This is a genomic window from Asticcacaulis sp. P4_H10, assembly GCF_056400965.1.
The window spans coordinates 228,048-284,208 of sequence record NZ_JBFUKH010000008.1 but is presented as its reverse complement, the minus strand read 5'-3'; the positions used below and the strand labels follow the sequence as shown (position 1 = coordinate 284,208).

At 61.2% G+C, this 56,161-nt stretch carries 57 protein-coding genes (2 of these 57 only partly in view); 32 read left to right on the top strand and 25 right to left on the bottom strand.

What is annotated here, in order from left to right; genetic code table 11:
• Positions 1–1,312, bottom strand: partial view of a glutamate--tRNA ligase gene (gltX, locus tag AC1DON_RS16045; protein ID WP_476935814.1) — the 5' portion only. The gene continues 104 nt to the left of window position 1, outside the view; only the first 1,312 of its 1,416 coding nucleotides appear in the window; the start codon lies at positions 1,310–1,312; the stop codon falls past the left edge of the window.
• Positions 1,313–1,475: 163 nt separating this feature from the next.
• Here gltX and AC1DON_RS16040 point away from each other — a divergent pair, with 163 nt between their 5' ends.
• Complete coding sequence (locus AC1DON_RS16040) at positions 1,476–3,584, top strand: ComEC/Rec2 family competence protein (RefSeq protein ID WP_476935813.1); 2,109 nt, start codon at positions 1,476–1,478, stop codon at positions 3,582–3,584.
• Here the strand turns inward: AC1DON_RS16040 and lexA are convergent.
• The 4 genes from lexA to AC1DON_RS16020 all read right to left on the bottom strand — a co-directional run bounded on the left by lexA (position 3,575) and on the right by AC1DON_RS16020 (position 6,851).
• Positions 3,575–4,273, bottom strand: coding sequence for a transcriptional repressor LexA (gene lexA, locus AC1DON_RS16035; RefSeq protein ID WP_476935812.1), 699 nt, complete (start codon positions 4,271–4,273; stop codon positions 3,575–3,577). The genes AC1DON_RS16040 and lexA overlap by 10 nt on opposite strands.
• 181 nt (positions 4,274–4,454) lie before the next feature.
• Positions 4,455–5,252 carry an indole-3-glycerol phosphate synthase TrpC gene (gene trpC / locus AC1DON_RS16030; protein ID WP_476935874.1) on the bottom strand — a complete coding sequence of 266 codons (798 nt, stop codon included), beginning with the start codon at positions 5,250–5,252 and terminating at the stop codon, positions 4,455–4,457.
• The gene (trpD, locus tag AC1DON_RS16025) at positions 5,249–6,265 is read right to left on the bottom strand and encodes an anthranilate phosphoribosyltransferase (protein WP_476935811.1); all 1,017 of its coding nucleotides are present in this window, start codon (positions 6,263–6,265) and stop codon (positions 5,249–5,251) included. Before trpD ends, trpC begins: the two co-directional genes overlap by 4 nt.
• Positions 6,258–6,851, bottom strand: coding sequence for an anthranilate synthase component II (locus AC1DON_RS16020; protein WP_476935810.1), 594 nt, complete (start codon positions 6,849–6,851; stop codon positions 6,258–6,260). Before AC1DON_RS16020 ends, trpD begins: the two co-directional genes overlap by 8 nt.
• A 192-nt stretch (positions 6,852–7,043) precedes the next feature.
• On the opposite strand from AC1DON_RS16020, the gene AC1DON_RS16015 reads away from it, so the two are divergent.
• Entirely contained in the window at positions 7,044–7,331 is a 288-nt protein-coding gene (locus AC1DON_RS16015; protein ID WP_476935809.1) for a hypothetical protein, read from the top strand.
• A 3-nt stretch (positions 7,332–7,334) separates the two neighbouring features.
• Here the strand turns inward: AC1DON_RS16015 and trpE are convergent, their stop codons facing one another.
• Positions 7,335–8,780 carry an anthranilate synthase component I gene (gene trpE, locus AC1DON_RS16010; RefSeq protein WP_476935873.1) on the bottom strand — a complete coding sequence of 482 codons (1,446 nt, stop codon included), beginning with the start codon at positions 8,778–8,780 and terminating at the stop codon, positions 7,335–7,337.
• 95 nt (positions 8,781–8,875) lie between these two features.
• Positions 8,876–10,822 carry a peptidylprolyl isomerase gene (locus AC1DON_RS16005; protein WP_476935808.1) on the bottom strand — a complete coding sequence of 649 codons (1,947 nt, stop codon included), beginning with the start codon at positions 10,820–10,822 and terminating at the stop codon, positions 8,876–8,878.
• A gap of 281 nt (positions 10,823–11,103) precedes the next feature.
• On the opposite strand from AC1DON_RS16005, the gene tpiA reads away from it, so the two are divergent.
• The 9 genes from tpiA to AC1DON_RS15960 all read left to right on the top strand — a co-directional run bounded on the left by tpiA (position 11,104) and on the right by AC1DON_RS15960 (position 18,691).
• Entirely contained in the window at positions 11,104–11,856 is a 753-nt protein-coding gene (gene tpiA / locus AC1DON_RS16000; RefSeq protein ID WP_476935807.1) for a triose-phosphate isomerase, read from the top strand.
• A 184-nt stretch (positions 11,857–12,040) separates the two neighbouring features.
• The gene (secG, locus tag AC1DON_RS15995; protein WP_476935806.1) at positions 12,041–12,604 is read left to right on the top strand and encodes a preprotein translocase subunit SecG; all 564 of its coding nucleotides are present in this window, start codon (positions 12,041–12,043) and stop codon (positions 12,602–12,604) included.
• Positions 12,605–12,724: 120 nt separating this feature from the next.
• On the top strand, positions 12,725–14,362 hold the full coding sequence (locus AC1DON_RS15990; protein WP_476935805.1) for a CTP synthase: 1,638 nt from the start codon (positions 12,725–12,727) through the stop codon (positions 14,360–14,362).
• The gene (locus tag AC1DON_RS15985; protein ID WP_476935804.1) at positions 14,359–15,423 is read left to right on the top strand and encodes a hypothetical protein; all 1,065 of its coding nucleotides are present in this window, start codon (positions 14,359–14,361) and stop codon (positions 15,421–15,423) included. The genes AC1DON_RS15990 and AC1DON_RS15985 overlap by 4 nt, the downstream gene beginning before the upstream one ends.
• Positions 15,424–15,517: 94 nt before the next feature.
• Positions 15,518–15,901, top strand: coding sequence for a RidA family protein (locus tag AC1DON_RS15980; protein ID WP_476935803.1), 384 nt, complete (start codon positions 15,518–15,520; stop codon positions 15,899–15,901).
• 58 nt (positions 15,902–15,959) lie between these two features.
• A complete protein-coding gene (locus AC1DON_RS15975; RefSeq protein WP_476935802.1) occupies positions 15,960–16,445 on the top strand; it encodes a hypothetical protein in 486 nt (161 codons plus the stop codon).
• 163 nt (positions 16,446–16,608) lie between these two features.
• Entirely contained in the window at positions 16,609–16,791 is a 183-nt protein-coding gene (rpmF, locus tag AC1DON_RS15970; protein WP_476935801.1) for a 50S ribosomal protein L32, read from the top strand.
• A gap of 113 nt (positions 16,792–16,904) precedes the next feature.
• Positions 16,905–17,288 (top strand): BlaI/MecI/CopY family transcriptional regulator, encoded by a 384-nt coding sequence (locus AC1DON_RS15965; RefSeq protein ID WP_476935800.1) that lies wholly within the window; start codon positions 16,905–16,907, stop codon positions 17,286–17,288.
• Positions 17,285–18,691, top strand: a complete 1,407-nt coding sequence (locus tag AC1DON_RS15960) for a M23/M56 family metallopeptidase (protein WP_476935799.1) — start codon at positions 17,285–17,287, stop codon at positions 18,689–18,691. Before AC1DON_RS15965 ends, AC1DON_RS15960 begins: the two co-directional genes overlap by 4 nt.
• Positions 18,692–18,726: 35 nt before the next feature.
• Here the strand turns inward: AC1DON_RS15960 and AC1DON_RS15955 are convergent, their stop codons facing one another.
• Positions 18,727–18,969 (bottom strand): hypothetical protein, encoded by a 243-nt coding sequence (locus AC1DON_RS15955; protein ID WP_476935798.1) that lies wholly within the window; start codon positions 18,967–18,969, stop codon positions 18,727–18,729.
• A 68-nt stretch (positions 18,970–19,037) separates the two neighbouring features.
• Between AC1DON_RS15955 and AC1DON_RS15950 the strand changes: the two genes are divergently transcribed.
• The 3 genes from AC1DON_RS15950 to eno all read left to right on the top strand — a co-directional run bounded on the left by AC1DON_RS15950 (position 19,038) and on the right by eno (position 21,442).
• Positions 19,038–19,667, top strand: a complete 630-nt coding sequence (locus tag AC1DON_RS15950) for an HAD hydrolase-like protein (protein WP_476935797.1) — start codon at positions 19,038–19,040, stop codon at positions 19,665–19,667.
• Positions 19,668–19,673: 6 nt separating this feature from the next.
• Complete coding sequence (locus AC1DON_RS15945; protein ID WP_476935796.1) at positions 19,674–20,045, top strand: hypothetical protein; 372 nt, start codon at positions 19,674–19,676, stop codon at positions 20,043–20,045.
• A 119-nt stretch (positions 20,046–20,164) separates the two neighbouring features.
• Positions 20,165–21,442: a phosphopyruvate hydratase gene (eno, locus tag AC1DON_RS15940; RefSeq protein ID WP_476935795.1), complete on the top strand. Its 1,278-nt coding sequence runs from the start codon at positions 20,165–20,167 to the stop codon at positions 21,440–21,442.
• A gap of 132 nt (positions 21,443–21,574) precedes the next feature.
• Here the strand turns inward: eno and AC1DON_RS15935 are convergent, their stop codons facing one another.
• A complete protein-coding gene (locus AC1DON_RS15935; RefSeq protein WP_476935794.1) occupies positions 21,575–22,309 on the bottom strand; it encodes an SDR family oxidoreductase in 735 nt (244 codons plus the stop codon).
• Positions 22,310–22,497: 188 nt separating this feature from the next.
• Here AC1DON_RS15935 and AC1DON_RS15930 point away from each other — a divergent pair, with 188 nt between their 5' ends.
• The 6 genes from AC1DON_RS15930 to lpdA all read left to right on the top strand — a co-directional run bounded on the left by AC1DON_RS15930 (position 22,498) and on the right by lpdA (position 29,176).
• Positions 22,498–23,403, top strand: coding sequence for an AraC family transcriptional regulator (locus AC1DON_RS15930; RefSeq protein WP_476935793.1), 906 nt, complete (start codon positions 22,498–22,500; stop codon positions 23,401–23,403).
• Between the two features lie 208 nt (positions 23,404–23,611).
• A complete protein-coding gene (locus tag AC1DON_RS15925; protein ID WP_476935792.1) occupies positions 23,612–23,902 on the top strand; it encodes an FtsB family cell division protein in 291 nt (96 codons plus the stop codon).
• Positions 23,903–24,092: 190 nt separating this feature from the next.
• Positions 24,093–25,106, top strand: coding sequence for a pyruvate dehydrogenase (acetyl-transferring) E1 component subunit alpha (gene pdhA / locus AC1DON_RS15920; protein ID WP_476935791.1), 1,014 nt, complete (start codon positions 24,093–24,095; stop codon positions 25,104–25,106).
• Positions 25,107–25,111: 5 nt separating this feature from the next.
• Positions 25,112–26,467 (top strand): pyruvate dehydrogenase complex E1 component subunit beta, encoded by a 1,356-nt coding sequence (locus AC1DON_RS15915; RefSeq protein ID WP_476935790.1) that lies wholly within the window; start codon positions 25,112–25,114, stop codon positions 26,465–26,467.
• Between the two features lie 18 nt (positions 26,468–26,485).
• Positions 26,486–27,763 carry a pyruvate dehydrogenase complex dihydrolipoamide acetyltransferase gene (locus tag AC1DON_RS15910; RefSeq protein ID WP_476935789.1) on the top strand — a complete coding sequence of 426 codons (1,278 nt, stop codon included), beginning with the start codon at positions 26,486–26,488 and terminating at the stop codon, positions 27,761–27,763.
• Between the two features lie 12 nt (positions 27,764–27,775).
• Positions 27,776–29,176: a dihydrolipoyl dehydrogenase gene (gene lpdA / locus AC1DON_RS15905; protein WP_476935788.1), complete on the top strand. Its 1,401-nt coding sequence runs from the start codon at positions 27,776–27,778 to the stop codon at positions 29,174–29,176.
• A gap of 128 nt (positions 29,177–29,304) precedes the next feature.
• Here the strand turns inward: lpdA and AC1DON_RS15900 are convergent, their stop codons facing one another.
• From AC1DON_RS15900 to AC1DON_RS15875, 6 genes are all read right to left on the bottom strand, one after another.
• Positions 29,305–30,666: a PepSY-associated TM helix domain-containing protein gene (locus AC1DON_RS15900; RefSeq protein WP_476935787.1), complete on the bottom strand. Its 1,362-nt coding sequence runs from the start codon at positions 30,664–30,666 to the stop codon at positions 29,305–29,307.
• Between the two features lie 3 nt (positions 30,667–30,669).
• Positions 30,670–32,742, bottom strand: a complete 2,073-nt coding sequence (locus tag AC1DON_RS15895) for a TonB-dependent receptor family protein (protein WP_476935786.1) — start codon at positions 32,740–32,742, stop codon at positions 30,670–30,672.
• Positions 32,743–32,806: 64 nt separating this feature from the next.
• A complete protein-coding gene (locus AC1DON_RS15890) occupies positions 32,807–33,202 on the bottom strand; it encodes a hypothetical protein (protein WP_476935785.1) in 396 nt (131 codons plus the stop codon).
• Between the two features lie 66 nt (positions 33,203–33,268).
• Entirely contained in the window at positions 33,269–34,828 is a 1,560-nt protein-coding gene (locus AC1DON_RS15885; RefSeq protein WP_476935784.1) for an AMP-binding protein, read from the bottom strand.
• 196 nt (positions 34,829–35,024) lie between these two features.
• A complete protein-coding gene (locus AC1DON_RS15880; RefSeq protein WP_476935783.1) occupies positions 35,025–36,323 on the bottom strand; it encodes a TadE/TadG family type IV pilus assembly protein in 1,299 nt (432 codons plus the stop codon).
• 70 nt (positions 36,324–36,393) lie between these two features.
• Positions 36,394–37,344, bottom strand: coding sequence for a serine aminopeptidase domain-containing protein (locus tag AC1DON_RS15875; protein WP_476935782.1), 951 nt, complete (start codon positions 37,342–37,344; stop codon positions 36,394–36,396).
• A 270-nt stretch (positions 37,345–37,614) separates the two neighbouring features.
• Between AC1DON_RS15875 and lipA the strand changes: the two genes are divergently transcribed.
• From lipA to AC1DON_RS15860, 3 genes are read left to right on the top strand one after another with little or no spacing between them, the layout of a single operon-like run.
• Complete coding sequence (lipA, locus tag AC1DON_RS15870; protein WP_476935781.1) at positions 37,615–38,574, top strand: lipoyl synthase; 960 nt, start codon at positions 37,615–37,617, stop codon at positions 38,572–38,574.
• Positions 38,574–39,029 carry a type II toxin-antitoxin system RatA family toxin gene (locus AC1DON_RS15865; protein WP_476935780.1) on the top strand — a complete coding sequence of 152 codons (456 nt, stop codon included), beginning with the start codon at positions 38,574–38,576 and terminating at the stop codon, positions 39,027–39,029. The genes lipA and AC1DON_RS15865 overlap by 1 nt, the downstream gene beginning before the upstream one ends.
• Complete coding sequence (locus AC1DON_RS15860) at positions 39,029–39,430, top strand: hypothetical protein (protein WP_476935779.1); 402 nt, start codon at positions 39,029–39,031, stop codon at positions 39,428–39,430. The genes AC1DON_RS15865 and AC1DON_RS15860 overlap by 1 nt, the downstream gene beginning before the upstream one ends.
• Before the next feature lie 3 nt (positions 39,431–39,433).
• Here AC1DON_RS15860 and AC1DON_RS15855 read toward each other — a convergent pair whose 3' ends face one another.
• The 4 genes from AC1DON_RS15855 to AC1DON_RS15840 form a co-directional block, all read right to left on the bottom strand.
• On the bottom strand, positions 39,434–39,928 hold the full coding sequence (locus AC1DON_RS15855) for a CinA family protein (RefSeq protein ID WP_476935778.1): 495 nt from the start codon (positions 39,926–39,928) through the stop codon (positions 39,434–39,436).
• A gap of 64 nt (positions 39,929–39,992) precedes the next feature.
• Entirely contained in the window at positions 39,993–40,604 is a 612-nt protein-coding gene (locus AC1DON_RS15850; protein WP_476935777.1) for a superoxide dismutase, read from the bottom strand.
• Positions 40,605–40,740: 136 nt separating this feature from the next.
• Entirely contained in the window at positions 40,741–41,892 is a 1,152-nt protein-coding gene (locus AC1DON_RS15845; protein ID WP_476935776.1) for a bifunctional 2-C-methyl-D-erythritol 4-phosphate cytidylyltransferase/2-C-methyl-D-erythritol 2,4-cyclodiphosphate synthase, read from the bottom strand.
• Positions 41,889–42,317: a GNAT family N-acetyltransferase gene (locus AC1DON_RS15840; RefSeq protein WP_476935775.1), complete on the bottom strand. Its 429-nt coding sequence runs from the start codon at positions 42,315–42,317 to the stop codon at positions 41,889–41,891. The genes AC1DON_RS15845 and AC1DON_RS15840 overlap by 4 nt, the downstream gene beginning before the upstream one ends.
• Before the next feature lie 100 nt (positions 42,318–42,417).
• On the opposite strand from AC1DON_RS15840, the gene AC1DON_RS15835 reads away from it, so the two are divergent.
• The 3 genes from AC1DON_RS15835 (at position 42,418) to ntrX (ending at position 47,200) form a co-directional block, all read left to right on the top strand.
• A complete protein-coding gene (locus tag AC1DON_RS15835) occupies positions 42,418–43,407 on the top strand; it encodes a tRNA dihydrouridine synthase (RefSeq protein ID WP_476935774.1) in 990 nt (329 codons plus the stop codon).
• A 155-nt stretch (positions 43,408–43,562) separates the two neighbouring features.
• Positions 43,563–45,803, top strand: a complete 2,241-nt coding sequence (locus AC1DON_RS15830; RefSeq protein ID WP_476935773.1) for a sensor histidine kinase NtrY-like — start codon at positions 43,563–43,565, stop codon at positions 45,801–45,803.
• Complete coding sequence (ntrX, locus tag AC1DON_RS15825; protein ID WP_476935772.1) at positions 45,803–47,200, top strand: nitrogen assimilation response regulator NtrX; 1,398 nt, start codon at positions 45,803–45,805, stop codon at positions 47,198–47,200. The genes AC1DON_RS15830 and ntrX overlap by 1 nt, the downstream gene beginning before the upstream one ends.
• 39 nt (positions 47,201–47,239) lie before the next feature.
• On the opposite strand, the gene AC1DON_RS15820 is transcribed toward ntrX, so the two are convergent.
• Positions 47,240–47,629 carry a winged helix-turn-helix transcriptional regulator gene (locus AC1DON_RS15820; protein WP_476935771.1) on the bottom strand — a complete coding sequence of 130 codons (390 nt, stop codon included), beginning with the start codon at positions 47,627–47,629 and terminating at the stop codon, positions 47,240–47,242.
• A gap of 88 nt (positions 47,630–47,717) precedes the next feature.
• Between AC1DON_RS15820 and AC1DON_RS15815 the strand changes: the two genes are divergently transcribed.
• The 6 genes from AC1DON_RS15815 to AC1DON_RS15790 all read left to right on the top strand — a co-directional run bounded on the left by AC1DON_RS15815 (position 47,718) and on the right by AC1DON_RS15790 (position 52,922).
• On the top strand, positions 47,718–48,194 hold the full coding sequence (locus AC1DON_RS15815; RefSeq protein ID WP_476935770.1) for a RidA family protein: 477 nt from the start codon (positions 47,718–47,720) through the stop codon (positions 48,192–48,194).
• A gap of 63 nt (positions 48,195–48,257) precedes the next feature.
• A complete protein-coding gene (locus tag AC1DON_RS15810) occupies positions 48,258–49,121 on the top strand; it encodes a D-amino-acid transaminase (RefSeq protein ID WP_476935769.1) in 864 nt (287 codons plus the stop codon).
• Between the two features lie 148 nt (positions 49,122–49,269).
• Complete coding sequence (gene hfq / locus AC1DON_RS15805; protein WP_192620155.1) at positions 49,270–49,518, top strand: RNA chaperone Hfq; 249 nt, start codon at positions 49,270–49,272, stop codon at positions 49,516–49,518.
• A gap of 27 nt (positions 49,519–49,545) precedes the next feature.
• Positions 49,546–50,868, top strand: coding sequence for a GTPase HflX (gene hflX, locus AC1DON_RS15800; protein WP_476935768.1), 1,323 nt, complete (start codon positions 49,546–49,548; stop codon positions 50,866–50,868).
• A gap of 72 nt (positions 50,869–50,940) precedes the next feature.
• A complete protein-coding gene (locus AC1DON_RS15795) occupies positions 50,941–51,378 on the top strand; it encodes a MarR family winged helix-turn-helix transcriptional regulator (RefSeq protein ID WP_476935767.1) in 438 nt (145 codons plus the stop codon).
• On the top strand, positions 51,378–52,922 hold the full coding sequence (locus AC1DON_RS15790) for a DHA2 family efflux MFS transporter permease subunit (RefSeq protein WP_476935766.1): 1,545 nt from the start codon (positions 51,378–51,380) through the stop codon (positions 52,920–52,922). The genes AC1DON_RS15795 and AC1DON_RS15790 overlap by 1 nt, the downstream gene beginning before the upstream one ends.
• Before the next feature lie 15 nt (positions 52,923–52,937).
• Here AC1DON_RS15790 and AC1DON_RS15785 read toward each other — a convergent pair whose 3' ends face one another.
• From AC1DON_RS15785 to AC1DON_RS15765, 5 genes are all read right to left on the bottom strand, one after another.
• The gene (locus AC1DON_RS15785) at positions 52,938–53,540 is read right to left on the bottom strand and encodes a winged helix-turn-helix transcriptional regulator (protein ID WP_476935765.1); all 603 of its coding nucleotides are present in this window, start codon (positions 53,538–53,540) and stop codon (positions 52,938–52,940) included.
• Between the two features lie 114 nt (positions 53,541–53,654).
• Positions 53,655–54,446 carry a nucleoside triphosphate pyrophosphohydrolase gene (mazG, locus tag AC1DON_RS15780; protein ID WP_476935764.1) on the bottom strand — a complete coding sequence of 264 codons (792 nt, stop codon included), beginning with the start codon at positions 54,444–54,446 and terminating at the stop codon, positions 53,655–53,657.
• Positions 54,443–55,801 carry an MFS transporter gene (locus AC1DON_RS15775; RefSeq protein WP_476935763.1) on the bottom strand — a complete coding sequence of 453 codons (1,359 nt, stop codon included), beginning with the start codon at positions 55,799–55,801 and terminating at the stop codon, positions 54,443–54,445. The genes mazG and AC1DON_RS15775 overlap by 4 nt, the downstream gene beginning before the upstream one ends.
• A gap of 126 nt (positions 55,802–55,927) precedes the next feature.
• A complete protein-coding gene (locus AC1DON_RS15770; RefSeq protein ID WP_476935762.1) occupies positions 55,928–56,149 on the bottom strand; it encodes a helix-turn-helix domain-containing protein in 222 nt (73 codons plus the stop codon).
• Positions 56,149–56,161: the 3' end of a DUF2975 domain-containing protein gene (locus AC1DON_RS15765; RefSeq protein ID WP_476935761.1), read on the bottom strand. 593 nt of this gene lie beyond the right edge of the window; only the last 13 of its 606 coding nucleotides appear in the window; its start codon lies off the right edge, out of view; its stop codon occupies positions 56,149–56,151. Before AC1DON_RS15765 ends, AC1DON_RS15770 begins: the two co-directional genes overlap by 1 nt.

Sequence of the window (56,161 nt, the reverse complement as noted above, 5' to 3'; positions counted from 1 at the left end):
CTCTTAAAGCAGGACCTATCTTTCCGAAGCCAATACCTTCATTTTCAATGAATTTCTTCAGCCCGACATCCGTCGCTTCGACCGACCAGTCGGCCCATGCGCTCACACTGTCGTGAAACCGCAACAGTCGCTGACGGGTTTCGTCATTCAGCAGGGTTTTGGTCTTTTCGTCCAGTTCGTGCGGGCCTTTGGCAAGCGCGAACTGGACGGCGTCCGCCAGCTGAATCAGCGTCTGGGCGCGTTCCTTGACCAGCGGCACGGTGCGGCCGAGAATTTCGCGCGTTTCCGGCGTGTCCACACCGACCTGGCCCCGATGATGCAGGGTCTTGATCGTCAGGTCGATCAGGCGGCTTTCATCGCTGGCGCGGATCCAGTGGGCGTTGACCGAGCCCAGCTTGGCGAAGTCGAGTCGCGATGGTGCGCGGTTGATGTCCTTGATGTCAAACCACTCTATCGCCTGCGCATCATCGAAAATCTCATCATCGCCGTGCGACCAGCCAAGTCGCGTCAGGTAGTTGCGCATGGCTTCGGGCAGGTAGCCCAAGTCCTGATAGTCGCCGACTGCCTGGGCGCCATGACGCTTCGACAGCTTGGCGCCGTCCGCGCCGTGAATCAGCGGGATGTGGGCGAAGGTCGGTACGTCCCAGCCAAGCGCCATGTAGATCAGGCTCTGGCGGGCGGCATTGTTGAGGTGGTCGTCACCGCGAATAATATGGGTGATTCCCATGTCATGGTCGTCGACGACGACGGCCAGGTTGTAGGTCGGCGTGCCATCGGACCGCAGCAGCACCAGGTCGTCCATGTCCTTGGTGTTGAAGGTGACGTCGCCCTGCACCGCGTCGCGCACGATCAAAGGCTCGTCCAGCGGCCCCTTGAAGCGGATGACGTGCGGCTCTTCGAGCTGTGCCGCCGTCGGCGTCTTCTCGCGCCAGGTCGAGCGCAGGGCGTGGCCTGCCTCACGGGCTTCTTCGCGGGCCATGTCGGTATCTTCGGCGGACATGAAGCAGTGATAAGCGCGGCCATTGGCCAGCAGGGCATCGACGGCCTTTTTGTGGTGCTTTTCGCGGGCAGCTTGAAAGACAACCGTGTCGTCGGGCTTCAGGCCCAGCCAGTCGAGACCTTCGAAAATAGCGTCGACGGCTTCGCGCGTCGAGCGTTCACGATCGGTGTCCTCGACGCGGATCAGGAACTTGCCGCCGGTGTGGCGGGCATAGAGCCAGTTGAACAGAGCGGTGCGGGCGCCGCCGATGTGCAGATAACCGGTCGGCGAGGGGGCAAAGCGGGTGACAACTTGCGAAGAGGCGTCAGGCATGGTCAGGTCTACTTAGGGTATGGAAGCGATTTGGCGCTCCTTATAGCGGTCTTTGCCGTAACCCAAAGCATTTTTGACAGGGCAGGGTTTGGTGGTTTTAGGGGGAGACTGGGCGGCGAAGATAACCGATGTAGCCACTTGGCGTGAGCGCTGTGCGGATGCCGTGTCGCGCCAACGCGGTCGGCTGTTCCTGTGGTTGCCAGTGGCCTTCGGATTTGGCGCGGCAGGGTATCTCAGCCTGCCGGTTGAACTGCATCTGGCATGGTTTCTGGCGGCAGCCGTAGTATCGGCTATTGCGTGGTGGATTAGCCGGCTGCGTGGGCCGCAAGCCTTGAACGGCTTGCTGTTGGCTTTGGCCTTAGTCTTTGCGGGTGCACTTGTCTGTAAACTGAGGGCGGAACACGTCGCGGCGCCAGTCCTGCCTTCGGACCGCAGCGAATACAATGTCACTGCCGTGGTGGTCGATGTGGTCTCGGGCTCGACGGATTCACCGCGGCTGATGCTGGCGCCGGTGAGCCTGCGCGGGTTGACGACGGAACAGATGCCGCTACGGCTAAGAGTGACGCTCAGACCCGGCATGATCGAGGCCTATGATATCAAACCCGGCGATACGATCTCGGCTTTCGCCATCCTTAATCCGCCGCCGTCGCCCTTGATTCCCGGCGGCTACGACTTTGCCCGCACCGCCTATTTTCAAGGCATTGGCGGCGTCGGCTTTATCCCGGGCGAGCCGCGCGTCTTAGCTGATCAAGACTATGGCTGGCGTCTGGAGGCGGCCGCCGGCCTGAACCGGCTGCGCTGGACCCTGACGCGCAGCATCGTGGATGACATCAAGCCCGCCTATCGTGATGGGCCGGAGCTTGGCGGCTTTGCGGCCGCACTGGTGACCGGGCATCAGGCCTTCGTGCCGCAGAGCCTGATCGATGAGATGCGCGATTCCGGACTGGCGCATATCCTGTCGATATCCGGCGTGCACATGGCTGTCGTCGGCGGGTTCGTCTTCTTTGCCCTGCGCTGGTGCATGGCGGCGGTACCGTGGCTGGCCTTGCGCGTGCCGGTCAAGAAAGTCGCTGCGGCCATAAGTATCGTTGCCGTCGCGCTATATCTGGCGATTTCCGGTACGCCGGCGCCTGCCGTGCGTGCAGCCGTCGTGGCCTGGGTTGCGTTTGCAGCTATCCTGCTCGACCGCCGCGCCTTGAGCCTGCGCGCGCTGGCTATTGCCGCCTTTATCGTCATACTGCTAACGCCCGAGGCGGTCATTCAACCGGGCTTTCAGATGTCGTTCTGCGCCACGGCAGCGCTTCTGGCGCTCAGCGAAGCGCACCAGGCGCCGATCCGCGAGATCAGCGTGCCGTGGTGGGTGAGGGCGTTCCAGAAGGCTGTGCAAGGGCTGTGGTTGTCGATCCTGCTGTCGCTCGTGGCAACGCTGGCGACCACGCCGTTCTCGATTGCCTATTTCAACCGCTTTTCGGTCTACGGACTGTTGTCCAATTTATTCGAAGCGCCGATCACGACCTTTATCGTCATGCCGGGCCTGGCGATCGGGGCGGTATTAAGCGGGACGCCTCTGGGGCCTTTGGCCTTACGGATAGCTGCCGGTGGATTGTGGCTGATTGCCCGTGTCGCTGAGTGGACAGCCGGCCTCAAAGGCGCGGTTATCACCTGGCCTGGCGCGCCGGACTTCGTGCTGGTCATTTCGTTCGTAGGGCTGATTTGGGTATGTTTAGTGCGGGGCAGGGCACGCTGGTTTGGCGTTGCGGCGGGGCTGGCAATTATCTACTGGCCGCGACTGCCAGCGCCCGATATCTGGATCGATCCGCAAGGCGGAAACGCGGCCATTCACGATGGCGATGACGCCTATCTGCTCCGGCCCAAGGTCCGCCGCGCCGGTTATGAGTACTGGTCAAGGCGCTATGGCTTTGACATGCTGGACCAAAACGGGCGTGACAGGGACTACGAATGTGCGGGTTATGCCTGCACGCCCTGGCCCGATGCGCGCCTGCGCGTCGGCTTCTGGTTCAGCAATAAGCCGCCCAACCAGCTCACCTTGACAACGCTTTGTTTGAACAGCGATCTTGTCATCTTGCGCAGCCCCGTCGGCGACTGGCCGGCCGACTGCTCGGATGTTAACCGCATCAGCGCGGGCGACTTCCGCCGTCTCGGCGCCATCGAACTGACGCGCAAAGACGGCGAGTGGCACCTGAAGGCGGCGCAGCCATTACGCGGCAACCGCCCATGGACAAAGTCTTCCGATGCAGAAGATCAGTGGTAACGGCGCATTAGGCCAACCAGCTTGCCTTGCACGGCGACTTCATCGGCATTGTAAATGCGGGTCTTGTAAGCCGGATTGGCGGCTTCCAAAGCGATCGAAGCCCCCTTCTTGCGCAGGCGCTTGAGCGTCGCCGTATCGCCTTCGACGAGCGCCACAACAATCTCGCCTGACTGGGCCGTGTCGGTCTTCTTGATAACAACATAGTCGCCATCGAGAATACCGGCGTTGATCATCGAATCGCCTTCGATTTCAAGCATATAGTGCTCGCCGGCGCCCAGCATGACTTCCGGCACGCGCAGACGGTCGCGCTCCTGGCCCATGGCCTCGATCGGCACGCCGGCGGCGATCTTGCCCAGCAGAGGCAGTTCGCGGGTGTCGTCGTTGACGGGGCGCAGGGCGTCGGGCGCACGCTTGCTTTCAACCACTTGCGGCACAAAGGTCTGGCGGCCACGTGGCGGGGCGGAGGTCGTCGCCTGGTCAGGCAGCTTGATGACTTCGAGGGCACGGGCGCGATGCGCCAGGCGACGAATAAAGCCGCGCTCTTCCAAAGCGGTGATCAGCCGGTGAATGCCGGACTTGGATGCCAGGTCCAGCGCCTCTTTCATCTCATCGAACGAAGGCGACACGCCGCCTTCCTTGATGCGCTCATGGATGAACATGAGGAGTTCGCGTTGTTTGGTCGTCAGCATGGTTCGAGCACCTGTCGGGTAGGACCTGTTTTCGCCGCATGACACCATGCAGCGGTGAACAAGTCATGAACTTGTGCTTCGTGTTCTGTGTGTGTTCTCGTGAATTGTCAAGAGGCGAAGTTTTCGGCGCGATATGTCAAACAGTGTACAACGGCTTTTGACGAAATATCGCGACCCAAAATTAGGCTTCCGGACCGAGCAGAGTTCTAGTGGCGGCGGTGACATCCGCCTGACGCATCAGGCTTTCGCCAACCAGCATGGCGGTGGCGCCGGTCGCCTCAAGACGCACGACGTCTTCGACGGTGAAAATGCCGCTTTCGGCGACGAGAACGTGGTCGGGGCCGGTCATCTTCGACAGGTCTTCGGTTGTCGTCAGGCTGACGCTGAAATCCCTGAGATTACGGTTGTTTATGCCGATCAGCTTTGAAGATAGCTTAAGCGCGCGTTCCATTTCAGCCGCGTCGTGGACCTCTACGAGAGCGTCCATGCGGTAGGAATGCGCAGCCGCAATCAGGTCTGCCGCCAGCGAATTATCGATCATCGCCATGATGACCAGGATGGCGTCGGCACCGATGGCACGTGATTCGGTGACCTGCCACGTATCGACCAGAAAGTCCTTGCGGATACACGGCAAGGAGACCGCACTGCGGGCCGCCTGGAAATGGCTTTCGTGGCCCATGAAGCTGGGATTGTCAGTCAGGATCGACAGGCACGATGCGCCGCCGTTTTCATAGCATTTCGCCAGGAACGGTGGATCGAAGTCCTCGCGAATCAGGCCCTTCGACGGGCTGGCCTTCTTGACCTCGGCGATCAGGGACAGTGACCCTGTGCGCTTGCCGGTGACCAGCGCATTCATAAAGCCACGAGGTGTGCCGGCATCGACCGCGCGGCTTTCCAGCTCGGCAACTGTCACGCCGGTACGGCGCGCGCTGACTTCCTCACGCTTATAAGCGGCGATCGATTCCAGGATGTCCATCAGGCGGCCTTGGTCGTAGCAATGAGGGTATCGAGCGCCTTGCGGGCGCGGCCATCGTCAATGACGGCTTCGCCGAGTTCTATGCCTTCGCGCAGGGTTTCGACGCGGTCGGCGACCAGAAACGCCGCAGCGGCATTCAGCAGCACGATGTCGCGATAGGCGCTTCTGCGGCCATCCAGCAAATCTTTGAGCTCTGAAGCATTGTGGTCGGGGGTGCCGCCGGTGATATCGGCAAGCGCCGCACGTGGCAGGCCGACGGCTTCGGGCGTGATTCGGAACAGGCGAATCTTGCCGTCCGCCCATTCGGCGACCTCGGTTTCACCGGTCGTCGTCAGCTCATCGAGCCCTGCACCATGTACCGCCCAGGCGCGTGTCGCGCCCAATGCCCCCAGGGCCTGGGCGATCGGCTCGACAAAGCGCGGCGAGGGGACGCCAACCACCTGGCGGCGGGCGCCGGCGGGGTTGCTGAGTGGGCCCAACAGGTTGAAAATGGTGCGAAAGCCCAATTGCTGACGGATCGGCGAGACGTGCTTCATGGCGCCGTGGTGCGCCTGGGCGAACAGGAAGCAGATGCCGGCGTCGTCCAGCGCCTTACGCTGTTGTTCCAGCGTCGCTTCGATATTGACGCCCAGGGCCGCCAGCACGTCGGCCGTGCCGGATTTCGAAGTGATGGCGCGGTTGCCGTGCTTGGCGACCTTGCAGCCACCACCGGCCGCGACAAAACCCACGGCCGTCGAAATATTCAGCGTGTGCAGCCCATCGCCGCCCGTGCCGCAGACATCGATGACGTCATAAGGGTGGTCGAGATGGATGGCGGCCTTGCGCATGGCGCGGGCGCAGGCCGCGATTTCGCCGACCGTCTCACCGCGCAGCTTGATGGCGGTGACGGCCGCCGCGACCTGGGCCGGGGTGGGCTCACCGCGCAGGCAGGCGGCGAAAAAGGCTTCGGCGTCGTCGCCATCGAGCGTTGCACCATCGGCCAGACGCGCCAGTAAGGGTTTGAAAGCGTCAGACATAGAGGTTCTGGCTCTTGATGCCGGCCAGTTCGAGGAAGTTGGCCAGAAGCTGGTGGCCGCCCTCGGTAGCGATCGATTCGGGGTGGAACTGGACGCCGTGGATCGGACGCGTCTTGTGCTGGACACCCATGATTTCGCCGTCTTCGGTCCACGCGGTCACTTCCAAATCGTCCGGCAAGGTCTCGCGCTTGATCGCCAGAGAGTGATAACGTGTTGCCGTAAATGGGTTCGGCAAGTCCTTGAAAATACCGACATTGTTGTGATGAATCTGGCTGGTCTTGCCGTGCATCAGGGCCTTGGCGCGAATTACATCGCCGCCATAGGCCTGGCCGATCGACTGATGACCCAGGCAGACGCCCAGGACCGGCATGTCTTCGGGGGCAGCGCGCAGCAGCGGCAGGCAGATGCCGGCCTGGTCGGGTGCGCACGGACCGGGCGACAGCAGGATGGCATTGGGCGCCAGCGCCAGCGCGTCCTGAACGCTCAGGGCGTCATTGCGGTACACCTTCGTCTCCGCGCCCAGCTCGGCGAGGTAATGGACGAGGTTGTAGGTAAAGCTGTCGTAATTATCGATGACCAGAATCATGTGCGCCTCCGCGAAGCGCGTCCGGTGGAAATCGAGAGCACGCAAAGCCTTTGTTTATTTAAGCAATGCGGCGTCCATTTCCAAGCCATAAGATTTACAGACCAGAGTTAAGATTGGTTAACGCTTTGATGGTTGATTGGCTGCCACGACAGATACGATTCGACGACGGTACGCATGACGCAGATAAACGAGATGACCGCAGACCTGGACGACCGCGATGCACGCCTGTCCGAAGCGCTCGGCCTGTTGAGTCCATCGAGCCAACGGTCGCGTCACGGTCTGTTGTCGCTGGCGGCGATTACCGGTCTGGCGGTGTCGGGCACGCTGCTGGTCACGCTTCTCAGTGGCCATGAAGAATCGAAAAAGCCGTTGAAAGTGAGCGCCGTACCTGCGACAGCTTCCGCAGACTTTGAACTATCTGCGTCGCCGTCACACGTCGAGCCCGTAAGTGAAGCGGTGCTGATCGCCACCGAGCGCTGAAGGCTAGTTGTTGGCTTTGTAGTCGTAGCGCCAGGCATCCTGAGCGGCCCGGATAAGTGCGCCGGCCTTGTGGCAGGTTTCTTCGTATTCCATCTGGGGCACACTGTCGGCGACGACACCGGCACCGGCCTGGACGTAGATGTTGCGATCCTTGAACAGGGCCGTGCGCAGGACGATGCAGACGTCGACGCTGCCATTCGAAGAGATATAACCCGCACCGCCGCCGTAACCGACGCCACGCTTGACCTGTTCCAGCTCATCGATGATTTCCATCGCGCGAACCTTTGGCGCGCCCGACAGCGTGCCCGCCGGCAGTGCCGCCAGCAGCGCATCGACCGGATCGAGCGTTTCTGGCGCATCGCCTTCGACGTTCGAGACGATGTGCATGACATGGCTGTAACGTTCGATGATGAACTTCTCGGTGACGCGGACGCTGGCCGGCTTGGCGACGCGGCCGACATCGTTGCGGCCGAGATCGAGCAGCATCAGGTGTTCCGACAGCTCCTTAGGGTCCGCCAGCAGTTCCTTTTCAAGCGCGCGGTCCTGTTCGACCGTCTTGCCGCGCGGACGCGTGCCGGCGATCGGCCGGATGGTCAGCTTGCCGTCGCGGATACGCACCAGGATTTCCGGGCTGGAACCGGCCATCTGGAAGTCGCCGAAGTTCAGGTAGAACAGGTAGGGCGAGGGGTTGTGACGGCGCAGCGAACGGTAGAAGGCAAAAGGATCGAGCGGATAGGGCGCTTCGAAGCGGTGGCTGAGCACGACCTGGAAGATGTCGCCGGCGCGGATATATTCCTTGGCGCTGTCGACGATATTGCCGAAATCGAGCGGCGAGGTCGGCGATGACAGCGCTTGTTGTGCATGGTCGCGCGGCGCCGGCTGGGCGCTGAGCGGCACGCGCAGGCCATCTTCGACGGCGTCAAGGCGCGCCAACGCTGCGCTGTAGGCGTCCTGGGCCGACAGTTCCGACGGCCATACCGGGCTGGCCAGCAGGATTTCGTGGGCGACATTATCAAAGACGCAGACCACGGATGGGCGCACGACGACGGCGTCCGGCAGATTGAGCGGGTCGGGGTTGGCTTCACCCAACGGCTCGAACAGGCGAATCATGTCGTAGCCGAAGACGCCGAAGACGCCCGAAACCATGGGCGGCAGGCCTTCGGGGATATCCATCCTGTTGGCGGACACGAAGGCACGCAGCGATTCGAGTGTAGGCTTGTCTTCAGCCACATAGGTTTCGGTCGCGATGCCCTCACCGGTGGCCAGTTCCGCCTTGTCGCCAAAGCAGCGCCAGACCAGGTCCGGATTGAGCGTAATGATCGAATAGCGGCCCGACAGTGCGCCGCCCTCGACCGACTCGAACAGGAAGCTGAATGGACGCTGGCGGCCGAGCTTAAGGTACGCCGAAACCGGCGTTTCAAGGTCGTCGATCAGGGTGCGCCAGACGATCGACGGCTTGCGGGCAGCGTACTGGGTCTCAAAGGCGCTTTTGACGTCTTCCGGTGAGGGGGGAGCGCCACGCGCTGCTACGGAAGGCGATGCGGTCACGACTTCTTTTCATCCTTGGCTTTGGCGTCCTTGGCGTCGGCTTCGGGCGGATTGACGCCCAGAGCGCGGACCGCGGTGTCCGGATAGGTCCGCGTCTTGACAGCGCCGCGCGCAGCGGTGCGGGCCAGGCCAACGACGTCCTGAGCGATCGACATGCCCATGCGGGTTTTCAGACCGGCGGCGCTGGTATTGGCGTCGGCGGGTTGCGCCTGATGGACGGCGTCAAGACGGCCGACCAGGATCACGCCCTGCTGAAGCGGCGCGTGAAAGGTTCCGCCCGGCTTGGCATTGAAGACCTGACCGGTGATCGCCGGCGGGACCTGATGCGCGCCGCCCGAACGGTCGACGCCCTTTTCGGTCTGAAGCGGGCTGCCGGCTTCGGCCGCCAGCGTCGTCAGGGATTCACCCTTGCCGAGGCGCTCAGCCAGGGCTTCTGCTTTTTCCTCGATGGCAGCGGCGGCCTTCTGGGCGCGCCAGGCACCGATCAGCTGCGGCTTGACGGATTCGATCGGTGGCGCCGCGGCTGGCTTCACAGTCTTCAGGTTGACGACGAAATACTGGCCCTGGCCGGCTTCCTGAACGTCCGATGTGCTGCCGGGTTGCAGGTCGTAAATCGCCTTCACGATATTGGGGAAGCGCGAATAATCCTCACCCTGCGTCATGCCTTGCGGCGTCATGATATTGCCCTGGGCGTTCATCCACGGCAGGTCCTTGACCGCCAGACCCAGCTTCTGGGCACTGGCGTGGAAGTCGTCGCCGGCGGCCAGCGCATCGGCCAGCTTGTGCGAGGCGTCATTCAGCTTGTTGGCTGCGGCTTCGCGCTTCAGGTCTTCGACGATCTGACCGCGCATGCTCTCGAAAGACGGCGTGGCGCCGGCGTGGATGTCGCCCATGCGCAGGACAGCGATGCCGAGTTCACCCTGGACCGGACCCGAGACGTCGCCGGTTTTCATGGCGAAGGCAGCGTCGGCAATCTTGGCGTCGGGCACGGCAGTCTTGGCCTGGCGGTCAAGGCGCAGCAGCGTGCCCTTGTTGGCCTTGGCAACAACGTCGGGCGCCTGGCCGGCCTTCAGCGCCGCCGAGATGGCGTTGGCGGCCTTGGCGTCGGGGGCCGTGATCTGGACGAAGCTGCGGGTTTCCGGCGTGCGGGCGGTTTCGAGACGAGCCTCATAGGCCTTGCGGACCTCGTCGTCGCTGACCGAAACGCCCGGGATGAATTGCTCGACGCTGAGGACGACGATCGAGGCCTGGCGCAGTTCCGGCATGGTCAGGCGCGCCAGGTTTTCCTGGTAGAAGGCGCCGATTTCGGCGTCGGTCGGCATGGCCGGCTCGGCGATGCTTCTTGCGGTGACATAGAAGTAGCTGAAATCGCGCGTCTGCATCGAGAAGGCCGCTTCGGCGGTCGAGAAGATGCGCGGCGCCTGGAAGCCGGCGAGGGCGCCGGTGACGAATTGCTGGCCAGCCAGCTGGTCGGCGACGTCGCGCTCGAACATCTTCTGGTCGATCTGGACGCGGGCCAGGGCCTGCTTATAGGTTTCGCTGTCGAACTTGCCGGTCGCCGAGTTGAAGAACTGCGGCGTCTTGGCCAACTGATCGACGATCAGCTTGGCCGACGGCTTGATGCGCAGGCTGTCGAGCCAGGCGCCCAGCGACTGCTGGTCAGCCAATTGTTCGATCATGGCCGTGTGCGCGCCCTGGGCCACGAACTCTTCGTTCGTGAAGGACTGGCCGTTGCGCTCCTGGGCCCACTGCTGCTTGTTCGTTTCGAAGATCTGCTTGAAATCTCCGGCGGAAACGACACGTTTGCCGGCTTCGACGACATTGGTCGCAGATTGGCCCTTGAAGGCGTCGCTCATGCCAAAGATAGCGAAGGACAGGATCAGCAGGCCCATGAGGCCGATAAAGACCCATGACTTGGTGAACTGGCGGAAAAGGCTGATCATTCGAATTGTGTCCGGTGTCGTTATATCGGCATTTAAACCTACGTGACCGGTTCATACGGCACGATCAAGGCAGATTCAAAGAAAAATTGCGGGCGTGGACTCAAGGTGCGGCCTTTTTCTGTTGGCGACGGGGCAACTTTCTGTTGGCCATGCAGCCATGGGCGGTCTATGTTTTGCACTGCGTCATGAACTTGTGCCCGCGTTAGAGACCGGCAAGATCGATTGCTGGCGGGGCGGAACGGGCGATGACGCACAAACATCACATAACAACAAAGACTTAAATGCCACATCGTCATCTTATTGCGGCGAACTGGAAGATGAATGGCCTGAAGAGCCAGATCCCCGTTGCCCAGGCTATCGCGGCCGAAAGCCGAAAATACCAGGCGCGTGTCGCCCTGTTTCCGCCCTATACCCTCTTGCCGCTGCTGGCGGACGCCCTGCAAGGGACAGGCGTCATCCTCGGTGGCCAGGACTGCCATCACGCCGATATCGGCGCCTATACAGGCGATATCTGCGCAGCCATGCTGAAAGACTGCGGCGCCGACATGGTCCTGCTGGGCCACAGCGAACGACGCCATGGCCACCTGGAGCCGTGCGCTCTGGTGGCGCGCAAGGCGATCGCAGCGTTGAAGGCCGGGCTTGAGCCGGTCATCTGCATCGGCGAGACGCTGGAGCAGCGCCGTCAGGGGCTGACTGCCCAGGTGTTGTCGCGCCAACTGACCGACAGCCTGCCGGAGGAACTGAAGACCGAGCGCTTCCATGTCTCCTATGAGCCCGTCTGGGCGATCGGAAGCGGGCTGGTGGCGACGGATCAGCAAATTCTTGAAGCTTTTGCCTTAATCCGGTCCTTCCTGAGTTCGCGCTTTAACTGCGTGCATGAACCGCAGCTGCTTTATGGCGGTTCGGTCAAGGCATCCAACGCTGAAGGCGTCCTGGCGATCGAAGGTGTAACGGGCGCCCTGGTCGGCGGCGCGTCGCTGAAGGTCGAGGACTTCATGCCGATCGTGGCAGCGGCGGATAAGGCGCCGGTGTAATTGCTTTTGGCATGACGCTGACACCGGTTGTCCTCTTGCAATTATCCCGGCACGTCATAAATGGAGGGGGCAAACCGGATTCGCCTATGGTCATCCATGGCCAAGGGTGCTAAGGGCGTGCAACTTTCACGGACGCGTCCGCGATCCGTATCCCTGGCTGTGACCTAAAGACAAAAAAGCACATATGTTACTTGGCATCCTCCTGACCGTTCAGATTATCATCAGTCTCATTATCATCGTTCTGGTGCTCATCCAGCGTTCCGAAGGCGGTGCGCTTGGCATGGGCGGCGGTCCGTCGGGCTTTATGTCGGCGCGTGGCGCGGGCAACCTGCTGACCAAGGCGACGAGCATCATGGGGCTCCTGTTCTTCGTGAACTGCATCGGCATGACCGTCGTCGGGAACTATGCCAGCCGCCCGTCGTCGGCGGTTGATTCGGTCGATACCTCCAGCCTGATCCTGCCGGGCACGCCGCAGACCGCAAATTCGGGCCAGGCGCCCGCCGCAGCAACATCTTCGAGCGCCGCGCCATCGCTGAACGACCTGCCGCTGAGCGGCCCGGTCGCTGCGCCGGTTCCCGCCGCACCGCAGGCCGCGGCATCGCGTACCGCAACGGCGTCCCAGCGTCCTGTGGCCCTTCCGGCGCCGCTGTCGTCGTCGGCATCGTCGCAGGCGCCACGCGTGGGCAGTATCTTCGCCAACTCGTCGTCGTCGGCCGCGCCGGCCTCGACTACGCCGACCCAGCCGTAGTCAAGACGATAAAGACAGCTTCAGCGGCTCACTCACAGGTGAGCCGCTTTTGTTTGGGCAGTTTGTAAACGATGATGCGCGCGAATCGCCGTATCATGAGACTTTCAGGATTACGCCGTCATGGCCCGTTATGTATTTATCACCGGTGGGGTGGTCTCTTCGCTTGGCAAGGGGCTCGCCTCGGCGGCTCTCGGTGCGTTGCTGCAGGCACGCGGCTACAAGGTTCGCCTGCGCAAGCTCGACCCTTATCTGAACGTCGATCCGGGTACGATGAGCCCGTACCAGCACGGCGAAGTCTTTGTCACCGATGATGGCGCCGAAACCGACCTCGACCTCGGCCACTATGAGCGCTTTACCGGCGTCAGCGCCAGCAAGGCCGACAACATCACCACCGGTCGCATCTATTCGAACATCATCGAGAAGGAACGCCGCGGCGACTATCTGGGCGCGACGGTGCAGGTAGTTCCGCACGTCACCACCGAGATCAAGAACTTCGTTCTGGCCGACGCCGGCGACGCGGACTTCGTGCTGGTCGAAATCGGCGGCACGGTCGGTGATATCGAAGGCCTGCCGTTCTTCGAAGCGATTCGCCAACTGGGCCAGGAACTGCCGCGTCGCGAGACCTGCTTTATCCATCTGACGCTCTTGCCCTTCGTCAAGACAGCCGGCGAGATGAAGACCAAGCCAACCCAGCACTCGGTCAAGGAACTGCGCAGCATCGGCATCCAGCCCGACATTCTGCTGTGCCGCTGCGAGCAGGAGATCCCGGTCGAGGAACGCCGCAAGATTGGCCTGTTCTGTAATGTCCGTCCGTCGGCCGTTATCCAGGCGATGGATTCCGAGAACATCTACGCCGTGCCGATCGACTACCACCGTCAGGGCCTCGATACCGAGGTGCTCGATGTGTTTGGCATCGAACACGATGGTGGCGAGATCGACCTGGCGCAGTGGGAAGACCTGTCGCAACGCTATCAGCATCCCGACGGCGAAGTCCAGATCGCGGTTGTTGGCAAATATACGGTCTTAAAAGACGCCTATAAGTCTTTGATTGAAGCCATTCATCACGCTGGTATGGCCAACAATGTCCGCGTCAAGATCGACTGGGTCGAGGCCCAGACCTTCGAAGGCGATCCCGACGCCATCATCGAGCGTCTGGAAAACACCCACGCCATCCTGGTGCCGGGCGGCTTCGGTGAGCGCGGCGCCATGGGCAAGATCGCAGCGGCCAGGTTCGCCCGCGAAAACGAGATTCCGTATTTCGGCATTTGTTTCGGCATGCAGATGGCTGTTCTGGAAACGGCGCGCCACATGGCCGGGATCGAAAACGCTTCGTCGACCGAGTTCGGCCAGGAGGGTGAGCCCGTCGTTGGCCTGATGACCGAATGGCTGAACGGTAACGAACTGGAACAGCGCAAGGCCAATGGAAACCTGGGCGGCACGATGCGTCTGGGCGCATTCAACGCCAAGCTCGCCGAAGGCTCCAAGGTGGCGGAAATCTACGGCGGCACCGCCATCTCCGAACGCCACCGCCACCGCTATGAAGTCAACCGTGACTATATTCCGCAGCTCGAAGCCTGCGGGCTCAAATTCTCGGGCATGTCGCCGGACGGCTTGTTGCCGGAAATCGTCGAGCGTCCGGACCATCCGTGGTTCATCGGCGTCCAGTACCATCCGGAACTGAAGTCGCGCCCGTTTGCGCCGCACCCCCTGTTTAAGGGCTTCATCGCCGCCGCGATGGACCGCAGTCGCCTGGTGTGATCGCGCGCTATCCCGACGTCAAAGACGAGCGCGGATTGTCTGTGCTGCCGCCACTGGTGCAGCGCGGACTGGGCCGGGTGGGAGACGACGTTCACGCCGGGCGTATAAACATCGCCAATCTGGTAGCCGTCCTCGAAGGTCTGTCGCAGTTACCCCTCACGGCGGTTGTTCAGGCCAATCGCGAAATCCAGTTTCGGACCGGATTTTTTGGATACGAACGCCCCAGTTTCCTGACGTGGATTCACAAGGTTTTCCGTCGACAACCCGAGCAACTGTTGGCCAGGGTCGAAGGCCTGGCCTATATCTTCGTATCGCACGGCAGTGGCTATTTGCGTGAAGCGGCACTGAAGCGAATTACAGAGCCAATGCCCAGTGCATTTTTGTTTGCGCTGGTGGCCTACCAGTTAAACGACTGGGTACCGCAGGTTCGTAAAGCCGCCAGAAATTGCCTTCGCCGCGTCATGCCTTTGACCGACGCCGCGATAGTTGCGGAAGCCGCCATGTATCTGCTGCAATACCGCGACTTCTGGCAGCGAGGCGTGACGGAGATCGGAATTCTCGACACTGTTCTGACTGAGCCCCGTCTGCGGGAAGCGCTCGTCAGCCGCCTGATGGTGTTCTGCGACGGCGCACCAAACCGCACACTTGTTGCAGCGCTCAGATATCCGGAAGTCGATGTCTATCTGCCGGACCTGATGAGGGAAGCTGTGCATCCGGAAGTACGCGCCGTTGCGGCGAGAGCAGTTATTTCAGGCGTTGCGCGGTGGCCGAGAGGCACGGAACGCGCCTGGATCGACAAGTCGATGGGATCATTTCGTACGGTCATGGTTTTTGAAACGCGAGTGGTCAAAGGCGCAGGTGATATCGACAGCCATATCTTGCAGGCGGCCGGTGATCGGGCAGTTCAGGTCCGCAAGGTGGCGATGCAGGCCTTAATCGACGCAAAGGATTTGTGGGAGATCCGCAAGCCATTGATCGCAGAGATGGCCGGCGACCGGTCATCCGCCATCCGCGCGGGCATAGACTATATATTGCGTCATCGATCCGCAGATCAGCCCTAGCGATTTTTGCGAGATTGCGTGTGTAAGCCGTTGATCCTGCGAGCGCGACAGCGTAAGCGACGCGCATTCTTTTTGACTTCCAAGGATGCGCTTCATGCCCCGCCAATTGATTTCCTCCGGCTCTCCGTTCGAGGGCGAGATCGGTTTTTCCCGCGCCGTTCGCGTCGGCAACCGTATCGAAGTGTCGGGCACGGCGCCGATTCGCGACGGCAAGGTCGCCGGCACCGACGCCTATGAGCAGACGAAGGCGGCGCTCGAAATCATCATCAATGCGGTCGAGCAGGCCGGCGGCAAGGCGTCCGACATCGTACGCACGCGCATCTTCCTGACCGAAATGTCGACCTGGAAGGACGCCGCGCGCGCCCACGGCGAACTGTTCGGTGACATCCGCCCGGCGTCCAGCTTCCTTGGCACCAGCGCCCTGATCAACCCGGAATGGTTGGTCGAAATCGAGGCTTCTGCCCAGATCGAAGAGTAGTTTGCCGATCGAGCCGATCCGCGTTATTCTGGGGGCGCAAAACCCCGGGGGATTACGGATGAAGCTCAAGGACGATCTCGGCTTGGCCGCCCGCAGCCTGTATTTTATCATGGGTGTGGTGCTGGCGATCGCCACGGTGGCGGCGGCTTTCAACCAATGGCCGACCGTCATGACGGGCAAGGCATCGCCTCTGGGCTTTGCCCTGCTATTACTGATCGCCATGCCGCTGGCATTGTTTGTCGTTGTCTGGGCGGTTATTGGCCGCCATCGCGAATGGCGGATCGGCGAAGATCATATTCGCGTCCGCCTGCTGAGCCTGACGTCGTGGCAACGCGATTTTCGCATCCATCCGGAGCAGATCGAGGCCATCAACCGCCAGCAGTACAGCTATGATGACAAGCAGGGCCGTGTGTCGCATGCGATTACCGTCACTTTACGGGACGGCCGCACGCTCGAATCACCCCTGACCTTTGATGCCCATCAGGCCGATCAGGCGTGGCAGAAACTGAAAGGTCTTTGCAAACGCGGGCAGTTCAGCAGCTAATCAAGCAGAATATCGCGTTACAGGCGGCATTTCCTACTTGATCGCACAGGCGAGTTGAGGCATAAGCGCGCCTTCCTGACCAACCCTGTTGAGTCATACCCCTATTTTGTGCCTGAACGTCCGTGTGATGTTCGGCATTTGACCAGAAAGCAGAGAGACGGACATGGCCGTACCCAAGCGCAAAACCTCGCCCTCGCGTCGCAACATGCGTCGCTCGCATGACGCCCTGGGCACCAACCCGTACACGGAAGACAAGGACACCGGTGAGCTGCGTCGTTCGCACCACATCGACCTGAAGACCGGCATGTACAAGGGCCGCCAGGTCATTACGCCGAAGAACGACTAATTTCGTCGATCTTATCGGAATTTGAAACGCGGATCGCAAGGTCCGCGTTTTTTTGTTGCCAGGACATAATCTTTGTCACATACATGCGACGTGTGTCGCATTGCGGGGCGGTGATGATCAAGCCAAGTGACTATGAACTGAAACTGCTGCGGCATCTATGGCGGGAAGGGCGGTTAAGCGCCCGTGAGTTGCATGACGCCAGCGCCCCTGAGACCAACTGGTCCTACTCGGCAACGCGCAAGACGCTGGAACGCATGGTCGAGAAGGGGCTGGTCACGCTTGAAGCCGTTCATGGCCTGAACACCTATGTCGCCGCCCAGTCCAAGGTCGAGACACTGGCCGTGCTGGCCAGTGCCTTCGCACGCGACGTGCTGGATCTCGATGCACCGTTGCCGGCCGCGGCCTTTGCCGGCAGCAAGCTGGTGTCGCCCGGTGAGATCGCCGAACTCGAAACCCTGCTGAAGGACTTGTCGGCCAAGGCGGGAGACAAGTCATGATGGCAGGTTTGCTGGTTATCTTCGCTTTGCCACTCGTCTGGAGCGCGGTGCTCTGGCTGACGCGCCGGTTTGTCTTGCGTGCGCCGGGCGCACCCAATGACGCCCAGGAAAAGCGCGTCCTGTTGCTGATGCTGAGCCCGGTTCTACTGGGGATGGGCGTGCTTATGGTCGCGCGGCTGTTCGCTGTGCATGTGTCGCTGCCTCTACCCTTGGCGCCAATGGGCGATATCGATGGTGGCTTTATCGGTGAGGTCGCGCCAAGAGTCGCGGCGAAGCGGGATGCGATCAGCCCGTGGCCGATGGCGCCCATGATGCTTATGGCCGGCTATGTGGCCATTACGCTCGTCCTGGCGGTGCGTCTGCTGATCGCGTACACGCGTATCGCTTTGGTTTGTGCCTCCGCGACACCCGAGAGCCAACTGGGGCAAGGCGTGCGCGTTTCTGAGCGCACCGGCATTGCGCTGGCGTGGGGCAGGGCGACGGTCCTGCTGCCGAAGCGGCTCTTGCAGCACCTGTCAGTGACCCAGACCGAACTGATCATCCGCCATGAACGCGCGCATCTGACGCGTCGCGATCCGCTCTATTTCGCGGTGTTGTCGTGGCTGGATGTTTGTCTGTGGTTCAACCCGTTTGTCCGTGCCCAGACCCGGCGATGCCGGCTGGCGGCGGAACTCGATTGCGACGCCCGGGTAACTGGTGCTTCGCCCCATATGCGCGAGACCTATGCTGAAACTCTCATCATGGCGCTCAAGCATGCCGCTGGAAACGCACGGCAATGCGTCCCAGCGGCCTTCTCACCCGTAGAATCTGGAGATTACCGCATGAGAATTAGCGAAATTATGCACCCTCAGTCCAAGGCGCGCAAGACACGCCTGCTAATCGTGGCTGGCGCTGTCCTGCTGGCGCCCGTGGCACTGGCGCAACTGGCCTGGTCGCAGGGGCAGGCTGTGAAGTCTGTAGCCGTGGTTGCTGCCGCGGCGCCGGCGCCGGCGCCGGCGCGGGTCTTCACGGTCGTGCCGGTCGAGGGCCGGCTGAGCAGCGGCTACGGCATGCGGCTAAACCCGGTGACGCATGAGACATCGATGCACGAAGGTGTCGATATTGCCTCACCGATTGGCAAGCCCGTCCGTGCACCGGCGGGCGGCCGCGTCGTTCGCGCCGACCTGGCCGAGCCGTGGTTCGGCAAGGTGCTGGAGATCGACCATGGCAATGGCCTGGTGACCAATTACAAGCATCTCGGTGATTTCAAGGTGAAGGTCGGTGATACCGTCATGGCTGGCCAGGAGGTCGCCAAGTCGGGCAATACCGGCCGTTCCACCGGGCCTCACACCCATATTGGCCTTTATGAGAACGGCAAGGCGGTCGATCCGGCGGGACGGATACCGCTTCCTTCGGCAAACTAACCGGAAACGCGGGCCGTGCAGCCCGCGTTTTTGTTTCAGAATCCGGTGGATATGGCGGCGGCTGCGTCCGGCACCTTTTCCAGCTGCGAGCGCGGTACGGCTTCGACGGGGAAGCGGTCATCGTCCCATTTCACAAAGACACTGTCCGGACCGATATCGGTCGAGCCTTCGACCTGGATGTCGATCTCTTCGCGTTCAGGGGCAGTGACGACTGTTCCCAAGCCCTTTTCGGTGTGCTGGATACGGTCGTCATGCGCAAATGTTTCGGTTTCATTCATCGGCAACTCCTTGTATCCGCATGTTTTGCGAAGGCGCATAAGGGCGCAATGCCGAAGGATGAGGGGCTGTGACGTACAAACTGGTGATTTTCGATTTCGACGGCACGCTGGCCGATTCGTTTCCGTGGTTTCTCGACGTCTTCGACATCCTCGCCGAACGCTTCAAGTTCAGGAAGCTCGCCCGCTCGAACATTGAAGTCTTGCGGCGCATGGACAACAGGGAACTGCTCAGAGCCTTGGACGTGCCGATGTGGAAGGTGCCGGTGATCGGGGCACACGCCAAGGCCATGCAAGGCGAAAATCTCGACAAAATTAAGCTGTTTGACGGAATAGCCGATGTGCTGGATGAACTTTCCCGTCGCGATGTCGTCATAGCGGTCGTGACGTCAAACAGCCGGGAAAATGTCGAAAAGGTCCTCGGCCCTTCGGCGGCGAATATTCGTCACTATGAGTGCGGGGCGTCACTGTTCGGTAAGGCGGCGAAGTTTCGCGGCGCCATGAAGGCAGCGGGTGTAGGCCCCTCAGAGACGCTTTCGGTCGGCGATGAGGTCCGCGATATCGAAGCCGCGCGTGAATGCGGCATCGCCGCGGGCGCCGTCAGATGGGGTTATGCCGCGCCGGAACGGCTTGAGGCCGAGCGGCCGGATTTTGTGTTCAGCACAGCCGATGATATCCTGGCCGCTCTTAGTCGGACATGAGGACTTATGGAGCGCGTGCTGGCGATCATAGTGTTGCTATCCGGCCTGATATTTCAGGCTGCACCATCCCGTGCTGCCGATATTCAGTCGAAGAATTTAGTTTGGGCCGAGTTGTTTGACATGACTCGACTTGAGCTCCCTACGGACACCGACCCCGAAGGTCGGGTTGATTTGCGATGCCAGCTCATCAGCGGTGATGGCCACCTTAAGTGTCGAGTTGTTGGAAGTTCGCTCGATCCTGATCCGAGAGGCAAATATTCAGGGATGATTGCCGATATCGTCGAACAAGGCGGACGCATCGACATGGCCAAAACGGCTGGCGCTAGAATCGGAAAATTTATTGTTTTCGCCGTCGTTATAACAATATCCGACACCTAAGCGTCAGCTAACGCAGGCGGCGCTTTTCCTGCTTGGGCCTGTCGCGCTTGTCTTTAGGGATGAGCCTTGCTAAGGGGGCGCGAACTTTCCTTCCCCTCCCATATTGCAGGACGTCCTTCATGCCCGAAATCATCGATATCGTCGCCCGTGAAATCCTCGATTCGCGTGGCAATCCGACCGTCGAAGTCGACGTGACCCTCGATGACGGCAGCTTTGGCCGCGCCGCTGTGCCGTCGGGTGCTTCTACCGGCGCGCACGAAGCTGCTGAAAAGCGCGACAATGACCCGAAGCGCTATGGTGGCAAAGGCGTTCGCCAGGCTGTTGACGCGGTCAATGGCGAAATCTTCGAAGCGATCAACGGTTTCGAAGCGCTGGACCAGCGCCGTCTCGACCAGGCCCTGATCAACCTGGATGGCACACCGAATAAGTCGCGCCTGGGCGCCAACGCCATCCTCGGCGTTTCGCTGGCCGTGGCGCGCGCTGCCGCCCAGTCCGTCAACCTGCCGCTCTACAAGTACGTCGGTGGTCTGCAATCGCGCGTCCTGCCCGTGCCGTTGATGAACATCATCAATGGCGGCGCGCACGCCGACAATCCGATCGACATCCAGGAATTCATGATCGTTCCGGCCGGTGCCGAAACGTTTGCCGAAGCCCTGCGCATGGGCGCAGAAATCTTCCACGCGCTGAAGAAGGGCCTGAAGGCCGCCGGTCACAACACCAATGTCGGCGACGAAGGCGGCTTCGCGCCGAACCTGGCTTCGGCCGAAGACGCGCTGACCTTTATCATGAAGGCGGGCGAGCAAGCCGGCTATAAGGCCGGTTCGGACTTCTGGCTGGCGCTGGACGTGGCTTCGACCGAGTTCTTCAAGGACGGCAAGTACAATCTGGAAGGCGAGGGCAAGGTCCTTACGCCGGCCGAAATGGTCGACTATCTGGTTGGCCTGGCTGACAAGTTCCCGATCTGCTCGATCGAAGACGGCATGGCCGAGGACGATTACGAAGGCTGGAAGCTGCTGACCGAAGCCCTGGGTGACCGTATCCAGCTGGTCGGCGACGATCTGTTCGTGACCAACCCCGACCGCCTGGAAACCGGCATTGTCGAAGGCATGGCCAACTCGATCCTGGTCAAGGTCAACCAGATCGGCACGCTGTCGGAAACGCTTGACGCCGTCGATATGGCGCACCGTGCCGGCTACACCAGCGTGATGTCGCACCGTTCGGGTGAAACCGAAGATTCGACGATTGCCGACCTGGCGGTGGCGCTGAACTGCGGTCAGATCAAGACGGGCTCGCTGGCGCGTTCGGACCGGACGGCGAAGTACAACCAACTGCTGCGCATCGAAGCGATGCTGGACGATGAAGCGGTCTATGCCGGCGTCGGCGTCATCCGCTGCTAAACTTATGGGGTTTGGGGGCTGTGCCCCCAAGTCTTCTAAAATCAAAGTAAAAGCCTGGCCTCTTTGGGGCCAGGCTTTTACTTTGATATCAGGGAAAGTCTGTGGGGTCGCGGACCCCACACCCCATCAATTTTAGTACGGACTTGCGGTCGGCCGCACGATAATCTCACTGACATCGACATCCTTCGGCTGGCTGATCGCATAGGCAATCGCATTGGCAATCGCTTCAGCCGGCAGCGCTATCGCGCGGAATTCCTTCATGAATTCCTGCGACGCTGGATCGGTGATCGTCCCGGCCAGTTCAGATGTTGTGACGCCAGGCGCGACGGTCGTCACGCGCAGGAAGGTCGATTCCTGACGCAGGCCATCCGAAATGGCGCGGACGGCGAACTTGGTGCCGCAATAGACCGCCGCCGTCGGATAGGTATTGTAGGCGGCGATAGAAGACACACTAATGATTTGGCCTTCGTTCTGGGCCTTCATGACCGGCAGGGCCGCGGCGATGCCGTACATGACGCCCTTGATGTTGACGTCGACCATGCGGTCCCACTCATCGACCTTCAGCGCTTCCATGGCCGACAACGGCATCAGGCCGGCATTATTGACCAGCACATCCAGCCGGCCAAAGCGTTCAACGGCTGCTGCCACAAAGGCCGAGACGTCATCGCGCTTGGTGACATCCAAAGCGGCGAAATGCGCCTGACCGCCAGCGGCAGTGATTTCTGCCACCAGCGCTTCCAGACGATCAGTGCGCCGTGCACCCAGCATCACCTTGGCGCCCCTGGCGGCCAGAACGCGTGCGGTGGCTTCGCCGATACCGCTGCTGGCGCCCGTAATGGCGACGACCTTGCCTGCTACATTTTCCATTTCAAAATCTCCTGTCGAAGGCAGCCGGGGAGTGGCTGCGGTACAGGCTGGAAAATAGGCGAGGGCAGGCGTGAGGCGGTAGGTCGATCATCCATGATGATTGCACGATCCTCCAAATGTGATCCTCACAACCACGACAAAGGCGCAAATATGCTGTAGATCGATTGTCCGAAACCGAAGAGACGACCGTGACCGACACCACAGACCTTGCCGAAGCTATGCGCCGCCATGCCCACGCCGAAGGCATGCTGGAAACCGCCATCAACGGCATCTATGTCATCCGCAGCGACACCCGCACCCAGCCTATCCACGTCGTGCACGTGCCGGCTTTGTGCATCGTCGCGCAAGGCAGCAAGACCGTCCGGCTGGAAGGCGAGGGTTTCACCTATTCGCCCGGCCAGCACCTGACCATCGCCGTCGATCTGCCTTTGAGCGGCGAGGTCATTGAGGCCACGCCGGACGCGCCCTATCTGTGCCTGCGCGTCGATCTCGATCCGATCATGCTGGCGGAAATGTTGAAGGACGCCGGCGTCGCCAAGCCGTCTTCCGATCATGACGGGCGCGGGCTGGCGATTGGCCGGTGCGAACAGGAGGTCATCGACGCGACAACGCGGCTGGTAAAGCTTCTCGATGCGCCATCGACCGCGAAGATCCTGGCGCCGCTGGCCGTCCGCGAGCTGCTCTACCGGCTGATCCTGTCGGGCCACGCCGAAGGCCTGCGCCACATCGCCTTTGCCGATTCCCGTTTGCGGCGGATCGGCGCGGCCATCACCTGGATTACCCACAACTTCCGCGAGCCGTTTGCCATCGCAACCGTCGCGGCGGCCGCCGGCATGAGCCCGTCGTCGTTGCATGCTCATTTCAAGGCCGTGACGGCGCTGACGCCGCTGCAATACCAGAAACGGCTCCGGCTGCAGGAAGCGCAAAGGCTGATCTATGCCGGCGCCATGGATGCGGCGTCTGCCGCCTTTCACACCGGCTATGACAGCCCGTCGCAGTTTAGCCGCGACTATCGCCGCCTGTTTGGCGCACCGCCGATCCGCGACGTCCATCGCCTCCGGCAGAGCGGCGCCCGCCTCGAAGCCGTCGCGTAAACGCTGTCAAAATCCCGTTTTTTGACACTCCTGATAAAAACGACGTGATTGACCCAAAGCGCCAAGTCGCGGATTTGATAAATTTTTCTCATTTCCCCGACATGTTCAGCAACAGTTTGTTAACCTAGATGGCGGAAAACGGACAGGAAAGTTGCGTATACAGTTCCAGAAGGAGCGAAATAGAGTGTTTGACCGATTGAGGCCTTACTTGCCTACTGCACTTATCGCACTTGTATTGACCTATGTCTGCGTCCAGTATCTGACTGGCGACAAGGGTTTCTTTTCTCAGGAATCTCGCGACCGTGACTTGGTCGTGAAAGAGCAACAGCTCGCTAAGCTTCAGTCCGAGCGTGAAGACCTTGAGGCGCGCGCCAAATACCTGCGTACCGACAATCTATCCAAGGATCTTCTTCAGGAACGCGCTCGCGTCCTGCTGGGCCTGACCGAGCCGCATGCCTATGTAATTCGTTACAATACGCCTTCCGGCACCAATTCCTGATCCCCTAATAGCACTTTACGCGAACGCAGGCTTCTCATAAAGGGAAGAGGCCTTTGCGCGTCCGCGCACCTGGTGTCCACTTCAGAGGGGGTGTGCGTCAGTTAGAAGAGGGCTTCGGCGCCGCCTTTTTGCGCGCCTGTACTTGAGGCCGAATCTCCCCATAACGGCCCAAACACTTGAGGAGGTGTCCATGGCGCGTGCCGCCCAAAAAGACGCTAAGACCAGCGACTCTAAGCTGAGCAATGTATCCAAAGACGAACTGCTGAAATATTATCGTGAGATGGTGCTGATCCGCCGCTTTGAAGAGCGCGCGGGACAGTTGTACGGCATGGGCCTGATCGGTGGCTTTTGCCACCTGTATATCGGTCAGGAGGCCGTCGCCGTCGGTATGGAGGCCGCCTCCAAGGATGGCGACCAGGTCATCACCGGTTATCGTGACCACGGCCACATGCTGGCCGCCGGCATGGACCCCAACGCCGTCATGGCCGAACTGACTGGCCGTTCCGGCGGGTCGTCGCGCGGCAAGGGCGGGTCGATGCACATGTTCGACATCGAGACCGGCTTCTTCGGCGGCCACGGCATTGTGGGCGCGCAAGTTTCGCTCGGCACCGGCCTGGCCTTCGCCGACTTCTACAAGCAGAACGGCAATGTCTCCTTCACCTACTTCGGTGACGGCGCGGCCAACCAGGGCCAGGTCTATGAAAGCTTCAACATGGCCCAGCTGTGGAAGCTGCCGGTCGTGTACGTGATCGAAAACAACGAATACGCCATGGGCACGTCGCTGGCGCGCGCTTCGGCGACCGTCAACCTGTCGCAGCGCGGCGCTTCGTTTGGCATTCCGGGCGAAACCGTTGACGGCATGGACGTGTTCGCCGTCAAGGAAGCGGCCGAACGCGCTGCCGAGCACGCCCGTTCGGGCAAGGGCCCCTACATCCTCGAGATGAAGACCTACCGCTACCGCGGCCACTCGATGTCCGATCCGGCCAAGTACCGCTCGAAGGAAGAGGTCGACGAGGTCAAGACGACCCGCGATCCGATCGACCACATCAAGACGATGCTGCAGCAGTCGGGCGTTGCCGAAGACGAGATCAAGGCGATCGACGCCGAGATCAAGGCCATCGTGCTGGAAGCCGTCGAGTTCGCCCAGGCCTCGCCTGAACCCGATCCGTCCGAACTGTACACCGACGTTTATCTCGAGGCGTAATTTACATGACCGATATTCTTATGCCCGCGCTCTCTCCGACGATGGAAGAGGGCACCCTCGCCAAGTGGCACATCAAGCCGGGCGATGAAGTTTCCGCCGGTCAGGTGATCGCCGAGATCGAAACTGACAAGGCGACGATGGAAGTCGAAGCTGTCGACGAAGGCAAGGTCGAGGCCATCCTGGTCGAAGCCGGCACCGAAGGCGTCAAGGTCAATACGCCAATCGCCCGTCTCGAAGGCGGCGCTTCGGCGTCTGCTGCCCCTGCGCAAGCCGCGCCTGAAGCCGAGGCCCCTAAGGCGGAAGCGGCTCCGGCCGCTGCTGCTGCACCGGTTCAGGCCAAGCCTGCCAACGATCCGGAAGTTCCCGCCGGCACGCCGATGGTCAAGATCACGGTCCGCGACGCGCTGCGCGACGCCATGGCCGAAGAAATGCGCCGCGACGACAAGGTCTTCCTGATGGGCGAGGAAGTCGCCCAGTACCAGGGCGCCTACAAGGTCTCGCGCGGCCTGCTGGAAGAGTTCGGCGAACGCCGCGTCATCGACACGCCGATCACCGAAATGGGCTTTGCCGGTATCGGTTCGGGCGCGGCCATGGCCGGCCTGAAGCCGATCATCGAGTTCATGACGTTCAACTTCGCCATGCAGGCGATCGACCACATCCTGAACTCCTCGGCCAAGACGCTGTATATGTCCGGTGGTCAGATCAAGTCGTCGATCGTGTTCCGTGGTCCGAACGGTGCAGCTTCGCGCGTCGGCGCCCAGCACAGCCAGGACTATTCGGCATGGTACGCCAACGTCCCAGGCCTTAAGGTCGTGGCACCTTATGACGCGGCTGACGCCAAGGGCCTGATGAAGGCGGCGATCCGCGATCCGAACCCGATCGTCTTCCTCGAACACGAGATGATGTACGGCCTGGAGTTCGATATCCCCGATGTAGAAGACTTCGTCCTGCCGATCGGCAAGGCTAAGGTCCAGCGCGAAGGCGTTGACGTGACGATCACGGCGCACTCGCGCATGGTCGGTTTTGCGCTCAAAGCTGCCGAGCAACTGGCGGCTGAAGGCATCGACGTCGAAGTCATCAATCTGCGGACGCTGCGCCCGCTCGACACCGAAACCATCCTGACCTCGGTCCGCAAGACCAACCGTCTGGTGACGGTGGAAGAGGGCTGGGGCCCCTGCGGCATCGGCGCCGAAGTCGCCGCCCGCGTCGTTGCCGAAGCCTTCGACGATCTCGATGCGCCGCCGCTGCGCGTCCACCAGGAAGACGTCCCGATGCCTTACGCTGCCAATCTGGAAGCACTGACGGTGCCGAGCGTCGAAAAGATCGTCAAGGCCGTCAAGGCCGTGACTTACCGTAGCTAATTCAGGGACATATTTGAAATGACTGACATTTTGATGCCTGCCCTGTCTCCGACTATGGAAGAGGGCATTCTGGCCAAGTGGCACGTGAAGGTCGGTGATGAGATCACCGCCGGTCAGGTGATCGCTGAAATCGAAACCGACAAGGCGACCATGGAAGTGGAAGCCGTGGACGAAGGCAAGGTCGAGGCCATTCTGGTCGAAGCCGGCACCGAAGGCGTGAAGGTCAATACGCCGATCGCGCGTCTGGCCGGTGGTGCTTCGGCACCCGCTCCTAAAGCTGCTGCTGCGCCTGCTGCCGAAGCCCCGAAGGCTGAAGCTGCCAAGCCGGCTCCGGCTGCTGCGGCATCCGCTGCCGCTCCGGCGCCTGCCGCTGCAGCGTCGGGTGCACGGGTTGCGGCTTCGCCGCTGGCGCGTCGTCTCGCGGCAATCAACAATATCGACCTGAAGGCCATCAAGGGTTCCGGCCCGCACGGCCGGATCATCAAGCGCGACATCGAGGCTGCGCAACAGTCCGGCGCAGGCAAGACGTCCGCCGCCGGTGGCGCTTCGGCACCGGCTGCAGAGCCGCGCAAGGTTCAGTCGCTGGAACAGATGGGCATTCCTGCCGGTTCCTACGACCTGATCCCGCTCGACGGCATGCGCAAGGTCATCGCTCGTCGCATGACCGAGTCGTTCCGCGACATCCCGCACTTCCCGCTGACGGTCGACATCGAACTCGACAGTCTGCTGGCTGCGCGGTCGAAGATCAATACGGCGCTTGAGTCGCGCGGTGTGAAGGTGTCGGTAAACGACATGATTATCAAGGCAGTAGCGCTGGCACTTAAAGCTGTACCTGAGGCGAATGCCTCATATACGCCCGAAGGCATTGCGCTCCATAAGAATGCCGACATCGCGGTGGCCGTGGCCATCGACGGCGGCCTGATCACCCCAATCGTACGCAAGGCGGAACTGAAGACCCTGGCCGAAATCTCGACCGAGATGAAGGACCTGGCGCAACGGGCCCGCGACCGCAAGCTGAAGCCGGAAGAGTTCCAGGGTGGCACCTTCTCGGTGTCCAACCTGGGCATGTTCGGCATCAAGACCTTCACCTCGATCTTGAACGAGCCGCAGGGCTGCATCATGTCGGTCGGTGCTGGTGAGCCGCGCCCGGTCGTCAAGAACGGCCAGCTGGCGATCGCCACGGTCATGTCGGTCACGCTGACCTGCGACCACCGCGTCGTCGACGGCTCGATTGGCGCCAAGTTTATCAGCGCCTTCAAGCCGCTGATCGAAGACCCGATTAAGATGTTAGCGTAGGGGACTGATAACATGGCTTATGATCTCGTAGTTATCGGTTCCGGCCCTGGCGGTTATGAGGGCGCGATCCGCGCCGCTCAGAACGGCTTCAAGGTCGCCATCGTCGAGCGTGAACTGCTGGGCGGCATCTGCCTGAACTGGGGCTGTATCCCCACCAAGGCGCTGCTGAAGTCGGCGGAAGTCTTCGACAAGATCAACCACCTGGCCGATTACGGCCTGACCGGTGAAAAGCCTGGCTTCGACTTTGAAAAGGTCATCGCCCGGTCGCGCGCCGTCGCCAAGCAATTGAATGGCGGCGTCGGCTATCTGATGAAGAAAAACAAGATCGACGTCATCGAAGGTTTCGCGACGCTTGAGCCCGGCAAGGATGCACCGAAGGTCAAGGTGAAGCTGACTGCCGGCGGCGAACAGGTGCTAGAGCCCAAGAACGTCATGCTGGCCGTCGGCGCCCGTGCGCGGGAAATCCCGGCGATCGGCGCGGTTTCGGACGGCGAGGCGATCTGGACCTACCGCAACGCCTTGTCGCCCAAGAAGATGCCGAAGTCGCTGGTCGTCATCGGCTCGGGCGCCATCGGTATCGAATTTGCCAGCTTCTACCGTTCGCTCGGTGCTGAAGTTGTTGTTGTCGAAGCGCTAGATCGCATCCTGCCGGTCGAGGACAAGGAAGTGTCGGCCGAAGCCCACAAGGCGTTCGAAAAGCGCGGCATCAAGTTCCGCGTCGGCGCCAAGGTCACCAAGGTCGAAAAGGCCGGCGGTGGCGTGAAGGTGTCGGTCGAAGCCGGCGGCAAGGCCGAAGTGCTGGAGGCCGAGGGCTGCATCGTCGCCGTCGGTATCGTTGCCAACACCGAAAACCTTGGCTTGGACAAGCTGGGTGTCGAGCTGGACCGCGGTCACATCAAGAATGACAGCCACGGCAAGACCAATGTGAAGGGGCTTTACGCGATCGGCGACTGCGCCGGACCGCCCTGGCTGGCGCACAAGGCTTCGCACGAAGCCATTCATGCCGTCGACTATATGGCCGGCAAGAAGCTGTCGAACCTGAACCCGCCGATCCCGGGCTGTACCTATGCGACTCCGGAAGTGGCCAGCGTCGGTATCACCGAGCAGGGCGCGAAAGAGAAGGGGCTGGACGTCAAGATCGGCCGCTTCCCGTTCAAGGCCAATGGCAAGGCAATTGCCGCTGGTGAATCGGGCGGTTTCGTGAAGGTCATCTTCGACAAGAAGACGGGCGCGCTTCTAGGGGCGCACATGATCGGCTCAAACGTGACCGAGATGATCCAGGGCTTCTGCCTGGCGATCACCATGGAAGCGACGGAAGAGGACCTGCAAGGTACGGTCTTCCCGCACCCGACCATGTCGGAAGCCATCCTCGAGGCGTCTTTGGACGCCGACGGCCGCATGATCAACCTGTAATGTATCGGGGTCTGGGGCCTGCGGCCCCAGCTCTTTGCCTTCAAAAGCCCGGTCTTACGACTGGGCTTTTGTTTTACTTCGAATTATAAATTGCATTTTGCAATTAAAATTTGGCTTGTGGTTGGCAATTAACCTTTGAGTCCCAGCCATTCACGTGTTGCCGGGACACGTCTCAGGATCAGGTGTTCGGTGAGCGCGACGGCGATCAGGCTGATGCCGAGCACCGGCAGGAAGATGGCAAGTGCGATGATCAGCACGGCCAGGCCGGCGCCGAGGCGCTCATCGGGCAGGAGCGCCGGGGCACCGAGTGCGTCGCTCGGACGGCGCTGCCACCACATGATAACCGCGCTGACGCACAGGGTCACGAGGCCGATGGCGGTGAGCAGGCCCAGCAACTGATTGACCCAGCCGAACAGGTGGCCTTCGTGGGCGGAAATGCCGGTGGCGACGACGCGATCGACCAGCGCCTTGTCACCGAAGGTCTCGCGTTTGGTCTCCTTGCCGGTGGCGGCATCGTAGGTGACGGTAAAGCGCGCGGTCAGATTCTGCGTGCCTGAGGTCGCCTGCCAGGTTGTGTCCTTGACGGGTTTGAGCAGAACCGGTGCGGGCAGATCGAGCTTAAGGACGCGCGGCGCCAGGGCATCGATGCCCGTCAGGTTGATGCCCATATTGTGGCTCATGAGCGCGCCCTGGTCGTGGTGGGCGTGCTCGTCCTTCAGAGCCTTGGCCTCACTTGCGCGGCCGGCGGTCCATTCGGCCTTGGCGGTGGCGGGCTTGGTCGCGGCGACCACAGCCCGAAACGCGCCGCCCCAGACCGAGGTCCATGGCAGACCGGACAGCAGCAGAAACAGCGCGAAAAATGAGATCCAGATGCCGGTGACGGCGTGCAGGTCGCGCCAGAAGATGCGCTTACCCATTTTGAGGCGCGGATAAAGCAGGCCGGCCGGGCCTGTCGCATTGCGCGGCCACCACAGGTAAAGGCCGGTAGCGATCATGACGATGGCCCAGCACGCCGCCAACTCGACGATGGTTTCGCCGAAGCGGCCGAGGGTCAGCTCGCCGTGGATGTTCTTGATGATGGCCATGAAGCGCTGGTCTTCGGCCTGGACTTTCAGGACATCGAGCGTCTGGGGGTGGATATAGACGCGCCACAACTCGCCGCCGTCGTTCATGACGACGCGCAGCGCATCGTGCGGATTGGTGCGCAGTTCGACCTGCTTCAACTCGGCGCCATGCAGGGCGTGCATGGCATTGAATATCTGCTCGCTGACGGGCTTTGGGGCGCCTTCGAACGGCAGATTGTCGTAACGCGCATCCAGGGCCGCTTCGATCTGCGGCTTGAACAGGTAACAACTCCCCGTGACGGCTAGCAGGACGATGAACGGGATGCAGACGAGCCCAGCGTAGAAATGCCAGCGCCAGATCATGCGATAGTCGATGATGCGCCGCCTGGCGGCGTCCCCAGAAAGCTTAATGTCGGGGTCGTTCATGGCCTATTTCCCCGTCAGACGAATGCCGACAAACAGCGCGCGGCCTTCGCCCGGCCAGAAGACCTTGCGCGACGATGCGGCCACCGAAGCGAAGTTGGTCAGCGCGTTGACGTTCGACACGTAGCGCGTGTCGGCGAGATTGCGGGCATCGGCATAGACTTCGATATTGTAGCCAAAGCGCTTGGACAGGCTGAGGTTCCAGACGGTGTAGCCTGGCGCCTTGGTAGTGTTGGTATAGTCGACCCAGACGTCAGACGGCGTCCACTCAACCGCCGGTGTGATGCGCCAGCCGCCTGCCGAAGCCGTCAGGCTGGCGCGATAATAGTGCTCCGGGATGACGGGCAGGCGGGCATCGCCATAGGTCTTGTCGCCATCGAAATGGAAGTCCGACCAGGTGTAGGTCTGGCGGAGACTGTAGCTCCACGGACCGACCTTGGCGAACGACCAGTCGAGCGCGGCTTCGAGGCCCTGGTGGATGGTCTTTTCGGCATTGAAGGTCGCGGCCGGCACATCCGGCGTGACGATGAAGTTCAGCATCTCGCCAGTAATCGCCGAGCGATAGGCCGCCACATCCCACGCCAGGCTGGCATTGCGGCCGCGCAGGCCAGCCTCGACGGTGGTGGCCTTCTGCAGATCGACCGGCGTGAATTGCGGCAGCGGCGTCTGGACGAGGGCGCCATAGGTCGGCGCCTCGATCGAGCGCGTGATATTGGCGAACCACTGATGGCCCTGTTCGTTCTGCCACAGCAGGCCGATGCGCGGCGCAAACCAGTCGAAATCGGCTTTCTTGTCGTTGGCGTGGTTGAGCAGGTTGCTGTAGTCGCGCTCGGTCCAGCCATAGGACCCGCCGGCGACGACTGCCAGCTTATCGGTGACGAAAACGCGGCCTTCGCCGAACAGATCGATGCTTTGAGCATTCTGGCGGGACTGGCCGGTCAGGTTGCCGGGCTGGCCGTTCGCGTTGACGAAGACGTTGGCGTCGGTCAGGCCGGCGCGATAGTTGATGCCGGCGAAGACATCGGCAGGGCGGCCGGCAAAGGTGCCCTTGCCATCGAGACGGGCGAAGGCGCCGTAATTCTGATAGGTGTAGTCGATGTAGATTGAGATCGGGTGGATCAGTTCCTTCCACGCCGCATAAACGCCAACCTGTAACTGCCAGTTATCGTTCAGCTTCCAGTCGGCCTGAGTGGTGGCGCGGACGGATTGCATGTTGCGGCCATAGTGCAGGGCCGGGTAGTTGGCAGCGGCGGTAATGGTCGGCGTGTTCAGCGCCTCATTCAACGTCAAACCACCGGCAATGCCTTGCTCGACATCGTTGGCCTGGACGATCAGGCGGACGGAGCGGCCTTCGCCGAAGCTGCGGCCGATATTGGCGGTGACGCGGCGGGCTTCCTGGGCCGTGTTGTCGCGCCAGCCGTCGGCTTTGGTAACGGTCGCCGACAGATAGAGATCGTAGTCGCCGATGACGTCCGCATAGGCCGCGTGACCGCGCAGGGTGCCGAACGAACCGCCTTCGACGCGCAACTGGCTGCGATAGCCGGCATTGTGGCCCGAGGGTGTGACGTAGTTGACCGCGCCGCCCAGTTGCGCGCCGCCGAAGCGCAGGGCGTTGCCGCCCTTATAGACCTCGATATAGCGGACGCTGAGCGGGTCCATCTCCTGAAAATCGCCCGAGCCGTCGGCCTGGTTGACCGGGATGCAGTCGATCGCCAGCCACGAGCCGCGATTGTGGGCCGAATTGCCGATGCCCGAGCCGCGGATCGAAAAGCGGCCGTCCTCGCCTGATTTCTTTTGTGCGAAAACACCAGAGACGTCTTTCAGCGTATCGAACAGGCCCAAGGCATAGCTGTTGTCGAAGTTTTCACGCGCCACCACTGCGACGGCGCCAGGCGTACGCGACAGGCGCGCGCGGGTCGATTTAACGGCGGGTGGGTCGAGCGGATCGGGGCGGGCGGTGACGATGACGGTCGACGGATCGTCTACTTCCCCTGCATCGGCGGAAAAAGGAATGAAGGGCAGGACGGAGGCTGTGACGAGCAGGGCGCCAACGAAGGTGCGGGTAGACATTTTGGACATGGGAGAACCGAAAATCAGAAAGCAGTCAGGCGCGCGGGATCACATCCTGCGCGGGCGAGGGACTTCAGATTTCGGACGGTGGGCCGCAGGAATGCGGGCGCGGCGGCGCGCGGGCGCGGACGGTGGTAGCATTGGCTGCCGGCGTCAGACTGACATACTCGGTGACGTAGACGACCGGAACGATTTGCGGTGACGGTGTGGCGATCGCGGTCAGCGAGGCCAGGACACAGTCGGCGCATTTCAGGCCCTGATAGCCTTTGGTCTTGGAAGCGTTGGCGATCTTTTGCGCGGCCACAGTGTCGGCAACGGCCGGCGCGTTGACCTGTTCCACGCATAACATAAAGCCAGACATGGCTTGCGCCGACACCTGGACCGGGAACAGGAAGGGGCAGAGCAGGGCCATGACCACGGCGAAGCAGGCCCAGAAACGGACCTCCGCCTTCGCTGCTCTGTACGTCATTACGGCCATGTCCCGCGCTTACGTTGCCGCCGCTAAGCTGTCAATATGCGTGATTGCCGCAGACCGCTATGCGGCCTGCAACTCAACCTCGGCCAGCTTCTGAAGGGCGACATAGTCGGTCTTGCCGGAGCCCAGGACAGGAACGGCTTCGACCTTCAGGATCTTTTTGGGGACGGCCAATGAGGGTGTGCCGTTTTCCTTGGCCCAAGTGGCCAGGCGGCTCATCTCAGCATCGGAATTGTCTGTGAACAGCACCAGGCGCTCGCCCTTCTTGTCATCGGCGACGGCCACGACGGCGTGGCGGTTGTCGGGCCAGACCTCTTCGGCCAGGCGCTCGACGGCGGTCAGTGACACCATTTCGCCCGCGATCTTGGCGAAGCGCTTGGCGCGGCCGAGAATCTTGATGAAGCCCGAGTCATCAAAGGTGACGATATCGCCGGTGTCATGCCAGCCGTCTTTCGGCGCTTCGATAATATCCGGAGTTTCTGGATTAATATATCCGGCCATCACGTTGGGGCCTTTGACAAAAAGACGTCCGCCTTCTTTGATACCCTCGACCGGGTCGAGGCGCGTTTCGATGCCGGGCAGGACCGGGCCGACCGTGCCGAAGTGGTTGTCGTCGGGATAGTTGACGGCGACCACTGGCGAGCATTCGGTCACGCCATAGCCCTCCAGGATCGGCACGCCGCCGAATTGGGTCTTGAACAGCTCGTGCGTCTCGTTGCGCACTTTTTCGGCGCCGCAGACGACGAACTCCAAGGTCTTGAAATCATCGGGCTCGGCCTGGCGGGCATACTGGTTGATGAAGGTGTCGGTCGCGAACAAAAGCGACGCCTTCGATTCGCGCAGCAGCGGCGGGATCTGCTTGACGTGCAGGGGCGATGGGTATTGGAAGCTGCGCAGGCCGGCAAGAAGCGGCAGGATAACGCCGCCGGTCAGGCCCAGCGAATGAAATATCGGCATTGGGTTGAAAGCGACCCATTCCGGCTTGAGCGCAATATGCGCCGCGATCTGGCGGCAGTTGGCAACCAGGTTGCGCTGGCTGAGGACGACACCTCGCGGGCTGCCGAAGCTGCCCGAGGTGAACAGGATGACGCCGATATCGTCCGGTGTGGCCTTCTTGGCGAACATCCGCGGCAGCTTGGAGGCGACAAAGGCATAGACCTTGTCGGCCAGGGTAATTTCCTTGCGGATATCGTCGAGATAAACGATGCGGACACAGGCGCCCATCGCTTCGACCAGCTCTTCCAGCTTGGCGTTTTCGATGAAGCGCCGGGCCGTAACCACTGTTTTAATTTGCGAAACCTGGATAGCTGCTCGGATATTGGCTACGCCGGCGGTAAAATTGATCATCACCGGTGCGCGTCCGAGCGCGTGCATGGCCCAGAAGGACAGGGCGCCGCCCATGGAGGTCGGCAGCATCAAACCGACGCGCTTCTCATCGCCGATATGGCGCTCTAGCAGCCGCGACAGGGCAAAGCTGCCGGCGATGAACATGTTGTAGTCGAGCGGTTTGCGGTCCTGATCTTCGATAATGATCTTGGTTCCGCCGTAACGGTGTCTGGCTTGGACCAGCGCTTCAAACAGCGGTGTCTCAAACGCCTTGGCGTCCAGCTCGCGCTTCATGCGCAGGCACTCCCCTCAGAGAGCGGCCGCCGTGAGCCATCGCCCGCGATCCTGTCCGCCCGAACAAACGGCCCTCCGTCACCGGGATGGGTCGTAACATTCGGTCATAATAGCTGATCCGAAGGGGCGGTAAAGGCCTGAATCTATTTCGGGCTAATTATTTTGAACTGCGTTCATAAATCGTATCGCGACGCGCCTAGTTGCTGATGCGCACCACCGACACGACACGGGTAAACAGCGCCGACATGGCGTCGGATATGCCTTCACTGGGGCTGACCTCAAAGAACAGGCCGGGCGAAGCGCAGGATTCCATATCGGTCGCCAATTGCGACTGGTATTTGGCCAGGTGCGAATTGTAGAAGGCGTTGGTCGGCAGGGGCAGGTAGGTGGTGTACAGGACCGCGATGCGAACGCCGCGCGCCTTAATGGTGTGGCACTGCTGAGGATCGATCGGCGTGATACGCCGGCAGGTACCGCCGTTGGAATAGGCGCAGTCGTAGCCATCATTGGCGCCGTCCGACACCATGAACAGGACCTGTTGGGGCTTTTGGGCCGAGGTGCCATCACCAGACGCCGGGATAATGTTGTTCATCCCCTGCAGCATCGACTTGAAGTTAGTTTGGCGATCGGAATTGTAGTTCTGATAGGGGATGGTCATCAGGTCGATCGCCGCCGCATTGGTGGCAGACGTGTCGAGATTGGTCGTCAGGGCGCTGACGAGATAAGGTTCAGGTTTCTTTTGGTCGATGGCGTCGGCCGCCATGCCGAAGTGGTAGATGGCCATGCTGTACTGGCCGGGCGTGGTTTGGCTGGCCTTGGCAGTCGTCATCATTTTCTGCGTCGCCTGGCGCACGACGTCGATGCGCGTGGTGACGCCCAGAGCCTTGGCCTTGGCGTAGTAGTCATTGCCGGGCTTGTCCAGCTGGTGGCAGGCAAAGGCGCATTTGTCAGGGGTGTTGGCGACCATCTTGTTGATGTCAGCCGTGGTGGCGCCGACGCCCATGGACGGGCTGTTGTCGAGCAGCAGGTAGAAATTGATAAAGGGCGGCAACCCGGCCGTCGACACCGAGTTCACGGTGATCGGCATGTTGGTAAAGCCGACGAGGCCGAGCAGGAACGGCTTGTAATTGGCGGTGACGCTGACATTCGCCGTCAGGGTTTGCCCCGTCTTGGTGACGGTGGCAGACGGAGAGACGCCCGTAAGTTCGCCGTGCGGCCGGGCATTGCTGTTGAAGATGGCCAGCGCCTGGGTGACGCCGTCTGGCACCGCGCCATTGCCCCCCATATTGCCGCCGGCCTTGTAACCGCTGGAATTGACGGCGATGGCCCCCAAAGCGGCCGTATCGGCTGCATCCTGAAGCTCCATGCGCAACTGCGTCATACGGCTGAAGTCGATGGCACCACCCACGACCGCCAGGACGACCGGCAGGCAGATGGCGAAAATCATGGCGGTATTGCCGGCGATGTCCGCCTTCAGGCGGTTGAGGACGGACAAGATGGTGTCTCCGGTAGCGATTTGAACCGGTATCGTCGCACGGAATGTTTAAGTCCCGGTTAGCCGGCAGCTATTTTGCGGCCGGACGGGCGTTGCGGATAAAGGCAGCGACGTCTTCACCGAGCGTATCCGGGCCGCTGGTCGTTTCGACACGGCACTGCGAGATGCGCGCACACAGGGCCGCAACGGTGGCGGACTGCGTCGTGTCCCTGGGTTCGATGACGACCACAGGCGCGGATGGCGCCGTCAGCGAGATGACCGGCAGGTGTAGGCTGTTGAGGTCGGAATAGGCCTTATGCATCTGTTCGCGCCACGGCTGGCTCTTGACGCGCAAACGCAGGTCCGGATTAGACGCGCGCCAGGCGTGGGCGATGCCGTCCCAGTAGCCGGTCGCGACATCGGTGCTGTGCCATTCCGTGCCGGCCTTGATGTCCTGGCCCAGATAGGGGGCGTAGGCGATGAATCCGGCCAGCGTCCTGTCCTTGGCGGTCGTCGACAGGGACAGGGCGTTGAGCGCGCTATAGCCGGTGCCGACGATGAACAAAGGCTTGTCGGCGGAAGGGTGCACGATGTCGCGAATGAAGCCGACGACCGCCATCTGGCCGTCGCGGTAGGTGCGCGTAAAGACCGCTTGTTTCTGGCCGGAATACTGGCCGGCGCCGCCCTGGCCCGGCACTTCGAACAACCAGACGCCGTAGCCGGCATCGAGCAGTTGGTTGGTCAGTTCGAAATAGGTCTCCGCCGGATAGTCGGCGTCGGCTAGGATCAGGACCTGGGCGCGCGGATTGACCGGAGGAGAGGCGACGCCATAGCGCGCTTCAGGTAGTGAGCCGCTACGGTAGCCGCCCCAGACAAAGCCTTGCGGCGGAAAGTATTGCGGCGACAGGCCAGGGGGAATCTGGCTGTCGAGAAAGGCCTGTCCCGGCTGCTTTTCCGCAGGCCCCGGCTTCGAGCACGCGCCAACCGTCAGGACAAGGCCCAGCGCGGCGACGGTTAGCCATGATCGGAAGGACGAAGACATGCGTTATCTATAACCGAGATTCTGATATCCCGCTATGACCGGCAAGCGACAGTCAAAAGCGATATGCCAAAAAGTGTGCAACGGTTTTTGGCATATCGCGACGAAGCAAAAGCTGAGAGCATGATGGCGGTTTGATAAAAACGCATCATGCTCTCATGACGTTTCTTCACGCGTCATGTCGTCGCGCAACAGCGGATTTGACTTGATAAATTCAGGCAATACGCCCAATTAGATGTGGGGCAGACGTGTGCCCGCACAAGCAGTTGAGCCATGGTCACCCTTATAAACCGCGTCGACGCCAGCCCCCGTGAGCTGCGTCATCCTGAAAAGCAGAACCGCCCCGATTCGCCGATCCAGAAGAAACCCGAATGGCTGCGCGTGCGCGCCCCCGGATCGCCCGGCTATAACGAAACGCAAAAGATCGTCCGCGACGCCAAGCTGGTAACGGTGTGCGAAGAGGCTGCGTGCCCGAATATCGGCGAGTGCTGGTCGAAGAACCACGCGACCATCATGATCATGGGTGACACCTGCACGCGCGCCTGTGCCTTCTGCAACGTCAAGACCGGCCTGCCGCAACCGCTGGACACCGATGAGCCGCGCCGTGTTGGTGAAACCGTTGCGCTGATGAAGCTGTCGCACGTCGTTATCACCTCGGTCGACCGTGACGACCTGGCTGACGGCGGCGCCTGGCACTTTGCCGAGGTCATCCGCCAGATTCGCGCGCAATCGCCCAAGACCACCGTCGAAATCCTGACCCCGGACTTCCTGCGCAAGGATGGCGCCGCCGAAATCGTCATTGACGCCAAGCCGGACGTGTTCAACCACAATCTTGAAACCGTACCGCGCAACTATCTCAAGATCCGTCCGGGCGCGCGCTACTATCACTCCCTGCGCCTTCTCGAGCGCGTCAAGGAACGCGATCCGCAGCAGTTCACCAAGTCGGGCATCATGGTCGGCCTGGGCGAAACGCGCGAAGAGGTCATGCAGGTCATGGACGACATGCGCTCGGCCGGCATCGACTTCATCACTATCGGCCAGTATCTCCAGCCGACGCGCAAGCACGCCGCCATCGACCGCTTCGTGACGCCTGACGAGTTCAAGGCCTATGAAGCCATCGCGCGCGCCAAGGGGTTCCTGATGGTGTCGTCGTCGCCGCTGACCCGGTCGTCGCACCACGCCGGTGAGGACTTTGAACGTCTGCGCGCCGCCCGAGCTGCAAAGGCCAAATAATGACCAAGGTCAGTTTCGATCGGGTGCTGCCGTTCGCCGCCGACAAGCTGTTCGAGATGGTCGCCGACGTCGAAAAGTATCCGGACTATATCCCCTGGATCACCTCGATGCGGGTGAGCAATCGTATTCTGATGTCCGAAGGCGTGACGCGCTTTGACGCGGAGGCGGGGGTTGGGTTTAAGTTCCTGTCCGAGCGCTTTTCAACGCGGGTGACGCGCGACGCCAACAATCGCACTATTTCGATCACCCTCTTAAAAGGCCCGTTCAAGCAATTGAATTGCGAGTGGAAATTTGAAGAGGCCGAAAAGGGCTGCCGCGCCTCGCTTAAGATGGATTTTGAATTCAAGAACCCGTTCCTGACCGGTTTCCTCAAGGCCAATTTCGACAAGGCCGTATCCAAGCTGATGGCCTGTTTCGAAGGCCGCGCCGAAACGCTTTATCCGAAGACGGCGTGATGGTGCAGATTGCTCTGCTTTTTGTCTCCTTGCTTGTCCTTCCGCTTATGGCAACCGCCGAAGAAAAGAGCGTATTCGGTCAGGCCATTGAAGATTCGATGAAGATCATCATGACGGTTGCAAACCCGTCAGCCAAAGCCGCTAACGAAGCCTTTGGATCTGGTGACAAGGTCAAGGGGTGCTCGGAAGCAAAGCTCGCTTATGACGGCTATACCGACGCACGACAGGTGTTTCGCAAGGCGCTAAAGCACTACAAGACAGAAGACGCGACGGAAACTAAAGCTATCGGATATTTGACGGAAAATATCGGCAGCGTCACGCGTATGCGTTTGCCGTATGAGCTTTTTCTTACCAATGTTTGCCCTGCGATAACCGGCCTACCTGCACCTGTGGACAGCTAAGCTTCAGCTTTTGAGTACGGTCAGCGCCCAGTTCAGCGCCAGTTCCACGCTCTTTTCGCGTACGGCCTTGCGGCCGATGGCGCCGAACTGCTCGACCCTGGCTTCGGTGATGATCTCGCCCGTGCGACCGCTGCGGCTCAATCCAAAGCAAACCATGCCGACGGGCTTTTCCGCTGAGCCTCCCGTAGGGCCTGCAATGCCGGTGATGCTGAGCGCGATATCGGCGCCGGCTTCGCGCAAAACCCCCTCGGCCATGGCGCGCGCCACTTCCAGACTGACAGCGCCGTGGGTTTCCAGCAGGGCCTGGGGCACATGGACCAGACGCGTCTTGGCGGTGTTGGAGTAGGTGATAAAGCCATAGTCGAACACGGCCGATGAGCCGGAAATCGCCGTAATGGCGCCCGCCACCAGGCCGCCGGTGCAGCTTTCGACTGTGGTGATGTGCTTGCCCTGGGAGCTAAGCAACCCGACAAGTTCCTGAGCCAGGGCGTTGGACATCTTTCCCCCAAAACAAAAAGGCGGCCCGATTGGACCGCCTTTTCTTAGCAAATAACCGTCGCGATTACACGCCCGGATGCAGCGGCGCGGCCAGGTTCTGGTTGGCGAAGTCCCAGTTGGCCAGGTTGCCAAGGAACACTTCCAGGAATTTGGGGCGCAGGTTCTGATAGTCGAGATAGTAGGCGTGCTCCCAGACGTCGCAGGTCAGCAGCGGCTTGTCACCCTTGGTGAACGGCGTTTCGGCGTTCGGCGTCTTGGTTACCTTCAGCTTGCCGTCGGAACCGAGGACCAGCCATGCCCAGCCCGAACCGAACTGTGTGGCGCCGGCGGTCTTGAAGGCTTCGGCAAAAGCTTCGAACGAGCCGAAGTCGCTATTGATGCGGTCGGCGATCTCGCCGGTCGGCAGGCCGCCACCGTCCTTCTTCATCGAGCTCCAGAAGAAGGTGTGGTTCCACACCTGGGCAGCGTTGTTGAACACGCCCGGATTCTTGCCTTCCGAAGCCTGGACGATCTCGACCAGCGACTTGCCTTCGAACTCGGTGCCGGCGATCAGCTTGTTCAGATTGTCGACATAGGCCTTGTGGTGCTTGGCATGGTGGTAGCTGAAGGTGTTGGCCGACATGTGCGGCTCAAGGGCATCGGCAGCGTAGGGCAAGGGGGGAAGTTCGAATGCCATGACAGACCTCTCATCTGTAGTGTTTCGGGGGAATGCTTCACCCACCAGCATATATTCGGGCGAATAACCCTTTTCAAGCCTCGTAATGGTGAGAATGCTTCGCAATAAACCCTAGCAATTCCATGGGTTTATAGGATCAGGCAGGAAACGCGATCGCGCAGACGGCCTGCGCCGCCAGACCTTCCTCGCGGCCGGTAAAGCCCATCTTTTCGGTGGTGGTTGCCTTGACGCTGACGCGGTCGATGGTGATGCCCAGGATCTCCGACAGGCGTGTGCGCATGGCTTCGCGATGCGGTTTCACCTTGGGGCGCTCGCAGATGAGCGTCACGTCGACATTGACGATCTCGCCGCCCTTGGCCGCGACCAGATCGACAGCGTGCTTCAGGAACAGGTCAGAGGGTGCGCCTTTCCATTGCGGATCGGTGGGCGGAAAGTGGTCACCGATATCGCCCAGGCCCGCAGCACCCAGTAGGGCATCGGTCAGGGCGTGCAGGCCAGCGTCAGCGTCGCTATGGCCGATCAGAGTCTTGTCGTGGGCGATTTCGATCCCGCACAGCCACACGCTGCTGCCATCACCCCAGCGGTGGGCGTCGAAACCCTGGCCGATCCGTGTTTGCATGGTGGGCTTGTCCTGTTGAATGAAGGCTTCGAGGAGAGCGAAATCGGAGGGGTAGGTCAGTTTGTGCAGGTGCGGATCCCCTTCGACCAGAGCGACCTCGATGCCGGCAGACGCGGCGACCATGGCTTCGTCGGTGGCGATATCGCCGTCCCAGGTCGAATAGGCTTCGGCGATGTCGCCAAGACGAAACGCCTGCGGGGTCTGGGCGCGCCACAGGCCGTCGCGCGACGGTGCATCGGTGATGACGCCAGTGTCGCCCTTTTTAAGCGAATCCGTCACCGGCAGGGCCAGGATCGCCGCGCGCGATTTCTCAAGATTTTCGGACAATGCGTTGATATGATGTGGTTTTAGTAACGGCCGGGCCGCGTCGTGGATCATGATCACATCATTGAGGTCGGCCATTGTCATCAGCGCGTCGAGGCCATTGCCGACGCTGCCCGCACGGTCGGCGCCACCGACCGTGACCACGGCGACCGTAGCGTAACGCGCGCGCGCCGTGTCGAAGTCCTCAGCCGGAACGACGACGACGATATGGCCGGCGCCGGCTTCGGCAAAGGCCTCGACAGACCAGTCGAGGACGGGCTTGCCGGCCAGCATCATCCACTGCTTCTTGCCGCCCGATCGGCTGCCGGAGCCGCCGGCGACGATGATGGCGTGAAATGCCGTCACAGGTCGTGCTCGAAATGGAAAGCCTGGACGGTCAGGCCTTCGCGGAAATAGAACTTGTGTGCCTGGCGGCGATGCGTACCGCTGTCTAGGCGCAACTGCGTGCAGCCCTCCTTGCGGGCCAGGTCCTTCAGCCAGTCGAGCAGCGTCTTGCCGTGACCGCCGGAGCGGGCATTCTCATCCGTCACCAGGTCATCGACATAGAGTATGCGGCCTGACACCAGCCATTCGTGGACGCGAAAGCCCGCGCACGCCGCGACCTGTCCATCGCCTTCCGTGTAGGCCAGGCGCCAGCCGGCGTCGCGCATCTGGCGGCGCGCGCGTTCCAGCAATTCGTCGGCACTCGTCAGGTGTGGGCGCAGCTGTTGCATGACAGGAAAGCAGCGGCGGATGTCTTCATCGGTTTCGGCAAGTCTGACGTCGGGCATGGTATCTTCCTTCGGAGCCTCTTGGGCCGGGTTTAGAAGTGCTTGCCGCACGGGTCAATGATCCATGGTGTTCGACGGCAGTTTTGTGTATGGAGGCGTCATGAGTGCCAAGGGTTTGAAAATAGGCGATGTCGAGGTGGCGGGCAGGGTGCTGATCGCGCCCATGACCGGCGTATCCGACCTGCCGTTCCGCCGTATGGCGCACAAGCTGGGCGCGCCCTATGCCGCCACTGAGATGGTCGCCTGTGCTGAACTCGAAAACGGCCGTCCGGACGTGGTACGCAAGGCGCAACTGGGCGACCACGACGGCCTGAAGATCGTGCAACTGATCGGCCGCGATCCGGTCCATATCGCGCGCGGCGCCGCCCTGGCGGAACAGTCCGGCGCCCACATCGTCGATCTCAACTTTGGCTGCCCGGCCAAGGAGGTCACAGGCGTGCTGTGCGGCTCAGCCCTGATGCGCGATCTCGACCAGGCCGAAAGGATCATGACGGCGGCGCTGTCGGCGACCTCACGGCCTGTAACGGTCAAGATGCGCCTCGGTTGGGACGCGCCGCACAATGCCGCCGAACTGGCGCGCCGGGCGGAAGCCCTGGGTGTTGCAGCAGTGACCGTGCACGGCCGCACGCGCCAGCAATTCTACAAGGGCCAGGCGGACTGGCGCGCGGTGGCGCACGTCAAATCGGCCGTCAGCATTCCGGTTATCGTCAACGGCGACATCGTCGATATCGACAGCGCTCGAACCGCTCTTTCCCAGTCGGGAGGCGACGGCATCATGATTGGCCGCGGCATCTATGGTCGGCCATGGCTGGCGCACGGCCTTGACCGGGCGCTCAATGACAATTCCCCTCTGGATTCCATGTCCTTGCCGGCGTGGGCTGATATCCTGTGTGAGCATATGCACGCCAGCCTTGCCTTCTATGGTGCTTCACTGGGGCTGAAAATGTTCAAGAAGCACCTCGGCAGCTATATCGAAGGCGGCGCCTACCATCCCGACCCGATCGTGCGCCGCCAGGATAAGGGCCGAATCTGCCGTATGGACGATCCGCAGGCCATCATGCGCGAAATAACGGCCCTGATTTCCGCCTGATCGCGCAATAGCTGTCTGAATTTGACACATTCGCGCAACATTCCTGTTGATATTCAGACACAGTAGTGCGCAAATGCCACGCACTTTGGATTAGGTTGCGGCCTCTATTGACTACCCCGGCTCGAAAGCACTCCTGGCAGGTCCTGTGGCGCAGTTTGCGTAACGTCCATTCGACGGGCACGCAGCGGCTGTTGCTGGCGGTTGGCTATGGCGCGTCGCTGCTGACGACAGCCTTTATCATCTGGCTGATCATAGCCACCCCTGGTACCGCGCCGATCGCCCAGACCAGCCAGTACCTGCTGATCCTTGTCTGCCTGAACCTCGTCCTCCTGTTGGGCCTGCTTTATATTGTTGTCCGGCGTGTCGTCCAGCTGGCGCGAAGCCGCGGGGCGGATGCCGGTGCGCGTCTTCACCTGCGCTATGTGTTCCTGTTTTCCATGGCGGCGGTCCTGCCGGCCATCGTCGTGGCCTCAGCCTTTCTGTTGATCAATCGCGGCGTCGATACCTGGTTCGAAACGCGGGTCCGCAGTGCCGTTGAGAATGGCTACCAGATCGGCGTTATCGCTCTGGACGACAATAACCAGGCCGTCGGCGCCTCGATGGACTATATCCATGCGGCCCTTCAGGGTGAGCGGGCGCGAGCGCTGTTTGCCGACCGTCTGGCCTTCTCAATTGCTTTGAAAAGCACGCTGGATACGCGCGGACAGTTGAGCGCCATCTACATTGTCGATGACAGTGGCCGGATTCTGGCGCGCGCTGAACAGCCCGATGCGCTTCCCTATGTCGCGCCGCCGGTGAAGGTCATCCAGGAAGTGAACGACAAGACCAAGTCGGTTCAGATTCCGGCAGCGGACGCCATGCGGTTTCTGTACAAGCTGGAGGGATACGACAACGGGCGGAATCTTTACCTGTACGGGATAAAGCCGCTTCCGCCGGGGCTCTACAGTCGTATGGAAGCCGGCAAAAGCGCCGTCAGGGCCTATGACGACGCGGCGCGCAATCGGACCCAGGTCCAGGGCGTGTTCGTCATGGCCTATGTCGAGGTCGTTCTGCTGGTGCTGATCGGCGCCATATGGGGCGGCACGTCGTCGGCGGAAAGCATCGCCACGCCTGTGGCCCGGCTTGTGCAGGCAGCCGACAAGGTAGCCTCAGGGGATCTCAACGCGCGCGTCATGACCCATAAGCAGTCCGAAGACATTGCTGTGCTGTCGCGCGCCTTCAACCGCATGACGTCCGACCTGCAGAGCCAGCAGCTTGCCTTGAGCACGGCGCGTGAGGAAGCGGAGGCCCGCAGCCGCTTCATCGAGACCGTGCTGTCGGAGATCAGCGCCGGAATCGTCGGCATCGACAGCTTCGAACATATATCGGCGATCAACCGCCACGCCGCCAGCTTCCTGGGCGTAACCTCGGACGACGCCATCGGTGTCAATATCCGCGACCTGGCCCCTGAAATTACTGAGATTCTGGACAAGGTGTCGGTCCACCGCGTCGAGGAACAGGAAGTCGACCTGGTCCGCAAGGGCGAGACCCGTCGCGTCCGCGTTCGCGTTTCCGGCCTTGAGACCGGCGGCTCGGTTCTGACCTTCGACGACATCACCCGCCTGATCTCCGCACAGCGCAACGCCGCCTGGCGGGATGTGGCCCGCCGCATCGCCCACGAAATCAAGAACCCGCTGACGCCCATCCAGCTGTCGGCCGAACGCCTGCGCAAGAAGTACCGTGCCCAGATCGCCACCGACGGCGAAACCTTCGAACGCCTGACGGATACCATTGTGAGACAGGTCGGCGATATCGGCCGCATGGTCGACGAGTTCTCGTCCTTCGCCCGCATGCCGGCGCCGAACTTCTCCGAGGAGGACGCGCCCGAACTGGTGCGCGCCGCCGTCTTCGCCCAGCGCGTTGCCCGCGCCGACATCGCCATCGACATCATAGAGCCCCTGCCGGAACTGCACGTCGTCTGTGACGGCCGTATGCTCAGCCAGGCGCTGGGCAATGTCCTCAAGAACGCTTGCGAGGCCGTTTCATCCCGCCTGCTGCGCGACAGCGGCGTCGAAGAGGTCGGCAATCCGGAAGGGCCTGCGGGGCATCTCAGGGTCGAAATGACCGAGGCTCCGGACTTTGTGACCATTACGGTCGAGGATGATGGCATCGGCCTGCCCGAAAAGGATCGCGACCGGCTGACCGAACCCTATGTCACCACGCGTGAAAAGGGCACGGGGCTGGGCCTGGCGATCGTGAAACGCATTCTGGAAGACCACGGCGGCGACTTCTTCCTGTCGGACGCCGAACATTTGAGCGGTGCGCGCGCGACCTTGCGCCTGCCGCGTTTGCAAGCCGGAAAAGCTCCGGCTGACAGCCAAGACGGCGCCCAAGGCGCCAAACTCATGAGGGTATGATGAAACTGTCGTCTGGCGTTGACATCCTGGTCGTTGACGATGAGGCCGATATTCGCGAACTCATCGCGGGCATCCTTGAGGACGAAGGCTATGCCGTGCGCACGGCTGCGGACTCCAATGCGGCGCTGCGGGCTATCAAGGCGCGCAAGCCGTCGCTGTGCGTGCTCGATATCTGGATGCAGGGCGGAGGCCTCGACGGGCTGGAACTGCTGGGGGTCATCCATGAACTCGATCCGGATATTCCGTGCATCATGATTTCGGGCCACGGCACGATTGAGACCGCCGTGACCGCCATCAAGCGCGGCGCCTTCGATTTCATCGAAAAGCCTTTCAAGACAGAGCGCTTGATCATGGTTGTTCAGCGTGCGCTTGAACTGACCAGCCTGCGCCGGGAAAACCGCCGTCTGCGCAACCAGGCGGTCGTGCCAGACGGCCTGATCGGTAATTCAGCGGCCGCCCAACTCCTGCGCTCGACCATTTCCAAGGTCGCGTCAGCCAATTCGCGCATCATGATCTCTGGCCCCGCCGGTTCCGGCAAGGAGCTGGTGGCGCGCATGATCCACGACGCCAGCCCGCGCGCCAAGTGCGAGTTTGTGCCGATTTCCGCCGCCGGCATGACGCCGGAACGTCTAGATGTCGAACTGTTCGGCGAAGAGGGCGAGGGCGGTAAGCCGCGCAAGATCGGCGTGTTCGAGCGCGCTCACGGCGGCACGCTCTTCCTGGACGAAGTGGCCGACATGCCGCCCGAAAGCCAGAGCCGCATCCTGCGCGTCCTGGTCGAGCAGCGCTTTGTCCGTGTCGGCGGTGTCCAGGATGTCCAGGTCGATGTTCGCGTCATCTCCTCGACCTCCAAGGACCTGGCCTCTGAGATCACTGCCGGCCGCTTCCGCGAAGACCTGTTCCACCGTCTGAACGTCGTGCCGGTGCGCGTACCGGGTTTGTCCGAACGCCGTGGTGATATCGCCGAACTGGTCAACTACTTCATCGAGCGTATCAGCTCGGCGCAGGGCCTGCCCAAGCGCATACTTTCCGAAGATGCCATGGCGACGCTCCAGGTCCACGAATGGCCGGGCAATGTCCGTCAACTGCGAAACAATATCGAGCGCCTGCTGATCCTGGCTTCGGGGTCGCCCAGTGAGCCGATCACCGCCCAGATGCTGCCGTCGGAAGTGGTTGAATCAGCGGTCGCCGGTGCCATTCGCCCCGAGCGCATCATCGCCCTGCCGCTGCGCGACGCCCGTGAGGTTTTCGAGCGCGAATACCTGTCGTCGCAGATCGTTCGGTTCGGCGGCAATATCTCGCGCACGGCCAACTTCATCGGCATGGAGCGCTCGGCCCTGCACCGCAAGCTGAAGTCGCTGGGCCTGGCCCACATCCGTGCCGAAGACGAAGACTAGGGGCAAGCCCCTAGGACCGGATTGTTGACGTCACGCGGGCTAAGGCCTCATGCTCACGGCTGCCATTTGTTCCGCGCCTGCATGCGCCGCCCTGTGTGCCATGATCTCTGGATAATGCGCAACGACCCACTGCTCCATCGTCCTGGCCAGTTCACTGAGTGAGCGGCCGAGGTCCGTAAGCTGGTATTCCACCCGCGGCGGTACTTCCGGGTGGCTGATGCGCAGAACCATGCCGTCGCGCTCAAGCCCGCGCAGGGCCTGGGTCAGCATCTTCTGTGAAATACCGCCTATGGACCGCATAAGGACACCTGTCCGTACCGGTCCCTGCTGCAGGCAGCACAGAATCAGAATGGACCATTTGTCCCCGACAAGATCGAGGAGGTCGCGCGACGGACAATTCAGGTTGTAAGGGTTGGCCGGTTCAAACATTCTTAATTATTACCAAAAGGTATGTACTGTTCTTTCTGCAACTATAGGCCATATTGCTAAGGAAGCCAAATTTTGCGTGGAGGACATGATGAAGGCGTTTACCGAAACAGTGCGTGAAAAGCTGGCGGCGCGCAGTCTTGAGCTGCCACTCAACCTACCGGCGCCAGCCGGTGCTTACGAACCCTATCGCCTGTGGCGCGGCACCGGCTATCTTGCCGCCCAGGTGCCCGGCTACGGTCCGGGTTCATTTCCCGGCCGACTGGGCGCCGAGTTGTCGCTGGCCGACGGCCGGGCTGCGGCGGCCAGGGCGGCGTTGAACGCCATCGGCCGCATTCACCAGGCGCTTTCGGGTTTTGACCGTTTCGAAGGGCTGTTGCACGTGGCGGGCCATGTCGCTTCGGTGGATGATTTCCGCGACCAGCCGGAAGTGCTGGATGGCGCTTCCGACCTCTTCGTGCATGCATTCGGTGACAAGGGACGGCACAGCCGGACGGCCTACCCGACACCGCGGCTGCCCAAGAATGTCAGTATCGAGCTGGAAATCACCTTCGCCTATCGCGACTAAGTATGATGGTTGCCAGATGCGAGGTGGAATGTCATTGAGGCCTTGATCTCAAAAGGACTCACCATGCCCCGTATCGCCTATGTCAATGGCGCCTATGTTCGCGCCGCCGAAGCCGTCGTTTCGATCGAAGACCGGGGCTATCAGTTCGCCGATGCCGTCTATGAGGTTTGGTCGGTCTTTGGTGGACGCCTGGCCGATCTCGACGGCCATATGACCCGTCTGGAGCGGTCATTGCGCGAACTCAGCATCGCCCTGCCTATGCCACGCGCGGCCCTGCTGACCGTCCTGCAAGAGGTCGTCCGCCGCAATCACATCATCGAGGGTATGCTCTACCTCCAGGTCAGCCGCGGCGTCGCGCCGCGCGACCACGTCTTCCCAAAGGGCGTAAAACCGGCCGTCGTCATTACCGCGAAACCGGTCGATCGCGACGCTGCCGCCCGCAAGGCGGAGGCCGGCGTCAAGGCGATCAGCAGCCCTGATATTCGCTGGGGTCGCTGCGATATCAAGACCGTGGGCCTGCTGCCGAACGTTCTGGCTAAACAGGCGGCGAAAGAGCAGGGCGCCGCCGAGGTCATCTTCGTCGATCGCGATGGTCTGGTCAGCGAAGGCGGCTCGACCAATGTCTATATGGTTGGAGACGACGGCGTTATTCGCACGCGCACACTGAAAGCCAATATTCTGGCCGGCGTGACGCGCCTCAATCTGCTTTCAGTGATTGCAGACTCCGGGCTTGAAATCCGCGAGGATGCCTTCACTCTGAAGGAAGCCAAGGCCGCGCGCGAAGTCTTCGTCAGCGCCGCCACCAGCCTTGTTTTGCCGGTCATTGCCATCGACGGTCACGTCATTGGCACCGGTACACCGGGACCCGTTGCCCTGTCCCTGCGCGATTCGTACATAGACAAGGCCCGGCGTACCGCCGGCGTATAAAATATTTTTTGCCGCAGTGCGGTTGAAAAATGCGATCACATACGCCTAATATCGTTATGCGCGTTCCGAAGATCAGTACTGGGCGCGAATCTGTGTTCTGTGTGGGAGTATTCTGCTCCCGATATTTAGCAAACGAGAAGGGCCACCAATGTCCCACGACAAAAAACAAAACCTGCAAGACACGTTTCTCAACAGTGTCCGAAAGACCAAAACGCCACTCACCATTTTTCTGATCAACGGCGTGAAGCTGCAAGGTATCGTCAGCTGGTTTGACAATTTCTGCGTGTTGCTGCGACGCGATGGCCAAAGCCAGCTGGTATACAAGCACGCGATCTCGACCATCATGCCGGCCGCACCCGTGCAATTGTACGAACAGGAAGACGAGTCTGATGACTAACGTCCCTGTTCAAAGGGGACTTTGTCATTGACTGACCGCTTTCATGAACACGCTCCGGAAACGGAGCGTGCCATCGTCGTTGATCCGGATGTTGTCACGCATTCTTCGGCCGAGCGCGCTGCCCCGCGCCGGTTCGAAGAGTCGCGTTTGGAAGAAGCGACGGGCCTGGCCCTGGCGCTTGATCTCGATATCGTCGGTCAAATGACGGCGCGAGTGCGCAAGATCAATCCGGCGACCCTGTTCGGCCAGGGTAAGGTCGAGGAAATCAAGGCCTTGTGCGAAGAGGCTGAAGCGACGCTTTGTGTCGTCAATGGCGCCTTGACGCCGATCCAACAGCGCAATCTCGAAAAGGCCCTGGGGGTCAAGGTCGTAGACCGCACCGGCCTGATCCTGGAAATTTTCGGCCGGCGCGCCCGCACGCGCGAAGGCAAGCTGCAGGTTGAACTGGCGCGGCTGGAATACGAACGCTCGCGCCTGGTGCGGACCTGGACCCACCTGGAACGTCAGCGCGCCACGGGCACCACCGGCGGTCCCGGCGAAACCCAGATCGAACTCGACCGGCGGATGATCGCCGACAAGATCAAGTTGCTTAAAGCAGAACTTGAAGAGGTGCGGCGCACGCGCGGATTGCACCGGTCCGCGCGCAAGAAGGTGCCTTATCCGATCGTGGCGCTTGTGGGCTACACCAATGCCGGCAAATCGACCCTGTTCAACCATCTGACTCGTGCCGAAGTGTTCGCCAAGGACCTTCTATTCGCAACGCTCGACACGACGCTGCGGACGCTGAAGCTGCCCAATGGCCGCTCGGCGATTATTTCGGACACCGTCGGTTTCATTTCCGACCTGCCGCACGAACTGGTCGCTGCCTTCCGTGCAACGCTGGAAGAGGTGATCGAGGCCGATCTGATTCTGCACGTCCGCGACGTTTCGAATCCGGAAACCGAGGCTCAGAAGGCCGATGTCGAGCAGGTCCTGGGGCATATCCTGCCGGAACTCGACCGGTCGAAGATGGTCGAGGTCTGGAACAAGATCGATCTGCTCGACGAAGAGTCGAAAGAGGTGCTGCTGGCGCGCGCCATTACCGATCGCGCCGGCAACAAGCCGCTGCCGGTGTCGGCCGTGACGGGCGAGGGCGTCGAAGCGCTGCTGGCCAAGGTCGCGCTGCTGGTTGATGCCGCCGGTGAGGAGATGGACGTCGTGCTGGAGCCGCAGCAGGGCGACCTGCTGGCGTTTTTGTACAGCCAGGGCCGCGTGCTCGATCGTTTCGAGGACGAGGACGGCAAGGTCCATCTGCGCGTCAAGTTATCCGACCAGGCGTATGGCCGTTTTGAAAAGATGCTGTCGGCTTAATCCGTAAACTGCGGACTTGCATTGCCGAGACGTCAGGCGTAAATAGTTAGCCATCTAACTATTAGGTGGCTAATGTCTACAGGTTCGCCCGAAGAACGCTTTTCCAGCGCCTTGCACAGCACGGCCCGACTATGGCGCGTGGCACTCGATGCGCGCCTGAAGCACCTTGGCATGTCGCAGGCCGGCTGGATGACCATCGCCATGATCGCCAAGGCCGACACACCACCGTCCCAGGCCGAACTGGCCGCGCAATTGTCCGTCGAGCCCGCCACCATGGTCGCCATGATAGACCGGCTTGAGAAGGCCGGTTTCGTAGTGCGCGTAGCGTCCGAGACCGATCGCCGCGTCCGCCATATCCATCTGAAGCCGGCGGGGGACGCGGCCTATGCCGAGGTCCGCAAGGCCGCCACAGCCTATCGCGCCACCTTGCTTGAAGGCATTCCGGCCGACAGGCTGGCTGACCTGACGCATTTACTGGAACAGATTCAGACGCGTATAGAGATTTCCTGATGAGTAGCGTAAATACAGGCGGTGCGATTAACCGTCCCATGATCACCATTTCGATCATGCTGGCCACGGTCATCCAGGCGATCGACGGCACGATCGCCAATGTCGCGCTGCCGCACATGCAGGGCGCGCTCAATGCTTCGCAGGACCAGGTCACCTGGGTCCTGACCTCCTTTATCGTCGCTGCGGCGATCGCCACGCCCTTGACCGGCTGGCTGAGCGACCGTTTCGGCCTGAAGAACCTGTTCTTGGTCTCGATCGCCGGCTTTACGCTGGCCTCGGTGTTCTGTGGTTTTGCCGGCTCGATGACCGAGATGGTGGCGGCGAGGTTGATGCAGGGCGTGTTCGGCGCCGCCCTGGTGCCGCTGTCGCAATCGACCCTGCTCGATATCAACCCGCGCGAAAAGCACGGCCAGGCCATGGCGGTCTGGGGTATGGGGGTGATGGTTGGGCCGATCCTTGGGCCGACGCTCGGCGGCTGGCTGACCGATTCCTACGACTGGCGCTGGTGCTTCTTCATCAATGTGCCGATCGGTATCGCGGCCTTCCTCGGCATCTGGAAGTACATCCCAAAAAGCCCGCCGGGCAAAGGCATCCGCTTCGATGTCTTCGGCTTTACCGCGCTGAGCCTGGGCATTGGCGCCCTGCAACTGATGCTGGACCGTGGCCAGCAGGCCGACTGGTTTGCCTCAACTGAAATCTGGATTGAAGCGCTTATCGCGTTTACTTCATTCGGTTTTTTCATCATCCATACCGCGACGAGGCCTGCCGGCGAGACCTTCTTTGACTATCGCCTGCTGCTAAATCGCAACTTTCTGACGGGACTTCTGTTCATCTTCATCGTCGGCATGGTGCTGTTCGCGACGCGAGCCCTGATGCCGTCGATGCTACAGGGCCTCATGCACTATTCGGCTGTTGACGCGGGTATTGTTACGGCGCCGTCGGGCCTTGGCACCATGGCGGCGATGCTGGTCGTCGGGCGTATGGTCGGCAAAATCGACCTGCGCCTGATCCTGGCCGCCGGCTTCGGCCTGACCGCCGTCTCGCTGTGGATGATGTGCCAATATACGCTTGTCCTGTCGCAGCACGACATCATTTGGCCGGGCGTCATTCAGGGCATAGGCATGGGGCTGGTCTTTGTGCCGCTGTCTGCGGCGTCGTTCGCTACGCTGGATGGCCATCTGCGCCCGGAAGGCACGGCCATCTACAGCCTGATCCGCAATATCGGCTCCAGTATTGGCATCGCCATGGTCCAGGCCTTCCAGGTCGGCAACAGCCAGGCCGCGCACGAAGGCCTGGTTCAGTCTCTCAACAGCGGCAATGCTAACCTGATGGACAGTGGTTTTGCCCAGGGTGGAGGCGGGCTGGATATGCTCAATGGCGAAGTGTCACGTCAGGCCAGCATGATCGCCTATATCGACAATTTCTGGCTAATGTTCATCCTGACCCTGCTGGCCATGCCGTTGCTGCTGCTGATCCATCAGCCGAAGCGCGCCAAGGCGTCATCGGCGGACAAAGAACACATCGAGGCGGCGGCGTTCGAATGATCAGAAAGCGCTGAATTAAAATAGGCTGAGCGTTTCTTCGGCGGGATCGGCCTCGATCTTTGGCGCCTTGCGTGCACGCGGTGTGAAGTGACGGCTCAGCTTGGATGCAAAGGCCTGCTTGTTCTTTTGCATCTCGGCGATGACTTCCTTGGGCATGTCGATCCGCGGCTCATGCTTCAGGCTGTAGAGCGTCATTTCGACCAGAAGCGGCGCCAGATCGGCGCCTTTATGCGTCAGCCGGTAGATGAATTTGCGGGCATCGGCCGGGTCGGGCGACTTGGTAATCAGGCCATTCTGTTCCAGCCGCATCAGCCGGTCGGCGAGGATATTGGTGGCAATCTTTTCCTCGGAACGCAGGAAGGCCTGGTAGCCGGTGTGGCCGCGCAGCATGAGGTCGCGGATGATCAGCATCGACCAGCTGTCGCCAACGGCCTCAAGCACCAGATTGATCGGACACAGCGACCGGCGGCCCATGGGCTTCGCGGTCTTGACGACCGGCTTGGCCGCCTTGGGCGCATCACCGCGGATCAGCCGGGAACGGGGGCGTGATGCCTCCGGTTGGGGAGCGGGTTTCTTGGCACGCGGCATGACGGACTCTGACGATGAACGCTGGGACATTCACAAGTCTTAACGCTGTCGGCTTTCGATTCGCAAGGAGGGTGCGAATTCCGGTTGCGGATAACAATTAAAATCTGTGACTTTTATTTTGCAATGAAAATAAAATGCTGACTCTTAAGCCTTTTCGATCGTCTTGGCCGCATTCCACAATGCGTCCATTTCCGCCAGTGATGACTGTTCTGGCGTGCGTCCCTGGGCCTTAAGCGCCGCCTCGATCGCTTCGAAACGGCGGACGAACTTTGCGTTGGTCAGGCGCAGGGCGTCTTCGGGCTCGACCTCGAGCTTGCGCGCCAGATTGGCCATGACGAACAGAAGGTCTCCCAACTCGCCGCGTGCCTTCTCGGTGTCGCCGGCGGCAATCTCGGCCTTCAGCTCCTGTGTCTCTTCATCGAGCTTCTCGAGGACTTCGCCAAGGCTCGGCCAGTCGAAGCCGACGCGTGCGGCGCGCTTGGTCAGCTTGGCGGCGCGTGTGAGGGCCGGCAAGCCGACGGGGACGTCGTCCAATACGCCGCCCTTGTCTTTGGCCTTGCGCTCCTCGGCCTTGACCTGCTCCCAGGCGACCGTCTGTTCGTCGGCGGTGCGGTGCATGACGTCACCGAAGACGTGCGGGTGCCGGCGGATCAGCTTGTCCGCCATGCCCTTGGCGACGTCATCGAAACTGAACAGGCCGGCCTCTTCGGCGATACGGCTATGGAAGACGACCTGGAACAACAGGTCGCCCAGTTCTTCTTTCAGGTCGCGCATGTCGTCGCGCGCAATAGCGTCGGCGACCTCATAGGATTCTTCGACAGTATAGGGCGCGATCGTTGCGAAGGTCTGTTCCTTGTCCCACGGGCAGCCGGTTTCCGGATCGCGCAGACGGCGCATGACTTCGAGCAGGGCATTGATGGCGGAGGCGTCGGTCACACGATTTCCTTTGCGCGCAGCCGGTCCATGATGGCTCGGTGCTTTTCCGGCGTCAGGTCATAGTCCTTCATGACCAGGGCGCCAAGTATCAGGAACACGACGGGCAGGCCGACGAAGAAGATCTGCACCCACATCAGCGCTTCGGCCGGGCTTGCCGACGGCACTTTGACGTTCAGGCCCAGCCAGCCAAGGATGGTGATGGTCAGAGCCGACAGGGCGTAACCGACCTTGGTGGTGGCTGACAGGATGGCCATCAGCGTGCCCTTGTGGTCGTGGCCGGTTTCCGCCAGCACCTCATCGCCGATATCGGCCATCAGGGCGCGCGTTAGCAGTAGCGAGGCGGCGTAAGGGATGCCGTTCAGGAAGGTCAGGATGGCGCAGCCGATGAAATTGCCCTGCGGCGCAAAAGCCATGGCCGCGTAGAGGACTGCGAACAGGACACTCGACCAGATGAGGGTCACGTGCTTGTTGAATTTTTTCGACACCAGGACCCAGATCGGCGCGCCGACTATGCCGGCGACGAAATAGAGCAGCATGGCGATGGAGGCCTCCATGCGCGTCAGCCCCTTCACCTGTTCGAAGAAGTAGAAGAGCAGGGCGCCCATGATGCCCGGCGCCAGCCCCATAAACAGGTCGGCCCACAGAATGCAGCGGACATTCTTGCGCCTCCACATATCGAAATAGTGGCTGAGCTTCAGGTCGTGAGTGGAGGCGTTGGAAACCTTTTCCGGCACGACGAGCATAGCGATGCCTATTGTCAGCGGCAGGACGATCATGATGAATATGCCAACCGCCTGTACGCCTTCGATATAGGTGTGACCCAGGGCCTGGGCAGCGACCGGGATGACCGCAGCGCAGATGATGCCGAGGATATTGCCGACCTGCCAGAAGGCGAAAATGCGCGAGCGTTCATCGTAGTCGGTCGACAGCACCGAGCCCCAGCTCGATTGACTCAGCGCCGCCATCGAGAACCCGACATAAAGGACGAACAGCCAGATCCCGAGGTAATGATTGCCGACCCCCTTCTGTGCCAGGAAGATGAACCCTGTGCTGATAAACAGGACGGGCAGGCACAACAGCATCCACAGCTTGAAGCGGCCGAGTTTGCTGCGCGTACGGTCCATCCAGTAGCCAAGCGGAGGATCGATCAGGATATCGAAGCAGCGCACGATGAAGAAGATCAGGCCGACAATGCCCCCCAACTGTAACTGGGTGCCGTAATATTCGGGCAGGATGGCGACGAGCGGCAGGCCAAGCGCTGCGAACGGCACGCATGGACCGATAAAGGCCAGCATCTGCCCCAGCTTCACCTGGCGTTGAGCGGGTTGGGCTGGCGCCGGAGACTGTGTGGTCAAGTTTCCCCCTTGTCCGGTCAGCACCGGGCAATTGTCAAAGACGGTTGTCAAATCAGCAGCCCCACCTAGAATTACGACGAAGTAGCTGATTTGCCAATGCGTGTTTGGGCGGAAAGGCGCTAATGTCTATTGATCCACGGGACCGTCGTCGGTGAAGGTCAGAAGATCACCGGGCTGGCACTGCAACGCCCGACATAAGGCTTCGAGCGTTCCAAACCGCATGGCCCTTGCCTTACCGGTTTTGAGAATGGACAGGTTGGCAAGGGTGATGTCCACGCGGCTGGCCAGTTCAGTCAGCGTCATGTTTCGTTTTGCCAGCAATTCGTCCAGCTTGACGATGACGGGCATCAGACAGTCCCT

Excerpts from the sequence above, each read along its gene's own strand:
- lexA (WP_476935812.1), bottom strand. The coding sequence starts at position 4,273 with ATGCTGACGACCAAACAACGCGAACTCCTCATGTTCATCCATGAGCGC.
- trpD (WP_476935811.1), bottom strand. The coding sequence starts at position 6,265 with ATGTCTGACGCTTTCAAACCCTTACTGGCGCGTCTGGCCGATGGTGCA.
- AC1DON_RS16020 (WP_476935810.1), bottom strand. The coding sequence starts at position 6,851 with ATGATTCTGGTCATCGATAATTACGACAGCTTTACCTACAACCTCGTC.
- AC1DON_RS16015 (WP_476935809.1), top strand. The coding sequence starts at position 7,044 with ATGACCGCAGACCTGGACGACCGCGATGCACGCCTGTCCGAAGCGCTC.
- AC1DON_RS16005 (WP_476935808.1), bottom strand. The coding sequence starts at position 10,822 with ATGATCAGCCTTTTCCGCCAGTTCACCAAGTCATGGGTCTTTATCGGC.
- tpiA (WP_476935807.1), top strand. The coding sequence starts at position 11,104 with ATGCCACATCGTCATCTTATTGCGGCGAACTGGAAGATGAATGGCCTG.
- secG (WP_476935806.1), top strand. The coding sequence starts at position 12,041 with ATGTTACTTGGCATCCTCCTGACCGTTCAGATTATCATCAGTCTCATT.
- AC1DON_RS15990 (WP_476935805.1), top strand. The coding sequence starts at position 12,725 with ATGGCCCGTTATGTATTTATCACCGGTGGGGTGGTCTCTTCGCTTGGC.
- AC1DON_RS15980 (WP_476935803.1), top strand. The coding sequence starts at position 15,518 with ATGCCCCGCCAATTGATTTCCTCCGGCTCTCCGTTCGAGGGCGAGATC.
- AC1DON_RS15975 (WP_476935802.1), top strand. The coding sequence starts at position 15,960 with ATGAAGCTCAAGGACGATCTCGGCTTGGCCGCCCGCAGCCTGTATTTT.
- rpmF (WP_476935801.1), top strand. The coding sequence starts at position 16,609 with ATGGCCGTACCCAAGCGCAAAACCTCGCCCTCGCGTCGCAACATGCGT.
- AC1DON_RS15965 (WP_476935800.1), top strand. The coding sequence starts at position 16,905 with ATGATCAAGCCAAGTGACTATGAACTGAAACTGCTGCGGCATCTATGG.
- AC1DON_RS15960 (WP_476935799.1), top strand. The coding sequence starts at position 17,285 with ATGATGGCAGGTTTGCTGGTTATCTTCGCTTTGCCACTCGTCTGGAGC.
- AC1DON_RS15955 (WP_476935798.1), bottom strand. The coding sequence starts at position 18,969 with ATGAATGAAACCGAAACATTTGCGCATGACGACCGTATCCAGCACACC.
- AC1DON_RS15945 (WP_476935796.1), top strand. The coding sequence starts at position 19,674 with ATGGAGCGCGTGCTGGCGATCATAGTGTTGCTATCCGGCCTGATATTT.
- eno (WP_476935795.1), top strand. The coding sequence starts at position 20,165 with ATGCCCGAAATCATCGATATCGTCGCCCGTGAAATCCTCGATTCGCGT.
- AC1DON_RS15935 (WP_476935794.1), bottom strand. The coding sequence starts at position 22,309 with ATGGAAAATGTAGCAGGCAAGGTCGTCGCCATTACGGGCGCCAGCAGC.
- pdhA (WP_476935791.1), top strand. The coding sequence starts at position 24,093 with ATGGCGCGTGCCGCCCAAAAAGACGCTAAGACCAGCGACTCTAAGCTG.
- AC1DON_RS15915 (WP_476935790.1), top strand. The coding sequence starts at position 25,112 with ATGACCGATATTCTTATGCCCGCGCTCTCTCCGACGATGGAAGAGGGC.
- AC1DON_RS15910 (WP_476935789.1), top strand. The coding sequence starts at position 26,486 with ATGACTGACATTTTGATGCCTGCCCTGTCTCCGACTATGGAAGAGGGC.
- lpdA (WP_476935788.1), top strand. The coding sequence starts at position 27,776 with ATGGCTTATGATCTCGTAGTTATCGGTTCCGGCCCTGGCGGTTATGAG.
- AC1DON_RS15900 (WP_476935787.1), bottom strand. The coding sequence starts at position 30,666 with ATGAACGACCCCGACATTAAGCTTTCTGGGGACGCCGCCAGGCGGCGC.
- AC1DON_RS15895 (WP_476935786.1), bottom strand. The coding sequence starts at position 32,742 with ATGTCCAAAATGTCTACCCGCACCTTCGTTGGCGCCCTGCTCGTCACA.
- AC1DON_RS15890 (WP_476935785.1), bottom strand. The coding sequence starts at position 33,202 with ATGACGTACAGAGCAGCGAAGGCGGAGGTCCGTTTCTGGGCCTGCTTC.
- AC1DON_RS15885 (WP_476935784.1), bottom strand. The coding sequence starts at position 34,828 with ATGAAGCGCGAGCTGGACGCCAAGGCGTTTGAGACACCGCTGTTTGAA.
- AC1DON_RS15875 (WP_476935782.1), bottom strand. The coding sequence starts at position 37,344 with ATGTCTTCGTCCTTCCGATCATGGCTAACCGTCGCCGCGCTGGGCCTT.
- lipA (WP_476935781.1), top strand. The coding sequence starts at position 37,615 with ATGGTCACCCTTATAAACCGCGTCGACGCCAGCCCCCGTGAGCTGCGT.
- AC1DON_RS15865 (WP_476935780.1), top strand. The coding sequence starts at position 38,574 with ATGACCAAGGTCAGTTTCGATCGGGTGCTGCCGTTCGCCGCCGACAAG.
- AC1DON_RS15860 (WP_476935779.1), top strand. The coding sequence starts at position 39,029 with ATGGTGCAGATTGCTCTGCTTTTTGTCTCCTTGCTTGTCCTTCCGCTT.
- AC1DON_RS15855 (WP_476935778.1), bottom strand. The coding sequence starts at position 39,928 with ATGTCCAACGCCCTGGCTCAGGAACTTGTCGGGTTGCTTAGCTCCCAG.
- AC1DON_RS15850 (WP_476935777.1), bottom strand. The coding sequence starts at position 40,604 with ATGGCATTCGAACTTCCCCCCTTGCCCTACGCTGCCGATGCCCTTGAG.
- AC1DON_RS15840 (WP_476935775.1), bottom strand. The coding sequence starts at position 42,317 with ATGCCCGACGTCAGACTTGCCGAAACCGATGAAGACATCCGCCGCTGC.
- AC1DON_RS15835 (WP_476935774.1), top strand. The coding sequence starts at position 42,418 with ATGAGTGCCAAGGGTTTGAAAATAGGCGATGTCGAGGTGGCGGGCAGG.
- ntrX (WP_476935772.1), top strand. The coding sequence starts at position 45,803 with ATGAAACTGTCGTCTGGCGTTGACATCCTGGTCGTTGACGATGAGGCC.
- AC1DON_RS15820 (WP_476935771.1), bottom strand. The coding sequence starts at position 47,629 with ATGTTTGAACCGGCCAACCCTTACAACCTGAATTGTCCGTCGCGCGAC.
- AC1DON_RS15815 (WP_476935770.1), top strand. The coding sequence starts at position 47,718 with ATGAAGGCGTTTACCGAAACAGTGCGTGAAAAGCTGGCGGCGCGCAGT.
- AC1DON_RS15810 (WP_476935769.1), top strand. The coding sequence starts at position 48,258 with ATGCCCCGTATCGCCTATGTCAATGGCGCCTATGTTCGCGCCGCCGAA.
- hfq (WP_192620155.1), top strand. The coding sequence starts at position 49,270 with ATGTCCCACGACAAAAAACAAAACCTGCAAGACACGTTTCTCAACAGT.
- AC1DON_RS15795 (WP_476935767.1), top strand. The coding sequence starts at position 50,941 with ATGTCTACAGGTTCGCCCGAAGAACGCTTTTCCAGCGCCTTGCACAGC.
- AC1DON_RS15790 (WP_476935766.1), top strand. The coding sequence starts at position 51,378 with ATGAGTAGCGTAAATACAGGCGGTGCGATTAACCGTCCCATGATCACC.
- AC1DON_RS15785 (WP_476935765.1), bottom strand. The coding sequence starts at position 53,540 with ATGTCCCAGCGTTCATCGTCAGAGTCCGTCATGCCGCGTGCCAAGAAA.
- AC1DON_RS15770 (WP_476935762.1), bottom strand. The coding sequence starts at position 56,149 with ATGCCCGTCATCGTCAAGCTGGACGAATTGCTGGCAAAACGAAACATG.